This is a genomic window from Cupriavidus oxalaticus (assembly GCF_038900635.1).
Classification (GTDB): Bacteria; Pseudomonadota; Gammaproteobacteria; order Burkholderiales; family Burkholderiaceae; genus Cupriavidus; species Cupriavidus oxalaticus_B.
Genome location: NZ_JAYMRX010000007.1, coordinates 169,142 through 225,850 on the forward strand (window position 1 = coordinate 169,142; position 56,709 = coordinate 225,850).

The following is a 56,709-nucleotide window of genomic DNA, read 5'->3' on the forward strand; positions in this document are numbered from 1 at the left end:
GAGCCGGCGCGCAGCCCGGCCGAAGTGCAGTTCCTCTGCCAGCACAAGGAAATAGCGCAGGTGACGGAATTCCATGGCGATACAAAAATCATATTGATCGAGCCAATTTTAGAATTAGACGCAAATGCTTGGGGGTTTGAATAATGCAGGTCAAAGGGCCGCAGCGTGTTCGCCAACCATGCCGGTCCACCCGCCAAGGAGACCAGACATGCCGACCAGCGCCGTGCGCGACACCGCACTTCACGCCCAGCCCGACTGCCCCGCCGCCGCCCATCCGGTACCCGACCGCCAGGGTGGCAGCCTGCTTGCGGCCGACCCCGAGTTGCGCACACTGCTGCCGCTCTACCTGCCGGCGGACCTGTTCAGCCACCTGCTGCCGCACCTGGAACGCATGAGCACGCTGGCCGGAGGCGTGCTCGACGAACTGGCCGCAGTGGCCGACCACAACCCGCCGACGCTGAGCTACCGCACCCGCAGCGGCGTCGACGCGCAGCGCATCGACAAGCATCCCGCCTACGTGGAAATGGAGCGGGTGGCCTTCGCCGAATTCGGGCTGGCGGCCGCCTCGCACCGCGGTGGCGTGCTCGGCTGGGACAAGCCCATGCCACCCGCGGCGAAGTACGCGCTCACCTATCTGTTCGTGCAGGCCGAGTTCGGCTTGTGCTGTCCGCTGTCGATGACCGACTCGCTGACGCGCACGCTGCGCAAGTTCGGCGATCCGGCGCTGGTCGAAAAATACCTGCCGAACCTGACCACGCAGGTGTTCGAAGACCTGTATCAGGGCGCCATGTTCATGACCGAGCAGGGCGCAGGCTCCGACGTGGCCGCCACCGCCACGCGCGCGGCGCGCGACGCCGGCGCCGAGGGCGGCTGGCGCCTGCATGGCGACAAGTGGTTCTGCTCCAACCCCGACGCTGCGCTGGCAATGGTGCTGGCGCGCGTGGAAGACGAAGCCGGCAACGCCGTCCCCGGCCACAAGGGCGTGTCGCTGTTCCTGCTGCCGCGCAAGCTGGCCGACGGCAGCGACAACCAGTACCGCATCATCCGGCTCAAGGACAAGCTCGGCACGCGCTCGATGGCCAGCGGCGAGATCCGCCTCGAAGGCGCGCAGGCTTACCTCGTCGGCGAACCCGGCCGCGGCTTCGTGCAGATGGCGGACATGATCAACAACTCGCGCCTGTCCAACGGCGTGCGCGCCGCCGGCCTGATGCGCCGCGCGCTGACCGAGGGCCTGTTCATCGCGCATGAACGCCGCGCCTTCGGCAAGCGCCTGGAGGACATGCCGCTGATGCGCCGCCAGTTGCTCAAGCTGACGCTGCCCACCGAGCAGGCCCGCACCATGGTGTTCCAGACCGCCGAGGCGCTGCGCCGCGCCGATGCCGGGGAAGCCGATGCCTACCCGCTGATGCGCATCCTGACACCGCTGATCAAGTTCCGCGCCTGCCGCGACGCGCGCAAGGTCACCGGCGACGCGATGGAGATCCGCGGCGGCTGCGGCTATATCGAGGAGTGGAGCGACCCGCGCCTGGTGCGCGACGCCCACCTCGGCTCGATCTGGGAAGGCACCAGCAATATCGTCGCGCTCGACGTGCTGCGCGCGATCCGGCGCGAAGGCGCGCTGCCGGTGCTGCAGGCACATCTTGCCAGGCTGCTCGCCGATACGCCGATGCACGCGCATGCACGCGCCACGTTCGAAGGCGCCATTGCCGCTGCGGCGAGACTGGCCGCGCATGCCGCCGAAGCCGGCGCCGACGGCGACCTGCTGGCGCGCCAGGCGGCTTCCGCGCTGTACCACGTGACCACCGCGGTGGCGATGGCGTGGGAAGCCGGCCGCATCGGCTCGGTGCGCCGCATGCGCATGGCACAACTGGTACTGCGCCACCGCGTGCTGCCGCAGGATCCGCTGGCGGCAACCACCGAGCCGGAGTGGCTGGCCGAGACGGTGGCGCCTCCCGCCGATGGCGTGGTGCGCGCCGCCGGCGCGGTCGCCGACGTCAACGTGTTCTGACGCCGTAGCAATTCCCCTGTGTTTGCTCCCCTCTCCCGTAAGCGGGAGAGGGGCCGGGGGGAGAGGGCAGGCAGTGGCATACCGATACGCCTCGCTTGGTTGATGCTCCCGCCCTCTCCCCAACCCTCTCCCGCAAGCGGGAGAGGGAGCACCCCCCAAAGAAGCCCCAACCATCCCGCCCCCGCGGGAGACGTCCTATACCAGGAGACAACGCCATGAAACTCTGGCACCGCCTCGCGGCCATTGCCGCGTGCTCGCTCTGCATCGCCCCCGCCTTCGCGCAGAAGGACTTCCCGGCCAAGCCCATCATGATGGTCGTCACCTATCCGCCGGGCGGCCCGACCGACGCCATGGCCCGCACGCTGGCCGCCGCGCTCAAGACCAGCCTGGGCCAGCCGGTGGTGGTGGAAAACCGCGCCGGCGCCGGCGGCAATATCGGCGCGGAAGTGGTCGCGCGCGCCGAGCCTGACGGCTACACGCTGATGTTCGGCACTTCGGCGCCGCTGGCGATCAACGTCAGCCTCTACCGCAAGATCAACTACGACCCGGTCAAGAGCTTTGCCCCGGTGATCCAGATCGGCCAGCTGCCCAACGTGCTGGTGGTGAACCCGTCAGTGCCGGCGAAGAACGTCAGCGAGCTGATCGCCTACGGCAAGGCGCATCCGGGCAAGCTGACCTATGCCTCGTCCGGCAACGGCGCGTCGTCGCACCTGGCGGGCGTGCTGTTCAATAACGTTACCGGCACCGATTTCCAGCACGTCCCGTACAAGGGCACTGGCCCGGCGCTGAACGACCTGCTCGGCGGCCAGGTCAGCATGACCTTTACCGACGTGCTGACCGCCATGCCCTTCATCAAGAGCGGCAAGGTGCGCGCGCTGGGCGTCACCACCAAGGCCCGCTCGCAGGCGCTGCCGGATGTGCCGACTGTCGCCGAGCAGGGCGTGCCGGGCTTCGACGTTTCGGTGTTCTTCGGCGTGGTGGCGCCGGCCGGCACGCCGCCGGAAGTGATCGGCAAGCTCAACCGCGCCTTCGCCGATGCGCTCAAGCAACCCGAGGTGCGCAAGACGCTGCAGGCGCAGGGCCTGGAATTCGCGCCGTCGACCACGCCGGAGCAGCTCGGCGGCTTTGTCAAGGCCGAGGTCGGCAAGTGGCGCGCCGTGGTGCAGAAGTCAGGCGCGCAGCTTGACTAAGCGACCAGGTGAACAGGAGCCAGCCATGACCCAATCCAGTCCCGGCGCGCTTGCCGGCATCCGCGTGGTCGACCTGTCGCGCATCCTGGGCGGTCCGTACTGCGGCCAGATCCTGGGCGACCACGGCGCCGACGTACTCAAGATCGAACCGCCGCAGGGCGACGACACCCGTACCTGGGGCCCGCCGTTCAAGGACGGCGTTGCGTCGTACTACTTCGGCCTGAACCGCAACAAGCGCGTGATGCGGCTGGACCTGACCACGGACGCCGGGCGCGAAGTCCTGCTCGCGCTGCTGGCCGAGGCCGACGTGCTGGTCGAGAACTTCAAGACCGGCACGATGGAGAAATGGGGGTTGGGCTACGACGTACTGTCGGAGCACTTCCCGCGACTGGTGCATTGCCGCGTGTCCGGCTTCGGCGCGGATGGCCCGCTCGGCGGCTTGCCCGGCTATGACGCGGCGATCCAGGCGATGTCCGGCATCATGAGCATCAACGGCGAAGCCGATGGGGATGCGCTGCGGGTGGGTTTGCCCGTGGTCGACATGGTCACCGGGCTGAATGCCGCGATCGGCGTGCTGCTGGCGCTGCAGGAACGCGCGCGCAGCGGGCGCGGCCAGTTTGTCGAGGCCGCGCTGTATGACTCCGGCCTGTCGCTGCTGCACCCGCATGCGGCCAACTGGTTCATGAGCGGCAAGACGCCGCAGCGCACGGGGAATGCGCATCCGAACATCTATCCGTACGATACGGTGGCAACCGCGACGGACCCGATCTTCCTTGCGGTCGGCAATGACCGCCAGTTCCGCATCCTGTGCGAGCACCTGGAGGTGCCGGCGTTGGCGGAAGACGAACGCCATGCCACCGCCGGTGCGCGGTCGGTGAACCGCGTGGCGCTGAAGGCCGAGCTGGAGACGCACCTGCGCAAGCACGACGGCAAGGCACTGGCCGACACGCTGGTGGCCGCGGGGGTGCCGTGCGCACCGGTGCTATCGGTGGCCGATGCCCTGCAGCATCCGCACACGTCGCATCGCGAGATGGTGGTTGAAATGGAGGGCGGCTACAAGGGGCTGGGCGCGCCGGTGAAGCTGAGCCGGACACCGGCGACGTACCGGCATGCGCCGTTGACGGAGGGGATGGCGTTTCTGAATCAGGCGCAGCTGCTGACAACGCCCGATTAGCGCGTGTTGTCGCCCCTCTCCCATTCATGGGAGAGGGGCGGGGGAGAGGGCCGGAGTCTCCACGGAGTGAAGGCCGTCGCTCTTGCAAGCGCCGGCCCTCTCCCCCAACCCCTCTCCCGCAAGGCGGGAGAGGGGAGCAAAACACTTACCCGGGAATCATCCCCGGCAACCAGTAAGCCTGCACCATCGTGATCACCCCGATGATCACCGCAAATAACAGGCTGTGCTTCACCGTAAAGCGGAACAGCTCCGACTCCTTGCCCACCAGTCCGGTCGCCGCGCAGGCCACCGCGATCGATTGCGGCGAGATCATCTTCGCGGTCACGCCGCCGGTGGTGTTGGCCGCAACCATCAGCGTGTCGGACACGCCGATCTGGTGCGCGGTGGTGTTCTGCAGCGAGCAGAACAGCGCGTTGGACGAGGTATCCGATCCGGTCAGGAAGACGCCCAGCCAGCCGAGGAACGGCGAGAAGAACGGGAACGCGGCACCGGTGCCGGCCAGCAGCAGCGCCAGCGTCGACGACATGCCCGAGTAGTTGGCGACGAAGGCAAAGGCCAGCACCAACCCGATCGACAGCACCGGACGCGCCAGTTCCACCAGCGTCTCGCCGAAGGTCGCAACCAGGTCGCGCGGCTTCATGCGCAGCAGCACTGCCGAGATCAGCGCGGTCAGCAGGATGGCGGTGCCTACGGCGGACAGCAGGTCCAGCTTCAGCACGGCGTCATAGGCCTTGGGCGTGGCCACGATCGGCGCGGCCTTGATCACCATCTGGTCCAGCCCCGGCACCTTGAACTTCAGCACCGTGCCCGCCAGCGCGCCGTTGGCAGCGAACAGCGCCTTGAACGGCTGCAGGCTCCATACCGTGACGATCGCGGTCAGGATGCCGAACGGGGCCCAGGCGCGCAGCGTCTGCGCCAGCGTGTAGGGCGATGCCTTGCGGCTCACCGGAGCGCCGCCGAAGCCGCCGCCGAAGCCGGCCAGCGCCACGGTACCGCCGCTGACCGCACCGCCTGCGCCGGCCGCCAGCCGTGACGCGCTGCGCGGCTGCCAGACCCTCAGGAACGCAGCCAGCGACACCAGGCTGACCAGCGCCGAGGTGATGTCCGGCAGTTCTGGCCCGATATGGTTGGAAGTGAAGTATTGCGTCACCGCGAAGCTGCCGCCGCACACCAGCGCAGCCGGCCAGGTCTCGCGCACGCCCTTGGCGCCGTCCATCATGAACACCAGCCAGAAAGGCACCAGCAGCGACAGCAGCGGCAGCTGGCGGCCGGCCATGGCGCCGATATGGAAGGGATCGATGCCCGTGACCTGCCCGGCCACGATGATGGGAATCCCCATCGCGCCAAACGCCACCGGCGCGGTATTGGCGATCAGGCACAGCCCGGCGGCATACAGCGGATTGAAGCCCAGGCCGACCAGCAGCGCGGCGGTGATCGCCACCGGCGCGCCGAAGCCTGCAGCGCCTTCCAGGAAAGCGCCGAAGGCAAAGCCGATCAGCAGCATCTGCAGGCGCTGGTCGTCGGTGATCGCCAGCACCGAGGCGCGGATGATGTCGAACTGGCCGGTCTTGACCACGATCTTGTAGAGGAACACCGCGGTCACGATGATCCATGCGATCGGCCACAGCCCGTAGGCAAAGCCGAAGCCGGCCGCTGCCAGCGCCTGCTGCACCGGCATGCCGTAGGCGAAGATCGCCACGCCGAGCGCCAGCAGCAACGTGACCGCGGCGGCGACATGACCCTTCATGCGCCACACGGCCAGCGCGATGAAGAAGAACAGGATGGGAATGGCCGCCGCCAGCGCCGACAGCCACAGGCTGCCTAGCGGCGTATAGAGTTGGGTCCAGGGTTGCACGGCTTAGTCTCCTACTTCGGTGGTGTTTCGGGAAAATGTTTTGTTTGCGCGTACTGTGGGCGCCTCCGGATCCCGCTTGTTTGCTCCCCTCTCCCGCGTGCGGGAGAGGGGCCGGGGGTGAGGGCAGGCCGTAGCTTTGCGACAGCACATCACTCCGTCGATGCGCACGCCCTCTCCCCAACCCTCTCCCGCAAGCGGGAGAGGGAGCACACAGTCAGACATGGAAAGCCTCGGCCTGCAGGCCAGTGCCTACTCCGGCTGCCCCTTCTCCTTGAGCAGATCCGCCAGGCTCTTCGCCGCCGGCTTCAGCGGCGTGCGATGCTGCGTCCATCCCATCTGCTTCGACGGCGCCAGCGCACGCAGCCTTGTGGCCGCCCAGCGGAACAGCCGGTAAGTGGTCGGGTGCGAGTACGCCCCGCTCCAGAAGCGCCACACCAGGTGCTCGCCCTTGCTGTACTTCGCGCCCTGGCCACGCAGGGGGTTGGCCACCCGTTCGTCGGGATCGCGGTTCGATTCGGTGCGCAGGCGCACCAGCAATTGCGGGATCGGGATGCGCACCGGGCAGACCTCGCCACAGGCGCCGCACAAGCTCGATGCGGTGGGCAGGTCCGCAGTGGCTTCGAGTCCCAGCAAATGGGGCGAAATGATCTTGCCGATCGGACCGGGGTAGGTCGTGCCATAGGCATGGCCGCCGATGCGCGTATAGACCGGGCAGTGGTTCATGCATGCGCCGCAGCGGATGCACTGCAGCGTGGCGCGCAGCTGCGCGTCGGCGTAGGCCTGCGTACGGCCGTTGTCGAGCAGTACCAGGTGCACCTCGCGCGGCCCGTCGCGCTCGCCGTCGCGGCGCGGGCCGGATATGAGGTTGAAATACGTGGTGATCGCCTGCCCGGTGGCAGAGCGCGTCAGCAGGCTCGACAGCGGCACGATGTGCTCGAGCTTCGCCACCACCTTCTCCATGCCCATGATGGCGATATGCACATCGGGGACCGTGGTGGAAAGGCGACCGTTGCCCTCGTTTTCGACCAGCCACAGGGTGCCGGTGTCCGCCGCGGCGAAGTTGACGCCGGACAGGCCGATATCGGCGCCGACGAACGCCTGCCGCAGCGCGCGGCGTCCGGTCTGGATCAGCGCGTCGACGTCCTCGGTATAGGGCGTGTCAGGAATATGCTGCTCGAACAGCGTAGCGATATCGCCCTTGGTCTTGTGGATTGCCGGCATCACGATATGCGATGGCTTCTCGCCCGCAAGCTGGACGATGTACTCGCCCATGTCCGACTCGATGCATTCGACACCGCGCTCTGCCAGGTAATGGTTCAGCTCGATCTCCTCGCTGGCCATCGACTTGCCCTTGATCACGCGCCTGGCCTGCCTTGCTGCCGCGATGCCGTGGATGATGTGGTTGGCGTCGTCGGCGGTCTCGGCCCAGTGGACCTGCACACCGGCGGCGGCGAGCTTCTCCTCCAGCTGCACCAGCAGATCCGGCAGGTTGGCGAGCGCATGCTGACGTACCGCTTCGCCCAGGTCGCGCAGCCGCTCCAGTTCATCGGCGTCGGGAAACTGCGCCAGCCGCTTGCCCTGCAGGAAGTCCATCGCGCCCCGGAAGCTCTGGCGCAGCTTGGGATCGTCCAGCGCCTCGCGCGCGCGCGCCTTGAAGTCTTGCGGCGCGACGAAATGCAGCGTGCTCTGGCTCATTGCGCGGCCCCCTTGTTGTCGGTGTCTTGCACGATGACGACCCACAGCCGGCGCGGGCCATGCGCACCGTAGGCCAGCGTCTGCTGGATATCGGAAGTCTTGGACGGGCCCGAGATCATCACCAGGTTGGTGGGCATGCCGTCGCGCCAGCGTTCGGCGCGCGCGGCCATGTGCAGGTCCTGGTGCAGCGCCGATGCGCGCACCAGCGCCACGTGCAGCGGCGGCACCAGCGATACCGTGCGCGGCGAGCCCGCGTCCGGTGCAACGACCAGCGTGCCGGTGGCGGCAATGCCCGAGCGCGCCACGGTGAAGCCGGCATCGACGGTGTCGAAAAGCTCCGCTTTCCAGGCTTCGATGGGGCGGTCATAGCCGATCGCCTCGACCTGCGGCGGCAGCGCGGCGGCCAGCGCCGCGCCGGCGTGGCTCGCGGGATCGAGCAGCAGGCGCCGGACGCCGGCTTCGGCCAGCGCGGTGGCCAGCAATGCCGGCCACGCTTGCGCATCGGTGCACCAGACTTCCGCGTGCGAGGCTTCCAGTGCCATGCGCATCGCGTCGACCAGCTCGTCGGAGGTCGGCGCGGCGTGCCGGCGCGCCTCGAAATGGCCATCGATGCGGCGATCCAGTTCCGCGGTGGAGGACGCGGGCGCTGGGGCGGCGGCGCGCAGCCGGCCCAGCATGCGTTCACGGGCGCCGGGCGTGCTCATGCGGCACCTCCGGTACGGCGCCACAGGAAGCTGGCCAGGTGTTCGACCTGCAGCGGCGCGCCGTCATGCGCGGCGGTGTGGCCGATATTGAGCAGGCAGCCACAGTCGGCCGACACCAGTCGCTCGCAGCCGGTGGCGCAGGCGGAAGCAACCTTGTCGCGCACCATCGCGCCGGAGATATCGGGATGCTTGAGCGAAAACGTGCCGCCGAAGCCGCAGCATTCCGACTCGCGCTGATGCTCGACGCGGGTCACGCCAGGCAAGGCGTCGACCAGCGCCACGCCATGCTGGCGCGTACCCATTTCTCGGCGCGCGCCGCAGGAGGTATGCAGCACGATCCGCTCGGGCGCCTGGCCCGGCGGCACGGCGTCGTGGAAGTCGACGTGCAGCACGTGCAGCAGGAATTCGCCCAGCTCATAGATCCGCTCGGCCAGCGCGCGCGCCTTCGGGCCGGCCACGGCATCGTCAGCGAACAATTGCGGCCAGTGGTGGCGCATCATGCCGGCGCATGACCCGGACGGCACGATCACCGGCCAGGGCTGGCTGAACAGGTCCAGCTGCGCGCGGGCTACCGCACGCGCGGCGTCGGGATTGCCGCTGCTGTAAGCCGGCTGGCCGCAACAGCTCTGCGCACGCGGGAAGTGTACGGTGAGGCCTTCGCGCTCGAGCAGCCGCACGGCGTCGAGCCCGGCCTGCGGCACGAACAGGTCGACCAGGCAGGTGGCAAAGAGATAGGCCTGCGTGGGCGCAGGGCCGGTGGGGTACTGACGGTCCTTCATGTCTCGCTCCGGATGTGCTGGGGTTGCGCTGCTTGGCGTCGCACATTTGGGCGCATAATTCCCGCTTCCGCGCGGCTGTTCAAATTGGTTGGACCAGTCGGCGGAGCGAGTGCGGAGCGAGGGCGGACGGCATGACGGTGGCGGCACAAAGAAGCGGGCGCACCCGCGGGCGCGTGGAGGCGGTGATGCGTGAGATGGAAACCGCGCTGCTGGACGGGACTTGGCCGCCGGGCACGCGGCTACCGGCCGAGCGCGTGCTGGCCGGGCAGTACGCGGTGGCGCGCAACACGGTGCGCGAAGCCATCCAGCGCCTGGCCGCGCGCGGCCTGCTGCAAAGCCGGCGTGGCGCGGGCGTCTATGCCACCGACCAGCTGCGCGCCGGCATTGCTTCCCCCTGGGGCCAGCTGGTGGCCGACCATCCCGCGCTGCGCGACGACATCCTGGAATTCCGCCGCGTACTGGAAGGCGCCACCGCCTACTTCGCCGCGCTGCGGGCCGACGCTGCCGATGTCAGACGCATCCGCACCCTGATGGATGAACTCGAACGCGCCCGCGCCGCCGACGACAAGGAAGCCGAGGCCGATGCCGATGCGCGCCTGCATGACGCCATCGCGCTGGCATCGCACAACACCATGTTCCTGCACCTGCATACCAGCGTGATCGGCATGCTGCGCGAACACATCACCATCAACGGCACCGGACTGCGCGAACAGGACGACAGCGCCTCGGAGCTGTTGCTGCTGCAGCACCGGACGCTATGCGAGGCGATCTGCGCGCGCCGGCCGGAAGAAGCGCGCACGGCCATGCAGACGCATATCGACTTCGTGCGCAGCCGGGTCGAGCAGGACGACAGCTGAATGCGCGCAACTGGAAATTGGTCCGACCAGCTGGCGCTATGGCGCCATGGTCATATCAGCCCGGCACCGGCCAGTTCCCGCTTCAGGTATGCATAGAAGATCGGGCCGGCGATCACCCCGGGAATGCCGAACAGCGTCTCCATCAGCAGCATCACGACCAGCAGCTCCCACGCCGCCGCCTGGATGCGCGCGCCGATGATGCGGGCGTTCAGGAAGTACTCCAGCTTGTGGATCACCACCAGGAACACCAGCGAGCCCACCGCGATCGGCAGCGACACCGACAGGGATGCCACCACGATGGCGGTATTGGAGATCAGGTTGCCCAGCACCGGCAGCAAGCCGGCCACGAAGGTGATGACTACCAGCGTCTTCGACAGGGGCAGGTGCACGCCGAACAGAGGCAGTACCAGCAGCAGGTAGAGCGCCGTCAGCAAGGTATTGATCGTCGAGATCTGGATCTGCGCAAAGATGAACTGCGAGAACGCCTGCTGCAGCGTACGCGCCCGCGCCACCAGCGCAGCCGCCAGGGGACGGCGGTTCGGCCGCGACACCGCGCGGTAAAGCGCCACCATCGCGCCGATCACCAGGCCGATCAGGATATGCACCAGCGTGCGCACCACCTCGGCGCCGAGCTTCTGCGCCATGGCCGCATGCGCGCGCAGCGCTTCGATCAGCGCATTGGCCAGCTCGTCCACGCCGTTCGGCAGCGCGTCACTGAGCCAAGGCGGCAATTGCCCGCGCGAACTGTCGATAATGTCCGCGACATGATTGAGCAAGCCATCCAGCGTATTCCCTTCCCCGCTGACAAAGCGCACCAGCAGCCAGCCGGCCAGCGACAGCCCCAGCAGGATCAGCGCCGACAGGATCGCCACTGCCAGCGCATCGTGCCGCTGGTTCAGCCGCTTCAGCCGCGGCGCCAGCACATCCACCAGCGAATACAGCAGCAACCCGGACAGCAGGGCCGCCACCAGGTTTGCGTGGAGCACGGTCCAGAGCGCCAGGGCAGTCAGGACATAGGCGACGGCACCGACGCTGTACCACGCGGCCGGCAGCAGGCGCGGGACGTTGGTCTGGTCGGGGTCTTTCATTTGTGGTCTCCGGCGTTGGGGGGCATGACGCGCCTCCGGCGGGTGCGGGGCGGGTCAGGGCAAGCGTGCCTGCAGTTTGGGTCAGGCAGGCTAGCGCTCGATTGTCGGGGCGGTGGCGGGGTTAGGCAAGCCGTGGGACGGTCAGCGGTCAGGTATCCCATGCGACTGCGGGCCGAAGCGGTCTTCTGGGGGCTCCGGACCGCGTCTCAGCGGCCTTTCCGGCTCATCAGCGCAATAGTGTACGCACTTGCCGGTGGCGATCGCCTGGCCGGCCGTGAACGGCTCCCCTGGTGGCAAGGAACTGCGGGCCGGCGAAGCCTTGCTATGCGGACTCACGCATCCAGCGCTCGACAAGATCCTCCGGTATGGCCCGGTAGACGTCCTCGAAGCGCTTGCCGACAAGACGCTCGGCCTGCCATAGCAGCAGGGCAACCGGACTGCTGGGTTCATGCTGCTCGAACCACTGGCGCACGGCCCGGACCTGGCGCAAGGCGGCATCGCGGCCAGCGGGGCTATCGCCGGGGTCAGGGATGCGTGGCAGAGCGGTTGGCGCCGATTGCGCCGTGGAATGCGAGGCGTCTGGCATAAGCTCAGGCCCAGCCTCGATGAGGTGGTCGGGCGTCGCCACCGCCCTCGTTGAGCTTGCCAGTTCGGGATTGCCGGCGAGGCGCAGCAGCTTGCCAAGCGGCGAGAGGTCCGGCGCATGGCCCGGCAGCGTTTCGTCGCCCCAATGCTGCAGGATGCCGACCAGCTTGCAGGCCTCATCCATGGCGGCAAGCTGGCGCACGTCCTGGCGTCGCAACGCGTCCAGCTGTTGGCGCACGGACTCTGGTGCGAGGGCGTCGGCGGGATGGGGCACCGCCAACGCCCGTTCGATATCCCTGACCTGCAGGCGCGTTGCCGCTTTGCCTGCCAGCACGATCTCGCGGACATCGGCAAGGAGGCCGTCGGGGTCGACCAGTGCCGCGAGCGCGTTAGCGCGCAGTGCCGGATCGTGTTCGCATTCCACCATGGGTTGTGGATGGATGTCTTCCGGATAGTCAGCGAGCAGGCATTGCAGCAGCGCCATGCCATCGAGCAGGCCTTCGGCCCGATCGAGCCGCGTGCGGCAGCGAAGCAGCAGGATCAGCAAGCGGATGTCCTTGCTGCGCATCAGCAGGCGTCGGCAGTCGCGTTCCAGCTCGGTCCAGTTCGGTGGCTCGGCCTGCGCAACGAAATCGCCGTATTGCGCTTCGGCGCCGGGCGTTGCCTTTGCCATCAGGACGACGAATTCCGGGTCATATTCGAGATCCGGGCCGCAGGGACGTGCGGCATCGATCGGCCGCGCCAGCTCGGCGAGGCGGATTGGCGGGGGCGCGTCGGATCTGGCCGTTCTGGATATCGTCTTCATGGCAACCTCAGTGTGAGACGTATTTCTCGGGATCGAACACCATGCCGGTGATGGCGCGCTGCTGGTCGGCCTCACCCAGCCAGGTCGACCAGCCCAGGCCTTCTTCTGCGCCGAGCACGGCAGGCGGGGCGCAATGCGGCTGCACCTGCAGCTGCAGCTCCCACTCGTATTCGAAGCCGATGAAGGACCGGACCCATTCCACCAGCACCGGCAGATCGCGGCCGTTGGGCGTGAAGTTCAGGTATTGCTGCAAACGCAGCGGCCCGATGACGAGACGGAACTTGTGCTGCCGGTCGGGGACCATGTCGCCCAGCAGCGCGCCCTGGCCCATTACGCCCGGCGACCCGGGGCGGCCGAGACGGCTGTGCTCGGCCGGATCCAGCGCGATCCAGTGCAGCACGAACTCCTCCAGCCGCACCGGGACGCCGAAGAAGTGCGACACCGTCCCGGCGATGCCGTCAGGACAGCGCGACTCGCGCACATGATGGGCGCTCGCGGACAGGCGTGCGTGCGCCGGTAACGGGCCGTGGCGGATCTCCCCGGGATCCAGGCCCGCCAGCCAGCCCACGTAGCGCGAAAAGACTTCCTCGTCCGGCCGGTCGAGCCCTGCCGTGGCCTGCGAACCGGCCCAGGCCTGATAGAACTGCGTCAGCGCACGATGGTGGAACAGGTCGAGGAAGGCCGCGGTGGTCCCGTCGCGGTGTGCCTCGGTACGCTCCCTGACAATTTCCGTGTGATGGATCGGCAAGGCGCCATTGGGGCCCAGCATGCCGAGGCCGAACAGCTGGATCCGCAAGCGGCCCGCCCGCGTCTCCAGCCGGGCGATCTCGCGCGGCGCAAACGCCAGCGAGGCGATCTGGCCAATGCGGAAGCATTCCGCCTGCGGGCGGACGGCGCGGCCGGCCGGCGGCAGGTGCGGATGCTGTGCCGACAGTGCGCGCAGGAGGCCGAAAAAGCTGATCTTCCATGGCGCGCGTTGCGCATCGTGTGCGACGGAGCGCGCGGCGCTGCGCTGGCCGATATTGTTGTCAATCTCGCTGTTGTCCACCTCACTCATGGCTATATCGCGCCGCGCCCTCCCGTGCGTACCGGCCAGCGGTGTATCAGGCCGCGTTCGATCGCATACAACTCCGTTTCCGCGAAGGCGTTGACCGATACGTGCCGCGCGAGGAAATGCTCGAGGATCACGCCGAACAGGTAGGGGCTGATGCCCGAGAAGCCGCTTTCCTCCACCGTCAGCTGGCACTGGACGCCGCGGCCGTAGAGAATGGGCCCGTTTCCGGGCAGCCGCCGCGTGATGGGCCGGATCCTGCTGCCGATCAGGCTCTGGACCTGCCGCTGCTGGGCCGCGTCGTCGGCGGCGACGAACAGCCGCAGCAGGTCGCGCAGGCCCTGGCCGCCTTCGCGATGGTCGAGATCGGTGAGCGACAGGTAGTTGAATCCCAGTTGGCGGATCAGCCGCCAGGCCATTTCTCCCTCGGCGAATGGCGCGCGCGGGGCCGAGGGCGGCCGGATCAGCCCGACACCGTCGACCGGAATCGAGTCCGGGGTGCGCAAATCATCGTAGCCATTGCGTGGGACAAGATTCGGCAGGTCGCGGTTGGTGACCATGGCCTGGACCGACAGGTAGCGCAAGTCGTTCGGGTAGGGGGCCTCGCGCTGGTCGACCAGCGCGAGGAACACCTCGGTGCCGGTGTAGGCGGCGCGTGTACCGTACTTGCGCGCATGATCGGAGATCAGCCGCCGTTCCCGCCGCATGGAAAAGTAGCGCCCGTGGTTGCCATCGTCGCTGTTCAGCGTGGCGAAGAGCGGCCGGAACGCCACCGGCGTGCTGCGCTCGGAGACCTGCCCGGACAGGCCCTGCACCGAAAAGACCTCGAAGTCGAGCGGCCGGCGCCGGTCCGGCACGAGGTGAAATTCGGTGTGGCCTGCATGGATCTCCATCCGGTCGGTGCGCATCGGGAACAGGTTGACCACCGGCGTGCAGAACAGCGCGAACTGGCTTGCATCGACCTGGCTCGCGAGCACCCCGGGCGGCCTGGCCAGCAGGATCACGATCTCGGCCTCGCCGCCGTCGATGCCGGCCAGTCCGGGTGCCAGCCCGTTGAGCCCGGCGAAATAGAACCGCTGCGGACACGCGAAATACTCGTGCACGAGGTTGTGCCCGTGGAACTTGTTCCATGGCAGCGGCAGGGCGCTTTCCTCCGGTGCCATGCCGACGTAGCCGACCGCATGCTGCGGCATGGCGTAGGGCCGCTCGCCCATCGCGCCTGGCTTGCCGATGAGCACGGTGACGCCGGCGCCATGCAGCAGCTCGAACAGGTGCGAGGCGATCTGGTCGTTGCCGCACAGATGAAGGGGCAGGGCGTCAAGCCCGGCCAGCCTGGCGAACGTGACATTGCGGGTCAGTCTCAGCCGCAGGCGCAGCGCGCCCTGAACGGTCACGTGGGCCGGCACGTAGCGTTCGAGATGTCGGACGTCGGGCGGGATGCCGGTAAGCCGGGCGTCGGCGATCTCGATCGGCCAAAGTGTCAGCGGCTGGGTCGTGCGAAATTCGCATTGGGTCGATTCGCCCGCTGGCGCACGGGCCAGCAGCGCGGTGCCGCGCGGTACCGGGATGCCGCGGACCAGGTCGCCTTCCTTGTGGCTGGGGTGGAATTGCGCGACCGCGATCGCCGGCGTCGGCGCGATGTAGTTGGGATAGATGACTTCCAGCAGGCGCTGCGTAAAGCGCGGAAACTCTGCGTCGAGCTTCAGCTGCGTGCGGGCGGACAGGAAGCAGAACGCTTCGATAAGGCGCTCCACATAGGGATCGGCTACCTCGATTCCATGCATGCCCAGGCGTCTGGCCACCTTGGGATGCTGGTTCGCGAACTCTCCCGCCAGCTCGCGCATGTAGGCCAGTTCGCGGTTGTAGTACTCAAGCAGTTGAGGGTCCATGGGGGTCGGGAAGCATCAGTTGGCGTGGATCGACTTGACCTGCATGCGGCTGGTCTCAAGGTCGAGCGAGCTTTGCGCGGTGAAGGTCATCGGATAGGGATCCATGTGGATCAGGCCGGAAATCTCGAACAGCAGCACGTTGTAGCGATGCGGCGCATCCTCCTTCAGCAGGGGCGCGATCCTGAGCGAGCCCGGGATCAGGCGCGGCTCGAAATCCTCGATGGCGCGCTGGACGATGCGGATGATGTCGTCCCATTTGCGTTCGGACAGGTAGCTCCCTGCAAGCGCGGGGACGCCGTAGTTGAGCGTCGAGCTGGCAGCATGTGGATAGCGTGCGCGGTCGATCTCGTCCTCGCGGTTGGTCGTGTTGAGCAGGTAGGTGAGATCGCGCTGGATGATCTTGCGCATCTGTACGCGCGTGACGGTGTATTCCTCCGGCGCTTCCGTCTTGCGGTGCGGTGCCTCGTCGCGCAAGCGGTCGAACAGTGTCGGCAGCAGTTGCGCGTTGGGGCGGCGCGGCGGTCCGGCGCGGCGCAGGGGCCCCGGCGTGCCGCGGTCCGGCCGGTCAGGCGTCTTGCTCATTGTCCGGGGCCCGCTCGCGTTCAGGGCAATAGGCACTGTCCATGGAGACCAGATGGTGTTCGCGCCGGGTCAGCTTGGCAGTGGCGGCTCGGCCTTGCGCGCAATCGATGTCGCCGGCAAAGAGCCACAGCACGTCCGGCGCTCGCGGGAGCGCAAAGAGCTGGCAGTCATCCGCGGCGTCTCCTGCGCCGATGCAGGTATCGATACGACCGGCCACGTCCAGCATGTCGATCAACCTGTCCGCACTGGCGGCTTCGCGAACGAGCGTCTGCAGCGGATTGGGGTCGGACCAGGCAGGCGGGACGGGCGCTCTGGCGCCTGGATCGTGGCGGGCATCGCAAACGCCGACATGGTCGCGATCGCGCAAGACTGTTTCGGCTTCCAGCATGAGCCGCGCCAGCATATCCGAGTCCTCCGCGATGCCGGCGTGGCCGGTGGCCGGCGCCGGGATTCGACCCTGACCGACCAGGTCGAGCAACCCATTCGCGCCGGGCCCGGCGTCGGAAAACGCTCTTGCCGGATCGCCTGGCCATTCGCTCATGTCGCCTCCGCCCAATTCAGGAATTGGCGCTGATGATAATCACAAGGAATGCGGAAATAAATGCGTAAATCCCGATTTATGATTCATGCATTTTTAATATTAGATTTAATTTAATTTTATTGAAAATATGAAGAATCCTATTGTTTGACGTGTGAGTGTGTGTAGGCAGTTGCCCTTTCACGCATTTTCGTTGGCAGTCTGGATAAGGATGGGTGCGAGTCATTGCGGCTTGATTCCTGTGATGGTAATTGCGCACGAGACGGATCGAACTATCCCATAAATGTTGTGATTCGATTTTTATGTCGCCGCGCTATGAATATTCAGATTATGGGTGCAATTGCGGGCCTGAAGATTTGTCAATAGTCTGAAAAAACGCAAAAACAATCGACCGGACTGCTCGCGTTGATGCAGCGAGGATCGGAAGACGCAAGGCATTCGAATGGATATTTCACGCCAGGCCCTGTTTGGCAGACTCAATCCCACCCTGTTCAAGGCGCTGGAAAGCGCAACCGCTTTCTGCAAGCTCCGCGGCAACCCTTACGTGGAGCTGATTCATTGGTTGCACCAGTTGCTGCAGGCGCCCGACGGCGACATGCAGCGCATGCTGACGCATGCGGGTGCGGACCGGGCGGCCCTGGAGGCGGATCTGATCCGGGCACTGGCGACACTGCCGGCAGGTGCTACCTCGGTCAACGATTTCTCGTTCCAGATCGAGACCGCGGTTGAGCGTGCCTGGGTCTACGCCACGCTGGCTTTCGGTGACGACCGCGTGCGCGGGGCCTACCTGCTGACCGCGCTGCTGAAGACGCCCGAGTTGCGCCGCACCGTCCTTGGCGTGTCCGGGCAGTTCGGGAAGGTGCAGGCCGATGATCTCGTCGCCGACCTGCCGGCACAGGTAGCCCGGTCGCCGGAAGCGGCGCAGGCCGCGTATGACGGTAGCGGCCTGGCGCCGGCGGCGCCTGGCGAGGCGAGCGGCGCGATGACCAGCGTGCCCCCTGGCAGCCGGTCGGCGCTGCGCCAGTACTGCCTTGACCTGACCGAGGCGGCACGCGCCGGCGAGCTCGACCCCGTGATCGGCCGCGAGCAGGAGATCCGCACCATGACGGACATCCTGATGCGCCGCCGTCAAAACAACCCGCTGCTGACCGGCGATGCGGGCGTAGGCAAGACGGCCGTGATCGAAGGATTCGCCCGGGCCATCGCGGCGGGGCAGGTGCCGCCGAGCCTGGCAGATGTCCGCCTGCTGAGCCTCGATGTCGGCGCATTGCTCGCCGGCGCCAGCATGAAGGGGGAATTCGAGGCGCGCCTGAAGGCTGTGCTGGAAGAGGCCGACAAGTCCCCCGGGCCGGTGATCCTGTTTATCGACGAAGTCCACACGCTGGTCGGTGCCGGCGGGCAGGCGGGCACCGGCGACGCTGCCAACCTGCTCAAGCCGGCGCTGGCGCGCGGCGTATTGCGCACGATCGGCGCTACCACCTGGACGGAGTACAAGCGCCATATCGAAAAGGATCCCGCGCTCACGCGACGGTTCCAGGTGCTGCAAATCTCCGAGCCGGAAGAGGTCATGGCAATGGCCATGCTGCGCGGGCTGGTTCCCGCTTTCGAGGCGCATCACCAGGTGCTCGTGCGCGATGACGCGGTGCGCGCCGCGGTCAGGCTGTCGCATCGCTACATCCCTTCCCGGCAGTTGCCCGACAAGGCGATCAGCCTGCTCGACACTGCCTGTGCGCGCGTTGCGCTGTCGCAGTACGCGCCGCCGAAGGAGGTCGAATTCCTGCGGCAGCAATTGCAGGCATGCGATACCGAGCATGCACTGCTGGCCAAAGAGACGGCGCTCGGCGCCGCCACGGGCAAGCTGCTGCCGCTGCGGATGGCCGACCTCGATACGCGGCGCGAGCGCTTCGAAGCCGCGCTGGCGCTGGCCGACGATCGGTGGAAGCGCGAACTCGGCCTGGCCAACGACCTGCTTGCCTGCCGGCGGATGCTGAGCCAGGCGCCCGAGCAAGGGCCGCTGACCACGGACGAGGTCCGCCGCCAGCTCGAGGAAATCGAAGCCGGACTGAGCGCGGCCCGAGCCGGCACGCCGCTGGTCCACACCGATGTGAACGAGGCGGTCGTGGCCGAAATCGTCGCGGACTGGACCGGCATCCCTGTCGGCCGGATGGTGGCTGACGAGGTGGCCGCGGTGATGCGGCTGCCGCAGACGCTCGCCGCCAGGGTGATCGGGCAAGACCATGCGCTTGCCCTGCTGGCAGAGCGTATCCAGACCGCCAGGGCGCAGCTGGCCGATCCCGGCAAGCCGGTCGGGGTGTTCCTGCTGGTGGGGCCGTCCGGCATCGGCAAGACCGAAACGGCGCTGGCGCTGGCCGATGCGCTGTACGGCGGCGAGCAGAACCTCATCTCGATCAATCTCTCGGAATTCCAGGAGGCGCATACGGTCTCGACGCTCAAGGGCGCGCCGCCCGGGTATGTCGGCTATGGCGACGGCGGCGTGCTCACGGAAGCGGTGCGCCGCCGGCCGCACAGCGTGGTGCTGCTCGATGAAGTCGAAAAGGCGCATCCCGATGTGCACGAAGTGTTCTACCAGGTCTTCGACAAAGGCTACATGGAGGACGGCGAAGGCCGCCACATCGATTTCCGCAACACCATCCTGCTGCTCACCAGCAATGTGGGATCCGACCTGCTGCTGGACCTGTGTGAGCGCGAGGGCGCGCCACCTGACCTTGCCGCGTTGTCCGAGGCCCTCATGCCCGAGTTGCGCAAGCGGTTCCCCGCGGCATTTCTCGGGCGTCTCGTGGTCGTTCCCTACCTGCCGCTGGCGCCGGACAACCTTGGCCGCATCGCGCGCCTGCATCTGGAGCGGGTCGCTGCACGCCTGCAGACCCAGCACGGCATTGCGTTGAGGTACGCGGATGCCGTGGTCGATCTCATCGTGTCGCGCTGCCCGGTGGGCGAGACCGGCGCGCGCCAGCTGATCGGCTTTATCGAGCAGGTCATCCAGCCGCAGCTCGCGCGGCTCTGGCTGACGGCACTGTCCGGCAAGCAGGATGTGGCGGCCGTCGCCATCGGCCTGTCCGGCACAAAGCCGGGCGAGCTGGCCTATGACATCGAATACCGCTCCGGCCAGGGTCATGCCGAGCCGGGCAATGCCGAAGCCGGACCGGCCCCGATGCCTCCGGCACATCCTTGAAACCCCTTGGGGAGAGCCATGTCCGTTGTGAACAGTTCGCAGAAATTCATTGCGCGCAATCGTACGCCGCGCGTCCAGATCGAGTACGACGTTGAAGTCTATGGCTCGGAGAAGCGCATCGAGCTGCCGTTCGTGATGGGCGTCCTGGCGGACCTGTCGGGCAAGCCCGCCGAGCCGCTGCCACCGGTGGCCGACCGCAAGTTCCTGGAAGTCGATGTCGACAACTTCGACGAACGCATGAAGGCGATGCATCCGCGCGTGGCATTCGCCGTGCACAACACGCTGTCGGGCCAAGGCCAGCTGCTGGTCGACATGACCTTCGAGAGCATCGAAGACTTCTCGCCGGCCGCCGTGGCCGGCAAGGTCGATGCGCTCAGGCAGCTGCTCGAAGCCCGCACGCAGCTTGCCAACCTGCAGACCTACATGGACGGCAAGTCGGGCGCCGAGGCGCTGATCAACCGGCTGCTCCAGGATCCCGCGCTGCTGCAATCGCTTGCCAGCGCACCCCGCACTCAGACCAGCGAAGACAAGGGCGAAGCCGATCCCAGCTGAATCGCCCGGCTGCTTGCCTACCTGAACCACTTCATCGAGCAAGGAATCCATGGCTTCCGCCCAACCAACACAGACCCAAGCGGCAGCGGCCGCTGAGCATGCCGCTGACCACGCCGCCGACCACGCTGACTTCGCCGCGCTGATCAGCCGCGAGTTTTCCCCCAAGACCGAGCAGGCGCGCGAGGCCGTCGACCTCGCCGTCAGGACGCTGGCCGAACAGGCGCTCGCCAGCGCCTGCACCCTGAGCGACGATGCCTACAAGAGCATCGAGGCCATCATCGCCGCCATCGACAAGAAGCTGTCCGAACAGATCAACCTGATCCTGCACCACGCGGATTTCCAGAAGCTGGAGTCCGCGTGGCGCGGCCTGCATCACCTGGTCGCCAACACCGAAACCGACGACAAGCTGCGGATTCGCGTGATGGACGTGTCCAAGGAAGAGCTGCGCCGCACGCTGCGCCGCTACAAGGGCATCGGCTGGGACCAGAGTCCCTTCTTCAAGCGCATCTACGAGGAAGAGTATGGGCAGCTCGGTGGCGAGCCCTATGGCTGCCTGGTGGCCGACTACTACTTCGACCACACGCCGCCGGACGTGGAGCTGCTCGCTTCGATGGCAAAGATCTCGGCCGCTGCCCATGCTCCGTTTATCGCCGGCGCCTCGCCCTCGGTGTTGCAGATGGATTCGTGGCAGGAGCTGGCCAATCCACGCGACCTGTCCAAGATCTTCCAGAACCTGGAATACGCGCCATGGAATGGCCTGCGCAGCTCGGAAGACGCGCGCTATGTGGGCCTGGCCATGCCGCGCTTCCTGGCGCGCCTGCCGTATGGCATCCATACCAATCCCGTCGATGCCTTCGATTTCGAGGAAGACACCGACGGCGCCGATCATCGCAAGTATGTGTGGAGCAACGCGGCCTACGCGATGGCGGTCAATGTCAACCGCTCCTTCAAGCTCTACGGCTGGTGCACGCTGATCCGGGGCGTCGAGAGCGGTGGCGTGGTGGAGAACCTGCCGTGCCATGCCTTCCCGACCGACGACGGCGGCATCGACACCAAATGCCCGACCGAGATTGCGATCTCGGACCGCCGCGAAGCCGAGCTGTCGAAGAATGGATTCATCTCGCTGGTGCATCGCAAGAACACCGACTACGCGGCCTTTATCGGCGCCCAGTCGCTGCAGAAGCCTGCGGAGTACTACGACGCCGACGCGACCGCCAATGCCAACCTCTCCGCCCGGCTGCCGTATCTGTTTGCCTGCTCGCGCTTCGCCCATTACCTGAAGTGCATCGTGCGCGACAAGATCGGCGCGTTCAAGGAGCGCGAGGACATGCAGCGCTGGCTCAACGAATGGATCATGAACTACGTCGATGCCGACCCGGCCAACTCCTCGCAGGAGACCAAGGCCAGGCGCCCGCTGGCGGCCGCAGAAGTGCTGGTGGAAGAAATCGACGGCAATCCCGGCTACTACAGCGCCAAGTTCTTCCTTCGCCCGCACTTCCAGCTGGAAGGCCTGACGGTCTCGCTACGGCTGGTGGCCCGGCTGCCATCGGTCAAGGACGCCGCATAGCCAACGTCGGGGCTTGATTCGGGCCGGAAATGCCCACGGCAAGGCCATGCATCCGTGGCAAGGATGCGATGCCTGCCGTGGCCCTTGTCCGCAGTTTCTGATTTATGTAAAGGAGTGACGCAATGGCACAGGACATCTTCCTGAAGATCAACGGCATCGATGGCGAATCGCAGGATTCGTCGCACAAGAACGAGATCGAGGTGCTCGCGTGGGACTGGAGCATCGAGCAACAGTCGACCATGCACGCCGGCAGTGGCGGCGGCGCCGGCAAGGCGACGGTGTCGGACCTGTCCTTCGAGCACTACATCGATCGCGCTTCGCCCAATCTGATGAAGTACTGCCTGACCGGCAAGCACATCAACGAAGCGGTGCTGGTGGTGCGCAAGGCCGGCGGCAACCCGCTCGAGTACCTGAAGCTCACCATGACCGACGTGATTGTCACCAAGGTCAGCCCGAGGGGCTCGGTGGACGATGAAGTCCGCATGCGCGAGCAGGTGGCGCTGTCGTTCTCCCGGGTCAAGCAGGAGTACGTGGTGCAGAACGCCCAGGGCGGCAGCGGCGGCGCCGTGACGGCGGGCTACGACATCAAGGGCAACAAGGAAGCTTGACCCACGCCGGGCGTGGTGTCCCTGCCGTTAGCTGTGACAGCGGCGATCGGCAGGGATCCAGCCTGGCACGCGCCCCTATTTTTCGCGCGGTCGCAGGAGATTGCAGTGAGCCTACGCATCATGGCGGCATTGGCCGCGGCATTGCTGTGCGCCTGCTCGGCGGCGCAGCCGGACGCCTCCCGGGAACAGATCAAGCTCGTGCTGGCTGTCGATGCCAGGCCGAGCGTCAACCCGGACGAGCTGGGCCGCGCTTCGCCCGTTCTCGTTCGCATCTACGAGCTCAAGACGGAAGCGGCGTTCACGAGCGCCGACTACTTCTCGCTCGATCAGAGCGACAACACCGTCCTGACGCAGGACCTGCTGGTGCGCGATGCGTTCGTGCTGCGTCCCGGCGAGTCCCGGTCGATCGAGCGCAAGCTCAACCGCCAGACGACAGCGCTGGGCTTCCTGGTCGGATATCGCGACCTGGGCAAGGCGACCTGGCGCACGGTCTACCCATTGCCGCCTGCACCGGAAGCGGCCTGGTACCGCGCCGTCGTGCCTGCGCGCAAGGTCAGGCTGCAGGTCTTGCTCGACCAGCAAACCATCACCGTTCTGAAGCCCGACTGATTTATGAGCTGGTACAACAAGGTTGTCTGGAGCGAGGGGCTGTTCCTGCGCCCGCAGCTGTTTCAGCAGCAGGAGCGCTATCTGGAGCATTTCGCGCATAAGCGCGCAGCGGCGCTGAGCGCGTTCTTCTGGGGCTTTGCACACCTGGCCATCGACACTGAGGCGCTGGCGCTCGGCAAGCTGGTGGTTGCCGGCGCCGCGGGCATCCTGCAGGACGGCACGCCGTTCGACGCGCCGGCACATGCGCGGCTGCCCGCGCCGCTGGCATTGCGCCATGAGCACCTGAACCAGCGCATCTACCTGTCGGCACCGATTCGCACTCCCAATACGGAAGAAACCACGTTCGACAACGCCGCGGATTCGCTGGCGCGGTATCACAGCTTCGAAGAAGAACTGCTGGATGCCAACTCGATCGGGCAGGGTCCGAAGCTGGTGCAACTGGCCGACTTGCGCCTGCGCCTGCTGCCAGAGAAGGAGCTGACCGAGTCCTGGATCGGACTGCCGCTTGCCAGGGTGGCGGAGATCCGCGCCGACGGCAGCGCCACGCTCGATCCGGCGCTGATCCCGCCGGTCAACGTGTACACCGCCAGCGCCTTGCTGACGACGTGGCTGGGCGAACTGCACGGCCTGGTGCGCCTGCGTGCCGGTGCGATGGCCGAACGGCTTGCCGCGGCCAGCACCCGCGGCGGAGATGCCGCCGAGGTGTCGGAGTACCTCATCCTCCAGCTGCTGAACCGGCACGAACCGGTGCTGACGCATATGCTCGAGGCCAAGGCCGCGTCGCCCGAGGAACTCTATGTCTTGCTGACGGCACTGGCCGGCGAGCTCTCTACCTTTGTCCGCACCGCAACCCGGCGGCCGCAGTCGTTTGGCGCCTATCGCCACGACGAGCCCCACACCTGCCTGAAGCCGGTGGTCGATGACCTGCGCTTCCTGCTCAACGTGGTGCTGGAGCGCAGCGCACAGCGCATCGAGCTGCGCGACCAGTTCCACGGCATCCGGCTCGCGGTGCTGGAGCCGAACGAGTTCGGGCGCTTCCACACCTTCGTGCTGGCCGTTGGCGCGCAGATGCCGCCCGACGTGCTGCAGCAGCAATTCCCGGCCCAGGCCAAGGCGGGCCCTTCGGAGCGCCTTGCCGAGCTGATCCGCTCGCATCTTCCCGGCATCCCGCTGCGGCCGCTGCCGGTGCCGCCGCGTCAGATTCCGTTCAACGCGGGCCAGGTCTACTTCGAGCTGTCCCAGGACCATCCGCTGTGGGAGCAGGTCCAGCGCTACGGCGGCCTGGCGTTGCACGTGGCCGGCCATTTTCCGGAAATCCGTCTTGAATTGTGGGGAGTGCGCAGCTGATGGAAGACGCAGTCGAAACCACCGGTCGCGGCATGCCGGACGACGAGACCATGCCGTCGTCCGCCATCGGGGACGCTGTCAACGGCGCCGCATCGGCATCCGCGGACACTACCGCGCCTGGGCGTACGGCATGGTGCTGGAGCACGCCTGAAACGCCGGAGCAGCGCGCCGCGCGCATCGCGGCCAGCGCCAATCCGCTGCTTGCCGCGGCGCAACCGCTGCTGCGCACGCTGGCCGACATGCCGGCGCACTTGCCCGGTGCTGGCGCGGTGCAAGCGCTGAAGCAGATGCTGATGCAGGAGATCCGGCAGTTCCAGACGGTCTGCGAGCGCGCCAACCTGCGCCGCGAGCATGTGCTTGCCGCGCGCTACACGCTCTGCACCGCGCTGGATGAAGCCGCCAACGCGACCCGCTGGGGCGAGGCCGGTGACTGGGCCACGCAAAGCCTGCTGATCCAGTGCCACCAGGAGGGAGACGGAGGCGAGAAAGTGTTCCAGCTGCTGGGCCGGCTGGTGGCATCGCCGCAGGAGCACATGCATGTCATCGAGCTGGTCTACCAGGTGTTGTCGCTGGGCTTTCGCGGGCGCTACGGCAAGCGGTCCGAAGGACCGCGCGAGCTCGACGAGATCCGCCAGCAGCTGTTGAACCTGATCGCCGGCGCGCGCGAAAGTGTGCCGCGCGAGCTGTCGCCGCACTGGCGTGGCGCGGCGCCCGGCAGGCTGCGGCTGCTGCGTTCGGTGCCGGTGTGGATCACGGCCTGCGTGTTGTCGCTCGGCATTGCGGCATTGTTCGGCTGGTACAAGTATCGGCTGCTCGACGGCACTGATGCGCTGGCGCAGCAGATCGTCGCCATCGGCCACGCCGCGCCGCCGGATCCGCCGCAGGCACTGCGGCTGGCGACGCTGCTGCGGGCGGAGATCGCCCGCGGCGTCGTGAGCGTCAGCGAAGACGACAGGCGCAGCGCGGTCACGTTCCGCGGCGACGACATGTTCGCCGCCGGCCAGGTTGATGTCAGCAAAAAGGTCCTGCCGGTGCTCGACATGGTAGCCGGGGAGATCGGCAAGGTCGCCGGACAGGTCACCGTCGTCGGCCATACCGACAACGTTCCGATCAAGACCGCACGCTTTCCTTCCAACCAGGTGTTGTCCGAAGAGCGCGCGGCCGTCGTCGCGGAATACCTCGCCGGCAAGGGCGTTGCCAAGGGCAGGCTGGTGGCGGTGGGCAAGGGCGACAGCGAGCCGGTTGCGGGCAATGCGTCGCCCGCCGCGCGCGCGCAGAACCGCCGCGTGGAAATCGTGGTGACGCATTGAGAGAGAGTCCGGTATGGAATTGCTGAAACGTTGCCTGGCCGTGCTGTTCTCGCGTCAGATGCTGGTGTACGTGGCGCTGGCGCTTGCCGCGACCGCGATCTGGTTCATCGGTCCGCTGCTGGCGTTCAATGGCTTGCGGCCGTTGGCGGGGATCGGCATGCGGGTGGCTGCCATCGTGCTGCTGCTGGCGCTGGCATTGCTGCTGGTGCTGCGCTGGTCGGTGGCGGTGATCGGGGTTGCCGTGCTCTGCCTGGCGATCTGGCATGCCGGGCCGTTGCTTGCCGTCGGTGCCGCCCATCCGCTCGCTTCCGACGTCGTACGGGTCGTCGTCATCGCGGTGCTTGTCTTTCTCCTTGCGGCCTATGAAGTGTTTCGCTTCCTGCGCCGCTCGCAGGGGAACGATTCGTTGCTGCAGAAGCTGCTGAACCTTGGCGGAAAGCGTCCGGAGGCCGTTGCCAGCGATGGGCTCGCCATCCTGAACGAGACGTTGCAGAAGGCGCTGAGGCAGCTCAAGGGGATGCGCGGCGGTGGCGGGATCGGTAGCGTCCTGGAAGGCAGGCGCTATCTGTACGAACTGCCGTGGTACATGATTGTCGGCGTCGCGGGCGCGGGCAAGACCACCGCCTTGCTCAACGCCGGCCTGCAGTTCCCGGTGCCCGAGCAGATGAGCGCCGCCGCGATTGCCGGCAAGGATCGCGGCACCCTGACTGCCAGCTGGTGGCTCTCGAACGAGGCGGTGCTGATCGACACGGCCGGTCGCTATGCCAGCCATGGCCAGGATCCGAAGGTCGACCAGGCCGAGTGGACCGGCTTCCTCGCGATGCTGCGCAGGTATCGCAGCCGGGCGCCGATCAATGGCGCGGTGCTTGCCATCAGCGCCCGAGACCTGCTGACGCAGTCGCCCGAAGCGCGCATGCGCCAGGCGGCCAGCCTGCGCGCCCGGCTGGCCGACCTGCGCACGGACCTCGGCATCCGGTTCCCGGTCTATGTGATCGTCACCAAGCTCGACCAGTTGGCGGGCTTCGGCGCTTACTTCCAGTACCTGAGCAGCGAGGGGCGCGCACAGCCGTGGGGCTTTACCCTCCCGCATGACGACCGCAAGGCCAGCCGCTCCGATGGGCCCGATGCCTTCGCGCAGCGCTGCCGCACGGAGATGGCGCTGCTGGTCGACCGGCTGCAGGCAGGACTCGATGCGCGGCTCTATGAGGAGTACGACCCGCAACGCCGCAAGGACCTGTTCGCGCTGCCACAGGAGTTTGCCGGCCTGGCCGAGCCGATCGTCGACATGCTGGCGCAGGTGTTTCTCGATTCCCGCTATGACGATACCGAAAGCACCCACATGCTGCGCGGCGTGTATTTCACGAGTGCGGTCCAGACCTCGTCAACGGTGGTGGCGGACCACGAAACCGTGCTCAGGCGCCTGCAGCGCAACCAGGCCGACACCATGGAAACGCCCGAGCATGCCTTCCCTGCCACGGACGAAGCCATTGCCGCTTCCGCGGCGGCACAGGCGACGGGCCATCGCAGCTATTTCCTGCAGGACGTCTTCAAGCGCGTGATCGTGCCCGAAGCCCACCTGGTGAAGCCGAACCTGCGCTGGGAATTTCGCTTCCGCCTGCTGCGGCTGCTCGGCCACACGCTGGCCGTGGTGATTTTCCTGTGGCTGGGCGCTGCGCTCTATACCAGCGATGGGCAGAACCGCGCCTACCTGCAGTCGGTGCGGCAGAAGGCCGGGGCGCTGGCCGCCACGGTCGCCGCCTTTTACAAGGCGCCGCAGCCGGGCACGATGCCCGAGGTGCTGTCGGCCGCGCGCGACCTGCCTGCCTATGCAGGGCTGGTGCTGGCCGATCCGCCGCTGGCATGGCGCTACGGTCTCTACAGCGTGCCACCGGTCCTCGATGCTTCGGCCCGGACCCACGTCAGGCTGCAGGACAACCTGCTGGTGCCGTACCTGGTGCGCCGGGTCGAATCGGTGCTCGAAAGCGCGGTGGCCGCGCGCGATGCCAGGCAGACCTACGACACGCTGCGCGTCTACCTGATGCTGCACGAGAAGGACAGGTTCAGCGCCCCGGAGGTGCGGGCATGGGTGCAGAGCGACTGGGCCACTGGCAACGGCGCGGTCGCCTTTGGCGGCAGGGTCGCCGTGCTGGAACACCTGGATGGCCTGCTGGACGGCAGCCGGCCGGTGCAGTCGCCCTATGCCCGGAACGAAGCACTGATCCGCTCGGCGCGGGAGTTCCTCGACGGCAACACCTCGATCGAGCGGCTCTACGACCGCGCCAAGGCGGCCATGCTGGAAGCCGCGCCCCACGACTTCACGCTGGTGCGGGCGGTCGGGCCGCAGGCCGGAACGGTTTTTACGCGGGCCAGCGGCGAACCGCTGGAGCGGGGCATTCCCGGGCTCTTTACCTATGCCGGCTATCACGATCTCTTCAATGCGCGCTTGCCGGAGTTTGTCGGCAAGGCGCAGGCGGTCGATGCCTGGGTGATGGGGCGCACGGGCCAGGATGGGGCACAAAAAAAAACGCTTGAGGCCGCAGCCGGCAAGCCGGGCGACAACGGTCCGCTGACGCGCGAGATCCGCCGCCTGTACCTGGAGGAGTATGCGCGTCGCTGGATCGCGTTCCTTGGCGACATTCGCACGGTGACCGGCGGCAACCTTGCTTTTGACCTGGAGATCCTGCGCAATTTCGCCGCGCCGGACTCGCCGCTGGCCCGGCTCGGCCGCGCCGCGGTGGAGGAGACCACGCTCTCCACACCCTCCCGGCCGCTCGCGCCGCAAGACCCGTCGCTGGCGCAGAAGGCGCTGTCCGTGCTCGACAAGACTGGCGGACGGGTACAGGCGCTGAGTGCGCGCGCCGAAGCGCGCCAGGAGCGCGAACTGGTCGACAACCGCTTTGCCGCGCTGCGCGAGGTCGTGACCGGCCAGGCCGATGCCGCGGCGCCGGACGCGCAGGCAGCAGGGGCCAAGCCGCGGCTGGACGCAATTGCCGGCATGGTCAACGCCTACTACACCACTTTGGTGGTAGCCAACAACGCTCTGAATACCCGCAACCTGCCGCCGCCGGCCGACACCGGCGCGCAGTTGCGCATGGAAGCGGCCAGGCTGCCCGCGCCGTTCGCCGCAGTGCTGGCCGACCTGGTGGTGCAGGGCACGCGCGATGTCAACAAGGGCATTGGCGAGATCCTGGTGGCGCAGATGGATGCAATGATCGGCGAAAGCTGCCGCAGCGCCATCGACGGCAAGTACCCTTTCGCCCCCGCGACGGCGCAGGACGTCGATCCGGAAGACTTCGCGCGGATCTTTGCCGCCGGTGGCATGCTCGACGACTTTTTCCAGAAAGTGCTGGCGCCGCACGTCGATACCACCATCTCTCCCTGGCGCTACAAGCTGACCGCGCCGGACGTGCCGCCGGTGGCCGGGCCGAGCCTGGTGCCGTTCCAGCGCGCACGGGACATCCGCGAGGTGTTCTTCCGCGAGCCGGGCGCGAAGCGCCTGGCGTGGAAGGTCGACCTGAAGGTCGTCGGGCTCGATCCCGAAATCGTCGAGCTGAACCTGGACTTCGACGGACAAGGGCAGCGCTACGTGCATGGTCCGGTGGTGCCGCTGAAGATCACCTGGCCGGGGCCGCGTGGCGGCCAGGGCGCACAGATCAGCGCCAGCCCGCGCATCCGCCCGGAGACTTCGACGCTGGCCGCCAGCGGCCCGTGGGCACTGATGCGGGTAGTGGCAAGGGGAAAACTGGCCGGGTCGGCCAGCGCCAGCCATTTCGTGGCGGAGTACGACTTCGATGGCCGCAAGGCGCGGCTGGACATCAGCACCGGCAGCCTGGCCAATCCGTGGACGACGGGCTTGCTGCAGGGCTTCGAATGCCCGGGGCGTTCGGGATGATGACGCCCGCCGCGCCGGGTAGCGGCAACCACCTGCTGCGGCTGGCGCAGCCGGTGATCTGGGTGCTCGACGAGCTGACGCCGGAACTCGATTCCGCGGCGCGCCTGGAGACGCTGCAGGAAGCCGCGCACACGCGCCTGGCGAACTTCCGCCAGGCCTGCCGCGCGGCGGCGTTGCCGGCGGAGGATGTGGAGGCGGTCCACTATTGCCTGTGCGCGGCGCTGGACCAGGCGGGCCGCTGCGTGCAGGGACGCTCCGGTGCGTGCCGTGGGGCCTGGCTGCGGCGCGGCCTGCTTGCGGCGCACTACGGCGAAACGGATCGCGGCAGCCGCTGCCGCGCACTGGTCGCCGGGCTGCAGCAGCGAGCCGGCGTTCATGCCGACGCGCTTGAAGTCATTGCATACCTGGTCGGGCGCGGGCTCACGGATGAACGCGGACGGCCACCGGCAGAGCTGGTGCCGCGGATCCGGCCGGCGACTCGCGAGATCATGGCGCTGAGACCGGCCCCGCCATGGCAAGCGCCGCCCGAAGCGCCGGCGCCCGGCGCCCGGCCGCTGCTTGCCGTCGCCGCAGCGGTCTTTCTTGTCGCTGCCGTCTTCATGGTGGTCCAGGCGACGCGCCAGGACGCCGCGACCGATGCGCTGGCACCGCGGCTGGAGCGGCTGGCACGAGCCGCGTTCCCGCCGGCAGACACGCTGGAGCGGGACATCGAGCAGGCCTTCGCCCGGCAACTCGCCAGCGCAGCCGTCCGTGCCGATGTGCGTAGCGATCGCCTGCACCTCGTCTTTCAGGACGGTCTGTCATTTCTGCCCGGGCAGGCGCAACTGCCGCCAGCGCTGGCCGAACAGCTCGACAAGCTGGCGGACCTGCTCGACGGCCGGGCCGAATGGATCACGGTGGTCGGGCACGCCGACGATTCGCCGATGGCGCAAGGCGCGTATCGGTCCAACCAGGCTTTGTCGGAAGCGCGCGCGCAAGAGGTGGCCGGCTACCTGCAGGCGCGCGGCCTGGCACCGGTGCGGGTAGAAGCCATCGGACGGGGCGCCGCGCAGCCCGTGGCAGACAACCGCACTGCCAAGGGCCGGTTGCTGAACCGCCGGGTCGAGGTCTTCGCCGGCATTCGCTAGGCGCGACGCCGGCTGCGCGCCAGCCGGCATGGGAATTGCTGCGTTTTTCGTATCGCCGCGCCAGCCAGGTGCTGCGACGGTGACTATATTAGGGGCATCGGCTCCGACATCGGAACGGCATTCCCCATGGCATATACCCACACCATCGGCATTCAGCGCCATGTCTTCGACAATCTGCGCACGCTGCTGGCCAAGGCCAGCCCGGCGCGCTCCGGCGATGCGCTCGCCGGCATCGCCGCCGCCAGCGAGCAGGAGCGCATGGCCGCCCGCCTGGCGCTGGCCGACGTGCCCCTGGCGCAGTTCCTCAATGAGGCGCTGGTGCCATATGAAGAGGACGAAGTCACGCGCTTGATCGTCGACCGGCACGATGCTTCCGCTTTTGCCGCGATCGGTGTCACGACCGTCGGCGACCTGCGCAACTGGCTGCTGCGGCACGAAACCGACAGCGCCACGCTGGCGCGCGTCGCGCCGGGCATCACCCCCGAGATCGCGGCCGCGGTCAGCAAGCTGATGCGCAACCAGGACCTGGTGGCGGTGGCGCGCAAATGCCAGGTAGTGACGCGCTTTCGCAATACCGTCGGCCTGCCGGGGCGGCTGGCGGTGCGGCTGCAGCCGAACCATCCTACCGACGATCCCAAGGGCATCGCCGCTTCCATCATCGACGGCCTGCTGTACGGGTGCGGCGACGCCACCATCGGCATCAATCCCGCCTCGGACAACCTGGGCGCCATTGTCTCGCTGTTGCATATGCTCGATGCGCTGCGCAGCCGCTTCGATATTCCCACGCAGTCGTGCGTGCTGACCCACGTCACCAACACGTTGCGCGCGATCGCGCAGGGCGCGCCGGTCGACCTGGTGTTCCAGTCGGTGGCGGGCAGCGAACGCGCCAATACGGCCTTCGGCATCAGCCTGGCGCTGCTGGCCGAAGCCCACGACGCCGCGCAGGGGCTGGCTCGCGGCACCGTCGGCGACAACGTCATGTATTTCGAAACCGGGCAGGGCAGCGCGCTGTCGGCCAACGCCCACCATGGCGTCGACCAGCAGACCATGGAGGCGCGCGCCTACGCCGTGGCGCGCGCGTTCTCCCCGCTGCTGGTGAATACGGTGGTGGGCTTTATCGGGCCGGAATACCTGTACGACGGCAAGCAGATCATTCGCGCCGGGCTGGAGGACCACTTCTGCGGCAAGCTGATGGGCGTGCCGATGGGCTGCGACGTCTGCTACACCAACCATGCCGAGGCCGACCAGGACGACATGGATACGCTGCTGACCCTGTTCGGCGTGGCCGGCATCAATTTCATCATGGGCGTGCCCGGCGCCGATGACATCATGCTGAACTACCAGAGCACTTCATTCCACGATGCGCTGTACCTGCGCGAAGTGCTGGGCCTGCGCCCCGCGCCGGAGTTCGAGCAATGGCTGCAGCGCATGGGCATCGCCGATGCCGCCGGCCGGCTGCTGGAGCCATCCGAACGCCAGCCGCTGCTGCAGATGGCGCACAGCCTGTAAGGCCCGGCCCCTGGCCATTCATCAGGAAACGCCATGTCCGACCTTCCTTCGCCCCCTGCCGATCCCGCCGCTACGCACGACGCCGATCCATGGCAGCGCCTGCGCCAGTTCACGCGCGCGCGCATTGCACTGGGCCGCACCGGCCACAGCCAGACCACCGATGCCGTGCTGGCGTTCGGACTGGCCCATGCGCAGGCGCGCGATGCCGTGCACCTGCCGCTGGACGCCGATGCCGTAGCCGGCGCACTGCGCCAGGCCGGGCTCGACCACGTGCTTGTCCACAGCGCAGCGCCCGACCGCACCCATTACCTGCGGCGCCCGGACCTCGGCCGGGGCCTGGATGACGAGAGCAGGGCGCGCCTGGCCGCGGCGCGGCCGCAGCAGGCGCCCGATGTCGTGTTCGTGATTGCCGACGGGCTTTCGGCGCTGGCCGCGCAAACGCACGCGGTGGCGGTGCTGGAGGCGACGCGCCAGCGGTTGCCGCGGGCATGGCATATCGGACCGGTGGTGGTGGCGGAACAATCGCGCGTAGCGCTTGGCGACGATATCGGCGCCGTGCTTGGCGCGCGCCAGGTGGTGATGCTGATCGGCGAACGGCCCGGACTGAGTTCGCCCGACAGCCTCGGCATCTACCTGACCTACGCCCCGCAACCGGGCCGTACCGATGCCGAGCGCAACTGCATCTCCAATGTGCGGCCCGAAGGATTGCCCTACGCGCAGGCCGCGCAACGCCTGGTGTTCCTGCTGCGCGGTGCCGTGGCACTCGGGCGCTCGGGCGTGGACCTGAAGGACGACAGCGAGCACGCAATGGCTGGCGACGCGCCGCCGGCAGCGGCATTGCCGGACCTCGAATGAAAACGGCCACCGCGGGATCTGATCCCGCGGTGGCCGCAGCGCAGCGTCGCCGCGCTACATCATGCGGCGCGAGAAATGGCCCGGCGTGGCATCCGACATCAGGTCCATGAACTGGTCCCGTGTCATGTGCACCAGTTCCTGGTGGTCGCCGCCTTCGAAATACACCTCAGGCTGCTCCATCAGGCTGTCGTCCACATAAGTCTGCATGCCATATGCCATGGCGACCGGCGGAATCGCGCCAAGGTCGCAATCCTTGAAGATCTCGCGGATTTCATCCTCATGCGCGAGCACCAGGTCGCGGCCGGTCTGCTCGCAGATGGCAGCCAGCTGCAGGTGATGGCTCGAAGGGATCACGGCGGCGACATAACCGCGCTCGTCCTCGAGCAACAGGGTCTTGGCCAGACGGTCTCCGGGAATGTGCGCCGCCTCGGCAGTGGCCATGCTGCTGAGGGTGTAGGGGTGGCGGATGATGTCGTACTGGGTATTCTTGCTGCTCAGGCAGTTTGCGAGCGTGCTAGACAGGGCCATGGTTGCTCCTCAGGACAGGGATACACCTACGGTTATCCTTGTGCTCCTAATATAGTGCCTGGCGCCGTGCCCAACGGCTCCCGATCCGCCTCGCAATGCTAGCAGTGCAGCCGCGGCCACACCGCCTGCAGTTCCGTTTTCAGGAAGTTCAGCAGGTAGCGCGTAGCCAGCGTCTGGTAGCGGTTTGGCATGGTCAGCATGTACAGCCGGCTGCCGAACACGCTGATGCGGTAATCCGGCAGCAGCTGCACCAGCCCGCCGCTCGCCAGTTCCTCGCCGATCGCGTAGATCGGCGTGATGCCGATGCCGAGGCCGGCCACCACCCCTTCCTTCAGGAAGCCGAAGTTATCGGAACTGAGCGTCGGTTCCAGCACCACCTGGTCGCGGGCTTCCTGCGCTTCACTGCCGGGCCGCGTTCCCGCGACCTTCAGCTTTTGCCCGACCGGCGAGGCGCAAACGATCGCATGCCCTTGCAGGTCGGCGAGTGTGTGGGGCGCCGGATGGTCTGCCAGGTAAGCGGGCGAAGCGCAGATGACCCAGTCCACCGTGCCGATCTCCGTGGCGATGACCGAATCGGGCGGCGTGGAAATGATGCGCAGCGCCACGTCCACATCCTCGGATACCAGGTTGTGCACGCGGTTGTCGAAGACGACATCGAGGGTGATGTCGGGATAGCGCTGCTTGAACTGCACCAGCAGCGGCGACAGTATCGTATGGCCGAGGCCGGTGGGGACCGAAAGCCGCACATGACCCTGCAGGCTCTTGCCCATGTTGCTGATCAGCGCATTGGCAGCCGCCACCTCGCCGAGGATATTGCGCCCGTGCTCGTAGAGCCCGGCTCCTACCGGCGTGGGCTCGACATGGCGGGTGGTCCGCCGCAGCAACTGTACGCCGAGCTCTTCTTCCAGCGCCTTCAGCCGGTAGCTGACATTGGCGCGCGTCATCTTGAGCTTGCGCGCGGCCGCGCTCAGGTTGCCGGCGTCGACGATGTCGACGAACAGGCGCAAGGCGTTGAGGTCCATGGCTACAAGGAAAGAAAAAGGGCCGGCCCCGCCGCATGGCGGGTGCCGGCCCCGTATATTGCCATGCTGGCGCGCCCGCGCGGCAGCATGGCCGGGACTTCAGTGCTCGTGGTGCAGATACTTCGCCTGGCGCGGCAGGCGCAGGCTGACCAGGAAGGCAATCGCCATCATCGCGGTCACGTACCAGTAGAACGCTGTCTCGTGGCCAAGGGTCTTCATGCCGAGCGCCACGTATTCGGCGGAGCCGCCGAAGATCGCGTTGGCAATGGCATAGGCCAGGCCCACGCCGAGCGCGCGTACCTCGGCCGGGAACATCTCGGCCTCCACGATAACGCTGATCTGCCCACCCCCGCAATGTGCTGCGCCGCAGCATGGGGGGAAGGCCGGCACGGTGCCGGCGGGGTTTGAAGGGGATTGTCCAGCCAGCGGGACAGTGTGTCCCGCGATGTGTCCGCCCGGGAAGGCTTTCCAGATTGGCCGTCGCTTGCACCGAACGCGACTCTGGGCAATGATGCGATCCACACCGTCAACCGGCCCCGACGCGCCCCCCGTTTGCCATGCACCGCTTGATGCGCCGCTGGCTGTGCGTGCCTTTGTTCATTGCCGGCGCCAGTGCCTCTGCCCAGGACCTGGTCGAATGCAAGCGGATCGAGCATGACCAGCTGATTGCCGCCACCCAGGAAACGCTGCTGTTCCTGCGCTGCCGCGCGCGCCAGGTAGCCTACGAAGCGCCACGCCTCAAAGGCGTATCGCAGCGCTTCAAGGACGACCTGATTTTCGCTTGCCTGGACCAGGCGGACGCGGTCGAGCACCAGTTGCGCGTGCGCCATGGCTATTCTCGCGAAGCGCTGGCGCGCCAGCGCTGTACCCCACCGGACGGCGCGCCCGGCTGAGCCACGCAACCGCCGTCAGCAAGCCGCCGCGAGACGGCTCACACTCCGAGGTCCACACTTCGCGGCTCACACTTCGCGCGTCATTCCGGCCAGGTCGATCCACTCGCGGAACTGCTCCTCGGTCACGTGTCCGGATGCGATCGCCGCTTCCCGTAGCGACAGGTTGCGCTTTACTGCCAGCTTGGCGATCTCGGCGGCCTTGTCGTAGCCGATATGCGGGTTCAGCGCCGTGACCGGCATCAGCGAGCGCTCCAGCAGCTCGGCAATGCGCTCGCGGTCGGCCTCGACGCCCTCGACCATATGCTCGGCAAAGCTCGACGCCGCACCTGCCAGCAGGCTGACCGACTGCAGCAGGCTGTAGATGATCACCGGCTTGTACGCATTCAGCTCCAGCGTGCCCAGGCCGTTGGCCAGCGTCACCGTGGTGTGGTTGCCGATCACGCGGCAGCAAACCATGGCCAGCGCCTCAGCCTGGGTCGGGTTGACCTTGCCCGGCATGATCGACGAGCCCGGTTCGTTGGCCGGCAGGATCAGCTCGGCGAAGCCGGCGCGAGGCCCCGAGCCCAGCAGCATGAAATCGCGCGCGATCTTGAGGAATGACGAGGCGGTGGTGTTGAGCGCGCCCGACAGGTCGGCCAGCGCGTCATGCGAGGCCTGCAGCGCGTAGCGGTTGGGCGCGGGCTCGAACGGCAGCCCGGTATAGTCGGCCAGCGCGCGCGCAAAGGCCGCGGCAAAGCCATGCGGCGCGTTCAGCCCGGTGCCGACCGCGGTGCCGCCCTGCGCCACCGGCATGGCGCGCAGCATGGCCTGCTGCAGCCGCGATTGCGCATCCGCGACCTGCGTCATGTAGCCCGAGAACTCCTGGCCCAGCGTCAGCGGCACCGCGTCCTGCAGGTGCGTGCGGCCGACCTTGACGATATCGGCGAAGGCTTCCACCTTGCGCGCGAAGGTCTGCTGCAGCTGTTCCAGCGCCGGCAGCAGCTGTTGCTGGATCGCGCGTGTCGCGGCGATGTGCATCGCCGTCGGGAAGCTGTCGTTGCTCGACTGGCTGGCATTGACGTGGTCGTTGGGGTGCACCGGCTTCTTGCTGCCGATTTCGCCGCCGAGCAACTGGATCGCGCGATTGGCGATGACCTCGTTGAGGTTCATGTTGGTCTGCGTGCCAGATCCGGTCTGCCAGACCGATAGCGGAAACTCCTGCGGCCAGCGGCCTTCGATCACCTCTGTGGCCGCCTGCTCGATGGCCTGCGCCAGCTCGGGCGGGAGTACGCCCAGCTCACGGTTGGCGCGGGCCGCGCACAGTTTCAGGACGGCAAAGGCCTCGACCAGCGCGGGCGGCATCTTCTCGTCGCCGATGCGGAAGTTCTGGCGCGAGCGTTCGGTCTGCGCGCCCCAAAGGTGGTCGGCGGGCACCGGGACATCGCCCAGGCTGTCTTTCTCGATGCGGGTGTTGCTGGCGGAAGGGCTGGACATGGACAGACTCCTTTGCAAGGCAAGGGACGGCGCTCGGGCGCCTGTATTGCCGGATGGAAGGAACGTGGCGAAGCGCGGGCGCCGGCAAGTCATGCCGTCTGAAGCCGGGCCGCGCACCGACCGTGCGTGCAGTCCGCCAGATTACGCCGCAGGCGTGCTGCGTGCGCTCAAGTCCATGCTGCCCGCCGGGTTAACCACAATGAAGCGCGCTGCGGCTGACGGGGCGGGCCGGGGCACCGCTACGCCGTCATCTTGAGGCACTGCTCCATGCAAACCGCGCAGGCCCGCGCGCACTCCTGGCAGTGCTCGGCGTCATGGCGCTCGCATTCCTCCTTGCACCACTTGCAGACTTCGGCGCAGTCCTCGCAGACCAGCGGCGCGAACTCGCTGTTGCGCAGCATGTAGGACGCAGCCAGCTGCGCGATGCCGGCGACATCCATGTCCAGCGCGATGCAGCGCGCCATCCTGCGCACGTCCTGCTCTTCCAGGCAGGCCGCGGCGCATTTCAGCGCGGCGGCGGCACAGGCGTTGCACGCGGCGATGCAGTCGGCGTAGCGGGCGGCGTTTTCCTGCACGGTGGGTCGGATCATCGAGCGTCCTCCTTCGGGGGTAGGTGGATGGAACCGTGACTGCCGGCGCGTCGCCGGCAGGCCCGCGCCGCGACTCCCTGGCGGCGGCAAGCGCGGTCCCGTGGCATGCCCGCGGTGATGCGGGCGCCGCAAAGGCGCCGTTACGGGGCATCGTTATCCACAATAGCAGGCGAAAGTCGATCCTGCGGGCCCGGTACTTGCAGCGCCGCGCTGGTTACAATGCCGCCTGCGCCAGGCGTTCCGGATGAGAGGGCGCGGGTATCGTGCCAGGCACCCGGCGCGGTCGTCGGGCACCACTGTCCCCCGATCCGCATCTAACTGGAAGCCGCAGACAACATGACGCATGCTCCGGCTCCGGCCGGGCACGCGACAGGCCGCCAGACGGCCACCCAACAACACACCGCACCGCGCGGCCGCCGTGGCTGCGCCGGGGCAAGCACACCGGCAGCACGGGAAGGAAGGACATCATGGGCGAGGCGAAGAAACGGGGCACCCCCGAAGAGCGTGCGGCACAGGCGCGCGCGAAGATCGAGGCCTTGCGTCCGGCGCAGCTGGTCTGCGGGCACTGCAAGACTGCGTTCAAGCAGTTCGACACCCTCAACGTGCCGGGGCTGCCCGGCATCGACGCCGTGTTCGGAGGAGAGTGCCCCGGCTGCGGCAACGACGTGGTGGTGTTCAAGGGCGCGCCCGAGGCGGTGGCGCAAGCCATGATCGCCTGGGAAAAAATGCTGGGCGCCGATGCCCAGCTTGGCTACCAGTCCAGCGACGGGCGCCATGTCCCGTTCGAGCCGGAAGGCAGCGGCGCGGCAACTGCCGAGGCCGTGCCCGGCAAGCCCGGGGGCACGCTGCATTGACGAGCCGCCGGCCCACGCGGCCGGCACTCTTGGCAGCGGGGCCCCGCACAGGCCTACTGGTGGCTGAGTTCGCCGGCCAACTCCGGCGGACCGATTTCGTAGCGTCCGCGCCCGGCACCCTTGGCCCGGTACAGCAGCACGTCCGCGAGCCGCATCAGCTCGCGGTCCTGCACCGGCCCGCCGTGGTAGAGCGCCACGCCGATGCTGACGTCGACGTCAGCTGACACGCCGTCGACGTTGAACGGCGCGTCCATCGCCTGCAGGATCGCCTGCGCCACGCGGCGCGCTGCCGCGGGCTGGGCCAGCTCTTCCAGCACCACCGCGAACTCGTCGCCGCCCAGCCGGGCGACGGTGTCGGCCGCGCGCACGCAGGCGCGCACGCGTTGCGCGAACGCCTGCAGCAGCTGGTCGCCGGCGGCATGGCCGTGGATGTCGTTGACTGCCTTGAAGCGGTCCATGTCCAGGTACAGCAGCGCCATCAGGCCGCCGTGCTCGCGGCTGCGCGCCATGGCGGCCTGCAGTTGCCCTTCGAAAGCACTGCGGTTCAGCAGCTGGGTCAGGTGATCGGTGCGAGACATGCGTGCCAGTCGCTGGTTTTCGAGCTTGCGCTGGGTAATGTCCTGCACGTGGATATGCACGCCGACCACTCCGCTGCCGTCCGCGCTCCATTCCGGACGCAGGCTGGTCTCCATGCAGTGGTATTCCGGCTCGGGATCCTCCGACTCGAAGGTCACCGCGGTGCCGGCCAGCGCGCGCTGCAGGAAGGGCTGCGCGCGCGCATAGCGCGTCTCGCCCAGCACTTCGCGCACGGTCTTGCCGCGCAGCTCGTCGAGCTTCAGGCCGAATACGTGCTCGTAGGCGATGTTGTTGAAGACGTAGCGCTCATCGGGATCGACAAAGGCCAGCAGCGACGGCAGCGTGTCGGTCACGGCGCGCAGGCGCCGCTCGCTGCGGTCCAGCGCCTGGCGGCGCTCGCGCACGTCGCGCATCAGCCTGGCGAAGGCGCGCGACAGGTCGCCGATCTCGTCGCGCTGCGGCCGCGCCGGCAGCCGCTCGAACGCCGACAGGTCGCTGGCGCTGGCCAGCACCACCTTGTGCAGCCGGGTCAGCGGTCCAAGCAGGCGCCGCACCGCCAGCCAGATCAGCATGGCCACCAGCGCCAGCGCCAGGCCGGCCAGGACCAGGAAGCGCTGCTGCATCTGGCGCAGCGGTGCGTAGGCTTCGCGTGCCGGCAGCAGCGCCACCAGTTCCCACCCCGTGGTCGACATCAGGTAGCGCGCGATCACCGGGCGCGCCGGCGTCAGGAATTCCAGCGTCGCGGGGCTGTCGTCCTCGCCGCAGGTATCGCCCACGCTCAGCGCCGGCTGGCGTGCCTGCGCCGGGACCGGATGGCGAATATAGACCGGATCGCGTCCGGCCGAGACCAGGCAGTAGTAGCCGGTGGTGCCGAGCCGGTTATGCAGGATCTCGACCAGGAAATTGGCGCGCGCCATGTCCAGCCAGCCGCCGACGATCCCGACGAAAGCATTCTGCGGCGACATGACCGGCACGGCCACCATGATGCCGACCTGGCCGGTGGTGCGCGAGCGGATCGGCGGCGAGACCACCGGCGCGAGCGTGCGCGCGGCTTCGCGGAAGTAGCCGCGATCGCTCACTTCCGCGGCGGTACCGGCATTGCTGAGGATATTGCCTTGCGCGTCGGCGACCAGCAGCGCATTGAAGGCGGCCGGTACGGGGATCGCCGAGGACAGCGCGTGCAGCGCCTGCTGCCGGGCCGGTCCGGCCTGCGCGCCGCGTGCCTGCGCTAGCAGGCCGCCGAGCTGCGCGGCCTGGTGCGACAGCAGCAGGATGCGGTCGGACATGGCAGTGTCGAGCTGGTCTGCGGTGAGCTTGACCACCGAGTCCTGCTGGTCCTGCAGCGCATCATGCAGGTCGCGGTGCGCGTCATGCAGCGCGGCCAGTACGATGCCGGTGCCGAATATCGCGGCCAGGATGGTGGTGATGAAGGCAATGCGCGCTTTCAGCGTGGGCGTATAGACAGGCATGTGGGCGCGAGGTGGAGGCGCAAGGTCGGCGCAAGGGGTTCAGCAAGCCAGGGCGTCGCAGTGCAGGCCCCAGCTCGATCGCGGAAGGGCGCGGCATGCCGGGCGCCGGCGACGCCACGGATACTAGCTACCATAGCGCATCGGGACATGGCCGGCAGGCAATGTGGGCCCGGCGGGACATGGGCAGGCATTGGACCAGCACCTTACACCCGTTCGGGCCATTGGTACCGGACGGGGCTGTGCCTTGTGCATTCGTCGCGGTATAGTGCCGCGTTATCGCAAGGCACGCAGCCGTTTGCCGGGCGCTGGCCGGCCGCCGGGTTCCGTGGCAGGCGTGTCGCTGGCGCCAGACCGTTACCGTATACCATGAGACTGACTGCGCTTCCCCCTGCCTTGCTGTCGCTGCTGGTCGCGGCAGGCGGGGCGCTGCTGACCGCGGGGGCGTGGCGCCAGGTTCAGCAATTCGAGCAGCGGCTGGCCCAGCAGCAGTTCGATGCACAGCTTGGCCAGGCCAGCAGCGCGCTGCGCGAACGCATGCTCGAGAACGAACGGCTGCTGCGCGGCGTGGCGGGCCTGATGACGGCCAATCCGGCAACTTCGCGCGCGCAATGGCGCAACTATCTCTATACCGCGCAGCTCGACGAACTGCCGCCCGGCACGCAGTCGATCGGCTACGCACCGCTGACGTCACCGCGTCAGGTCGAACCCCTGATCGCGGCCGCGCGCGCCGATGGCCTGCCCGACTACGGCATCCGTCCCGCCGGCCCGCGCGGCCTCTACGCACCCATCCTCTATGTGGAGCCGCTGGCTGGGCGCAACGCCCGCGCCGCCGGCTTCGACCTGCTGTCCGAGCCGTCCCGTCGTGCCGCGATGGAAGCGGCGCGCGACAGCGGCGAACCCCGCCTGACGCACGGGCTGGAGCTGGTGCGCGAGGCCGAGGCGCCGGAGCGCCAGCGCGGCGCGCTGCTGTTCCTGCCGGTCTACGGTGGCGGCGTGGCCGCCAGCACGCTGGCGCAGCGGCGCGAGGCGGTGGTCGGCTATGTCTATGTGTCGCTGCGGCTGGGCGACCTGATGCGCGGGGTCGGCGCGCCGGCACTGGCGGACCTGGAGCTGTCGCTGCACGAGGGCACGCCTGCCATGCCCGGTGCGCAGCTGTCGGATACGGCTGGCTCCGCGCATCGCGATGACGGCAACGCCCCGCTGCTGCGCGGCGAGCGCCAGTTCCACTATGGTGGCGCCGCGTGGACGCTGCGCGCCGCCACGCGTCCCGCCTTCGAAGCGGCATATGGCCCGCGCCAGGGGTATGTCGTGCTGGCCGCGGGCGCGCTGGCCACGCTGGCGCTGGCCGGCATGGCCTATGCGCTGGCACGCCAGCGCCGCAACGCGTGGCAACGCGAGGCGCAGGCCGTCCACGCCTGGGAGGACGACAACGCCACGCTGCAGGCATGCCTGGCGCATTCCGCCGACGGCTTTGTCCTCACCGACGCCAACGGCGTGGTGATGCGTGCCAGCGAGCGCGCCGGCACGCTGTTCGGCATCGCGCCTGCGGATCTCGTCGGGCGTAGCCTCGATACGCTTGCCCCCGGTGCCACCGGTGTCGCGGAAGGGGCCGATGTCGCCGCCGCGGCCCGCGGCGCCGCGCAGCGCGAGCTGACCGGCGTGCGCAGCGACGGCAGCCGTTTCCCGCTGCGCGCCAGCGCCGCGCAACTGCCCGGCGCGGACGGTGCCGACGCTGGCGCCCAATGGCTGTGGGCGATCACGGACCTGGAGCCGCAGCACCGCGCGCAGCTGGCCGCCGCGCATCAGGCCGCGCGCTATGCCGGGCTGGTCGACCATGCCAGCTTCGGTGTCATCACCTTCGGCGACGACGGCGTGATCACCAGCGTCAATGCCGCAGGCACGCGCATGCTGTGGTACGCCACTGCCGAGCTGGTCGGCCGCATGCCGGTCACCGGCCTGCATCTCGCCGACGAACTGGCGGCGCACGCGCGCGCGCTGAGCCAGGAGCTGGGCGAACCGGTGCCGGCCGGCATGCCCGCGCTGGTCGCCAAGGCGCGGCTCGGCCTGGCCGACGAAAGCGAATGGACCTGGGTGCGCAAGGGCGGCTCGCGGCTGCCGGTGCAGGTATCCGTGTCGGCGCTGGCCGCGCAGCCGGACGGGCCGCCGGCAGGCTACCAGGCCATCGCCTACGACCTGACCGAACGCCGCCGCGTCGACGAATACATCCGCCACCTGGCGCTGCATGATCCGCTGACCGGCCTGCCCAACCGCGCCGAGCTCAACGAGCGCGCTCAACCCGTGCTGCTGCACGCGCGCCGCCACGGCGAACGCGCGGCGCTGCTGCTGCTGGACCTGGACCACTTCAAGCACATCAACGATTCGCTCGGCCACCCGGTCGGCGACGACGTGCTGCGTACCGTGGCCGACCGCCTCAAGGGCGCCGTGCGCCAGGGCGACCTGGTGGCGCGCATGGGCGGCGACGAATTCGGCGTGGTGCTGGGTGGCCTGCGCGACGACAGCGAGGCCGAGCTGATCGCCGCCAAGATCCAGGCGCGGGTCAATGAGGAACTGCTGGCCGGCGGGCAGCGCCTGCGCGTGACCCCGTCGATCGGCATGGCGATCTTCCCCGACGACGGCGATTCCCTGACCGAGCTGATGAAGTGCGCCGACGCCGCGGTCTATGCCGCCAAGCAGGGTGGCCGCGCACAGCTGTGCCGCTTTGCCGCGTCGATGGCGGAAGCCTCGCTGGCGCGCTTCACCATCGAAGGGCTGCTGCGCCGTGCGCTGGCCGGCAACGAATTCCGGCTGCGCTACCAGCCCATCGTCGATACCGCCACGAAAGCGGTGACCGGCGTCGAGGCGCTGATCGCCTGGGAAACGCCCGAACGCGGCCCGATGCAGCCGTCCGAATTCATCCCCATCGCCGAGCAAAGTGGCCTGGTCGCGCCCCTGGGCGAATGGACGCTGGCCACCGCCTGCCGCGAGATCCAGGCGCTGCGCCAGGCGCTGGGCCGCGACATCGAAGTGGCGGTCAATATCTCGCCACTGCAGCTGCGCCAGGCCGGCTTCCCGGACACCGTGGCGCGCTGCCTGGAGCAGGCCGGCCTGCCGCCGCGGCAACTGGTGATCGAGGTCACCGAAGGCATTGTCGTCGACGGCGGCGAGACCACCATCGAAACCTTCCGCCGGCTGCGCGCGCTTGGCGTGGCGCTGTCGATCGACGATTTCGGCACGGGCTATTCTGGCCTGAACTACCTGACCCGGCTGCCGATCGACCGGCTCAAGATCGACAAGTCCTTCGTCGACGACGTGGCCACGCCCGGCCACGACCAGGCGGTGGCTGCCGCGATCATCGCGCTCGGGCACCAGCTGCACCTGAAGGTGGTTGCCGAAGGGGTGGAAACCGCGGCGCAGTTCGAGTTCCTGCGGTCGCAGGGCTGCGACGGCGTGCAGGGTTTCCTGTTCTGCCAGGCGGTGCCGCCGCAGGCCTTGCGCCAGCTGCTGGAGGCGGGTTTGGAAACGCCGCTGGCCGACCATGCGGTGCCGCGGCAATAGGCCGCCGTCGCCGGACAACAAGCCCGCAGAAACGGGTACGCCCCGCCGCCGTGGGGGCGTGGGGAGCGCGCGGACCGGTCAGGCCTCGCGCGGCGTGTCGGGGGTGGGAAGGTCGGCGTGCAGGCGGCGGTACAGTTCGTCGATGCGCTGGCGGCTGACCGCCAGTTCCTCGCGCCCGCGCTCGGTCAACTGGTAGACGCGGCCGATGCCGTCGCGCAGCACGCTTTCGAGATAGCCCTCCATCTGCAGGGCGCGCAGCAGGGGACGCACGCTGCCGATGTCGACCTGGAAGCCGTACTCCAGGAGCATGTCGGCGAGCATGGCTACCGTGGCAGGGACTTCCAGGGCGAATTGCAGGACGTAGACGCGGGCAAGCAGGCCCAGGAACTGTCGTTTCATGAAATCTGGCAACGCGGCAGCCGTACCGGCGGTTGACGCGGGCGGCATGCTGGATGTTTGGGTTTGCAGACGTTGTGCCGGCAAAAGCGGAAACGCTGCCGGCGGCCGGGATTTTACCGTGCCGTGTATGGCGGGTAATTCACTTCAGAAAAGGCAGGCAAAAAAGAAGCCGCCAGGGGTCCTGGCGGCTTGTCGGGAATGCGTCGGAGGGGTCAATTAACTCTGGCGCAGACCAGAGTTTAATTTAATTGAATACGGCTTGTCACCTGTCTGTTTCGGCACCCCTCCTAGGGAGGGGTATGGGCGGGGCAGTCCGGAATTAACGCCGCACCTTTGTCTGCCATTGTGCCCAAAATCGCGGGTTAATGTTAGGTAGATCCGTCAACTGCAGCGAAAAAGCGACTCGCATGTGCGGCATGAATCGCATGCGACCGGATGCAGATGTCCGGATCCGGCTTGCGCCCGTGCCGCCAACGGCGTCAAATCGCGACACCCTCATACTGCCGTGGCGCCGCATCACGCCGCCGCCTTCTCATGAAACCCGCCGATCTTGCACGCCTGCTCGCGCTGGCAGCCATCTGGGGCGCCAGTTTTCTGTTTCTCCGCATCGGCGCGCCGGTGCTGGGCCCGATGCCGACGGCTTTCGTGCGCGTGCTCGTTGCCGCCATCACGCTCGTCGTCTGCCTGCCTTTGCTGGGGCTGCGCTGGGACATGCGCGCCAAATGGCCGGCGGTGCTCGCACTGGGCGTGATCAACTCCGGCATTCCGTTCGCCATGTACTCCGTGGCGGCGCTGTGGCTGCCGGCAGGCTATTCGGCGGTGTTCAATGCCATGACGCCGCTGATGGGCGTCGTGATCGGCGCGCTGGCCTTTTCCGAACGGCTGACGCGCGCCAAGGCGGTGGGCGTGATGCTGGGCGTGGCCGGCGTGGTGGTACTGACGCGCACCGGCCCGGTCGCGTTTTCGACTGAACTGTTGCTCGGCGCGCTGGCTTGCCTGGTGGCGACCGCCTGCTACGGGTTGTCCGGCTTCCTGGCGCGACGCTGGATCACCGAGCGCGGCGGCCTGGACAGCCGCCTGGTCGCCGCCGGCAGCATGGTTGGCGCGACCCTGTTCCTGCTGCCGTTTTGCGCGGTCGCGCTGTGGCGCCACAACACCCTGCCCGATGCCGGCGCCGGTGTGTGGTGGGCCATGGCGGGCCTCGGCGTACTCTGCACGGCGCTGGCCTACATCCTCTATTACCGGCTGATTGCCGACCTTGGTCCGGTGCGCTCGCTGACCGTGACTTTCCTGATTCCGCCGTTCGGCATTGTCTGGGGCGCGCTGTTCCTGGGCGAAGCGCTGTCGTGGGCCCATGCCGTGGGCGGCGCGCTGATCGGCCTGGCGGTGTGGCTGGTGCTGAGGCCGGTGGCGGCAGATGTGCCGGCGGCTGCGGCGGTGAGGGCTGCGGCGAAACGCTGATCCGTCAGCAAGCGGCCCCTGAGCGCGCCGCTTTTCCCGTCGCCGCTCCCGCAGCGACGTTGTATTGCTCCCGCACCATCATCACGACGCGGCGCGCCTGGCGCCAATGACGGATGGCGTCGGCTTCGGTGCGTTCCGGGAAATCGACCTCGGCGCTCCAGTTGCAGCCGGTGTGGTCGGGCCGGTGCACGCATACTGCCCGCAGCTGGCAGTCATGGCAGCCGGGTTCCTGCCTCAGGTACACGCTGAGCAGGCGCTTCAGTTCGGACAGCGGCTTGGTCAGGCGCTCCATGATGGCTCCGTCGCGGCGCGGCATCGATATTTCTGACGCAGACCTCAGGCGCGCTCAGGCTTGCGTGGGCAGTGCCGCGGACATATGCGTTTCGTCCCCCGCACCGGCGCGGCACTCGGGGCAGACGCCGTACAGCACCAGCATGTGCTCGCGCAAGACAAAGGCGTTGTCGGCGGCTACCTGGCGCTGGCGCTGCTCGATGTTCTCGTCGCGGAATTCCTCCACGCGGCCGCAGGCAACGCAGATCAGGTGGTCATGGTGGCCGCCTTCGTTGAGTTCGAACACGGCGTGGTCGGACTCGAAGGTGTGGCGCAGCAGGATGTCGGCCTGCACCAGCTGGTTGAGCACCCGGTACACGGTAGACAGTCCCGCATCCTCGTCCTGGGTCAGCAGGATGCGGTAGACATCTTCCGCGCTGAGATGGCGCCGTGCGCTGGTGCGGAACACTTCAAGGATCCGCATCCGCGGCGACGTGGCCTTCAGGCCGGCGCGCTTGAGGTGGATCGGGCTGGACTGTTCGGATGACATGGCGGATGACGTTGGCATGCTGCTGTTGCCCCGCGTCGGGCGGGGCGGCACCGTACCCTGCGCCGCGCACGGGCGGCGTCGAAGGCTTGGCGGGATATTCAGGCTGGAGCGCCAGGGCCGGCCGCGCGCTGCGCAGGCGTCCCTGGCGGCGCGCCGTGCCTGCACGACGCGCTGAATAAAAAGGCGGCCTGGCTTGCCTACGGAAGACGCGATCGGGAAAGCGGGGTCTGGTTGCTTTCCCGATCTTCCGAAGACTGGCTACTGCCAAACGCTCCGCGTGACGGAGCGGTCCCCACAAAAGTCGGTATCGGATGCCGCGTGGGTTTGCCACGTTGCGTCCAGAAATTCTGTGCCTGCCAGGGTTCGGGGCAGTGCCGCTTGCCGCGGCGGCCTCCGGTGCTGGCCGGGCTGCCTGGCTGGTGAAGCACCGTGCGTCAGGCAGTGATCGAATGGTAAATGGGAATCGATCTCATTACAAGAGAAATTTTCGATGTCTGCTGATTCGACGCTTGCCCGGGCAGGTTCGGGGCATCGGTGCTTGCTGCATGCGACTGCCCGAACTGGCGCAGTTTGCGGAGGATCAAATGACTATGCTTATCTTCCCTCGCTCGCTCGGCGCCGGTGAATGCGGGCGGTTTGACATCTTTCTGAGCCACGGTGAAGTGTGCACTTGAACAATGGAGACAGAAATGAACGAAGAGCAGCGCAGAACAGATGAAGCCCAAATCCGCCAGCGAATAGACGATTGGACAAAGGCACTACGCGCCAAGGACCTCGATGGACTCATGTCCCACTACGCGGCGGACATCGTGGTGTTCGACGTCCCGCCCCCGCTGCGGTATGACGGGGCCGCAGCGTATCGAAAGAACTGGGCGGATTGGTTCGCCTCGTTCCGAGACGCGGTTGTTGGCTACGAGATTCGCGACCTGACCATCACTGCGGGCGATGACGTGGCCTTCTGCCGCAGTCTCAATCGAATCACTGGAGCAAGAACAAGCGGAGAAAATACCGATGTCTGGGTGCGCGCGACCGTCTGCTTCCGCAAGATCGGCGGCACGTGGCTGGTCACCCATGAGCATCTCTCGGTGCCCATCAACATGCAGACCTACCAGGCGGTGCTCGACCTGAAGCCATAGCATGTCAAGGCAAACCGATGCTGCAGATGCATACCAAGCTGCGAGCGTCGCGGCAGCAGAGACGCCTAACGATTAAGGCCAGATCGTGATCGCGAAGCGAGCCACGATCTGAACCGGCTTCGTCTGCGTTTGGCTACCCATTAACTTTGTGATGGGACAGAGCGACCGCCTGCGCGCCGATTGGTGCCGGCGCGGCAACAGAGTGGGCACCTTGGCGGCACTACTGGTGCCGCGGGTCAACGGCTACGCTTCTTTCCAAGCGGTGCCTGCAGCAATCCAGCGCAGGTCCGGCGAGAAACCCCGCCAACTAAGCAGGAGAGATCATGGCGCAACGCCTCAACTACTTTCAGCAATCCCCGGAGCTGTTGAAGAAGCTCATGGAGCTCAACAGCCTGTTCCCGAATACGACGATCGAGGATCAAGTTCGCGAGCTCGTCGAGATTCGCGCGTCACAGCTCAATGGCTGCGCGTTCTGCGTCGACATGCATATCAAGATGGCAAAAATCCACGGCGAGCGCGAGCTGCGGCTGCACCATGTGGCGATCTGGCGCGAATCGACGCTGTTCTCGCCGCGCGAGCGCGCGGCGCTGGCATGGACCGAGGCATTGACCCAACTGACCGCCGAAGGCGTGCCGGACGATGTCTACGAGCGCGTGCGCACCCAGTATTCCGAGAAAGAGCTGTCCGACCTCACTTTCCTGGTGGGCACCATCAACACATGGAACCGGTTGAACGTAGCGTTCCGCATGGTCCCGGGTTCCTTTGACAAGACGTTCGGGCTGGACAAGGCCAATCTGGAGTGATGCCATGAAACGCATGGTTGCCATGGCGGCAAGCCTGATGCTGCTGATGTCGGCGCAGATGGCCAACGCCGCGCCGCCGGAGGTGGTGGTCAAACCGTTGACCACGAAGGCCTTGCCCGATTATCCCGGCAAGGAAGTGGAAATGATCACGGTGGAGTATCCACCCGGCGGCTACGACCCTGTGCATCGTCATGACGCGCACGCGTTCGTCTATGTGCTCGAGGGCAGCATTGTCATGGGCGTGAAGGGCGGCAAGGAAGTCACGCTCAAGGCGGGCGAGACCTTCTATGAAGGCCCGGACGATCTCCACACCGTCGGGCGCAATGCCAGCAAGACCAAGCCGGCGAAGTTCGTCGTGCTCCTGATCAAGAAGCAAGGGGCGCCGATCTTCACCCCGGTGATGTAGCGCCAGCCATTCTCCCGGGCCGGTGAATGCCACGGCCCAATCCCGCCCATACGACCCAGGATCCGCCGGTCTCGCGCCGCGCGGCCGGCGTCATGCATCGTCCAGCCGCCTTATGCCGGTGGCTGGCAACTCTGCAACTGAAAGAATCGAGGTAAAACCATGAAACGTAGGATCCTGATTGTCGGCGGCGGCTTTGCCGGACTGTGGACAGCGCTCGGCGCGGCGCGCGTTGTTGATATGCAGCGCGACGCTGCTGCCGATGTCGAGATTACGCTGGTATCACCTCGGCCCGAGCTCCACGTCCGTCCGCGCCTGCACGAAGCCCACCCCGAGCAGATGGCGGTGCCATTCCTGCCGTTGCTCGATGCCGTCGGCGTGAAATTCATCGAAGGCACGGTCGAGCGCATCCATGCGGCGGACCATTGCGTCGATATCAGCACCGCCGGTGGCCAGACCAGGACCGAAGGCTACGAGCGCCTGGTCCTTACCAGCGGCAGCCGCCTGTTCCGCCCGCCGCTGCCGGGCCTGGCCGAACACGCGTTCGCGGTGGACCAGCTGCATGAAGCGGTGGCACTGCGCGAACATCTGGAACGTCTGTCATCGCAGCCGGATGGCCCGCGGCGCAATACCTTTGTCGTCGTCGGTGGTGGCTTTACGGGGCTGGAGGTGGCGACCGAACTGCCGCAGCGGCTGCGTGCGATCCGCGGCGATGGCGTGCGTCCCCGCATCGTGATCGTGGAGCGCGCCGAGGCGATCGGCCCGGATCTCGGGCCAGGCCCGCGCCCGCAGATCATGCAGGCGCTGGACCAGCTTGGCATCGAAACCCGGGTGGGGGCGGGCGTTGTCTCCGTGGATGCCACCGGCGTGGTCACCGCGACCGGGGAACGGATCGACGCGGGCACCGTCATCTGGACGGGCGGCATGATTGCCAGCGGATTGACGGCGCAAGTCTCGCCGCACCTCGACCGCCAGGGCCGCATGGAAGTGAGCGCGGACCTGCGCGTAACGGGCGCGAAGGACGTGTTCGGCGCCGGCGATGTCGTGCGAGCGCTGACCGATGACGATGGGCATTACTCGCTGATGTCGTGCCAGCATGCGTTGTACATGGGGCGATTCGCCGGCCACAACGTTGCCGCCGACCTGCTGGGCCTGCCGACGATCGCGTACCGGCAGGATTTCTATGCCACCTGCCTGGACCTGGGCGAGTGGGGCGCGGTCTATACCGAGGGCTGGGATCGGCAGGTCAAGCTGACGCACGCCGAAGGCAAGGAACGCAAGATGCTGATCAATACCCAGTGGATCTATCCGCCGGCTGCGGACCGGGAACAGGCGCTGGCCGCTGGCAATCCCGACGTCTCGTACGCCTGAGCATTTCTGTCTTCCCTCCCTTGCCGACGCTTCGTCCTCGCGAGCGTCGGCTTTTTTTGTTTTCCGGTACTGGCTTGTGTTCCCAAGGCAAATGTCCAGCTGGCTACCGGAAAGTGTGAATGCCTGCTCGGGTTTTGCGATGCAAAGCCCCGACCCGAATCGCAGACAGTCACAGTCACACGGCCAGCGTCGGCTTTCCTGGTGCTGATGCGCCACAGCACATCGCCGGCCCGATTGCCATCCTTGATGACCTGTCCCTGCACTTCGCCGACCTCGTCGATCCCGGCTCGTGGCGGATTGCCTCCAGCGGCAGCGCGCTGGCGCTGGCGACGTTGCCGAGGCAGGCAAGCTGCTGCAACGCTTGCCGCGTCGCGACCGGCAGCCGGGCCAGCCTGCCCGCAATCCGGTCCACATCCCAGCGCTACTGCCTGGCGTCATGGTCGAAGGCAAGCAAGTCTTCGTCGGCCAGCGCACGCAGGAACCGGATCATGAAGAAGGGATTGGCGCCGGTCTTGTCATGCACTGAGCGTGCGGCGTCGAGCCACTGCAGAACGTCAAAGGACAACGCAAGCGGGTGCTCAGGGTGGGGCAGACACGCTGATGAAGCGGCGGAAGACTTCGGACGTGCCGTGCTCGTCCAGTGGGTGGACCAGGCCGCGCTGATACAGCGTGCCCAGTGCCGCGGCGATGCAGATGGCAAGCAGATGGCAGGCAGATGGCAGGCAGATGGCAAGCCGCAGGAAATCCGCTACCTCACACCTGGGCTACGGTAGCGGCACCGTCAGTGGCCTCGGGAGAGCAACCGTTTGCACTCCGTGCTTGCGGCTAGCGTGAAGGACACGTGCGCGCAGGGTAGACAGATTTCTTCGCGTGCGGCAATGGTGGCGCAGTCTGTCGGGACAGCCGCGTCACGACGGAGAGGCAAACCGGCGGATGACGCTCAAGCCGCCAGCTTCTCCATGGGGTCGTGGGCACCGACGGCGTGGAAACCGTCCAGGTCGTCGAGATCGAGCGCGCGGATCTGCTCGGTCATGAAGTCGATGAAGGCCCGGATGCGTGTCGGCAAATGCTGCCGGCACAGGTAGCAGATATAGTGGGCGCGGTCATCCGGCATATGCCGCGGCAAGGCCATGACCAGCGCATTGCGTGCAAGGTGGTCGCGGATCTGGTATCCCGCCATCTGCGCGATGCCGCGGCCGTCCAGAACCGCCTGCAAGACCAGGTCCGCGTCATTGAAGGTGAACCTCGCGGCGGGAAGGTGCCTGCGGACTTGCCCGTCGACCTTGAACTCCCACTCGGAGACACGGCCGCCGGAGTGCCGCAGGTTGATGCAGTCGTGCTCGCTCAACTCTTCCAGCGTGGCTGGCAGTCCTCGCTGTTCGACGTAGGCGCGGGACGCGCAGAGTACCGTCCGCATCGGGATCAGCGGCTTGGCGATGATGCTGGAGTCCTCGATGCGTCCGCTGCGAAACGCGACATCGATCTGTTCGCCGGCGAAATCGGCGGGCCGGTCATCCAGCATCAGGTCGACCGCGATATCGGGGTAGGCCTCGGCAAACCGGGAAAGCAGCGGCGCGACGACCTTGCGCCCGAAGTCAACCGGCGCGTTGATGCGTAGCAAGCCCCGTGGCGGGCCCTGGCGCAGTTCCAGCATGTCGTTCATTGCCTCGACGATATGAGCCACGCCGCGGTTGCAGTTCTCGAAGAACCTTTCGCCTTCCCGAGTCAGGTGGGTTGACCGCGTAGTACGCAGAAACAGGCGCGTACTCAGCTGCGTCTCCAGCTTCTGCACATTGCGGCAGACCGCCGAGCGACCGATGCCCAGCCGTTCCCCGGCCCTGGCAAAGCTTCCCTCGGTCGCGACCGCCATGAAGGCGATGATTCCCGTGTAGCTGGTCGAGAAGCATGTGGACAAGGCGTCAGCAGGATTGGACAAGCCAACGCGAAAGCCGTGCTTCGAAATAGCCGATTGCATCATTGCTGACTCCACTCTTGCTCAAGACGCTTGCGAACGCACTGTGCGATCGCTTTGCGCTTGAGCAAAGAGTAGGGCTGCGAGTGCAGCAAAACCATTCTACGCAGCGGTGGCGCTGCCCCTACGTACGCTTCGCATGCTCATACCCAGGTATGACGCCGCGCGATGGCGGCGCGCGCAAGTGCCGCATCCGCCGCGCCAGCGCTCTCCTGGCGAGGGACTGCCCGGGACCTATACGTTCGTATGATTTCCCGGCGCTGCCACGGGATTTACGCTTCCAATCGTAGTGCCAAGGTAGTGCCGGGTAGTTGCAATGGCATGCCACGTCGACGCACGCTGATTCACTAGCTGGCATTGTTCATGTGGCGCGGGTCGCCGAACGTCGAGGGCCGCTCTTTTGTGTTCCGCTCAAACAGTTTCGATCGTGGACGACGATGAGGCCGTCCGCCTCGCGACGGCAAGCCTGGTGCGCTCGCTGGGCAGGCCGACACGGATGTTCGCGTCCGCGGAGGAATTCCTGGCGTCCGGCCACGTCGCAGAAACGTCATGCCTGATTTCCGACGTGATGATGCCCGGCATGTCAGGCGTGGCGATGCACGAGCGCGTCATCGCGCTGGGTTACGCGCCACCGACCATCTTTATCACGGCATTCCCGGGTCCCGACCTGAAGGCCCAGGCCCTGGCCAACGGTGCGCTGGCTGTACTCGAAAAGCCGGTAGATGCCGGCGCCATCGCGCACTGGCTCAGCGTCGCGCTGGACCAGGCGTAGCGCCGCAACGGCGAGCGGACAGTCTCCGACAGTCTCCGATAGCCAGGCCGGGCGCCTGACCTTGTCCGGCGGCCTCAACCAGCCTTCTTGGGATTCGGCTTCACGCCCAGCGATTCGGACATCCTGACCAGTTCCGCAACGGATCGCGCCGCCATCTTTTTCATGACCTGTCCACGGTGGATTTTCACGGTGATTTCGCTGAGATTCAGCTCGCCGGCAATCTGCTTGTTCATCAGGCCGGCCACCACAAACACCATCACTTCCCGTTCGCGCGGTGTCAGCGAGTCATAGGCGGCGCGCAGCCCCGCGATCGACTGTTCGGCCGCAAGCCGCTCGCCGTCGCGCGCCAGCGCATTGGCGACCGCGTCGAGCATGTCCTGGTCGCGAAACGGTTTGGAGAAGAAGTCGACGGCTCCCGCCTTCATGGCCTTGACCGTCATCGGGATGTCGCCATGCCCCGTCATGAAAACGATAGGCATGCGCACGCCGCTTTTGGCAATCTGCTCCTGGAAGGCCAGCCCGCTTTCGCCGCGCAGCCTGACATCGAGAATCAGGCAACTGGGCGCGTCGTCCTTCGGGTATGCCATGAACTCCTGCGACGATTCGAATGATTCCACCCGCAGCCCGATCGAGCGCAGCAGGCCGCACAGGGCGAGCCGCATCGACTCGTCATCGTCCACTACATAGACCACGGGCTTCATGCGGTCGTTTGGCTTGTGGCCCGAAGTCGGCTGCGACTGCGAATTCATCTCGTCTCCTTCTTTCGGCTGGCACCGGCAATGTCGGCGATTGTGCTCTAGCTATTCTAGGTGATTGGGACCCGCCAACTGGCGGCCAGGTCTGCCGCTGGGCAGCAAAAGGCCATGCCGACTGCGGGAGCCTGATAGACCACCTGTGGAGCAAGGGCAGCGTCGGCAGTCTCTTCTGTGCCGAAAGCTGGATTCCCGCCTGCGCCGAAATGACCCGGCGGATAAGCGACCCACATGGCTGAAAGCCGCGTCGTTACGCGCGGATTCCCCAATGGCGCTGCCCCCGGATATACCCCGGTATGAGCGTTCGACGCCAATGTAGGAACAGCAGCAGCCCTCCGTAGAATGGGTTTCACGGTAGCGGGGACCTACTCTTGAATCAAAGGCCAGTGCGATTGCAATGCGGCCGCACCGGCGTGAAGGCACTCCGAAATCAACGCAGTGAAGCCCTTGCCCGAGGAGGACTCTCCCCGGTGGGACACCCTTTCGCCCTGAATCGGGCGAGTGTGACCAACGCTGGTGAGTCCATGAAGTCCGGCAGAGGTACGGGAGTCATTGCAAAGCCAATTCGCGGCTCGCCATGGAAACACTGTACTTCGACTGGCTCGCAGCGTCGCCAGAGGCGGCCAGCGCAGCATGCACGATCGCCCTCGGTGCCCATCTCGTTACCGAGCGCGATGGCTACGTCCACCACGGCATCTATGCCGGAGCGGGGCAGGTCATCCACTATGGCGGCTTTGACCGTTCCGCGAAGCGCCGTCCCGTCGAGACCATTCCGTTGCGAGGCTTTGCGGCAGGAAAGGGTTTCAGGGTTCAGGCCGATCCGGACGCGCTCTACTTGGGCACGGAAGTGGTGGAGCGGGCCAGGTCGCGCCTGGGCGAAGACCGGTATCAGTTCCTGACCAACAACTGCGAGCACTTCTGCACGTGGTGCGTGTCAGGCGTCGGGCGCAGCGAGCAGGTACGCCAATGCCTGCGCAATCCGTGGCAGGGGATCCGGACGCTTGTCACGCTCGCGCGCGGACAGCTCTATGCGATCCTCGAGCGCACGCGTAGTGCGCGTGCGCCGGTATCGCCAGCGTAGCGCTCGTGCCCGGGTTCTCGCGGAATGGGTTGAAGACTGGTCGACCTTGCTGTTCCCGCAGGAATGCACGCATCGGCGCGGTCACTATCACCTGACAGTGCATGGCCAGCGCAATCGCGCGCCGTTGGCCCGCCGCGGTTGGTTCGCCGCCGCGTTGGCTCGGCGCTGGTCGGCTCGCCGCGATTGGCGCGTACCTACCGGATCACCTTCTGCACCAGGCTCACCATGATCGCGAGCACGGCCAGTGCCGCCAGCCCGCGGAAGTGGTCGATATTGGCCAGTAGCGCCGACTGCTGCGCCAGCACCTGCGCGATCTGCGCCATGGCGAGTTCCGAGGCGCGAGCGGGTTCCATCGAGGCAGAGAGTGCCGCCGTGTAGCGCGCAAGGGTCTCCTGGAACTGCGGGCTGCCAACATTCACCGCGCCATGCAGTGTGCTGTAGTGCAGCGTCGTCAGCCATTGCTGCCCGACCGTGGCAATGGTCACGCCCAGCGCCGTTCCCATCTGCCCCAGCATGTTCTTGGTCTGCTGCGCATTGGAGAATACCGACTCATCTTGCGCGACACTGTTGAAGGTCTGCATGGCGGTGACCGGAATCAGTGTCATGATGAAGACGCCATAGAGCGCAAGCGCGGGCAGCACATGGCCCCAGAGGTCAGGCGCGGGCGGAAGACGGCTAATCAGCCAGGCAGAGACTGCGAGCGCCAGGAAGCCTCCGACAAAGTACTTGCGCGGGCTGGGCCAGCGCGGCAGCAAGCGCGACATCGTCGCCCAGGTTGCGACACCGGCCGCCAGGCCCAGTGCGTAGAACTGCCCGGCGGTGGACCATGAATGCCCCAGCGAGCGTTGCAGCACGATCGGCAGCAGATAGCCGTTCGCGCCGAGCGTGACGTAGCAGAACGTAAACAGCGTCAGTCCGCTCAGGTAGCGCGGCTCGACCAGGCTGCGCAGCTTCAGCAACGGCCGGGCGCTATGGGACTCGCTCCAGATAAAGGCAAACAGCGCGACGGCGCCCGTTATCGCGCCGGACACCAGCCACAGCCGGTCGGCATAGAAGTCGTAGTAGGAGCGCTGCAGTACATAGAGGACCAGGAAACTGCCTATCGCCAGCGCGGCCAGCCGCAACAGGTGCGCATCGGAGCGTTGCGCCGGCGCTACCGTGACCGCGGGCAGGATCCGGGTGGCTGGCAGCAGCGCCAGCGCCAATGCGGCCGTCAGCCAGAAGATCATCGGCCAGTGATCCGCGGTGACGATGGCCGAGGCCAGCCACGGCGAGATCGCCAGGCCGGTGCAAACACCGGTGACCAAAGCCTTGATGCCCACAAAGCGCGCAGGGCTTGGCGGAATCAGGTTGACCGCCAGCCGCGACGCGTTCACCATGCCCGCGCAACCCAGCGCCATCACCATGCGG

General features: G+C 67.1%; 48 protein-coding genes and 1 pseudogene (2 of these 49 only partly in view). 25 read left to right on the plus strand and 24 right to left on the minus strand.

All coding sequences use genetic code 11. The features are described 5' to 3' along the window. Positions 1–75, minus strand: the 5' portion of a protein-coding gene (locus tag VSR71_RS14290) for a LysR substrate-binding domain-containing protein (protein ID WP_342914505.1). 876 nt of this gene lie to the left of the window's left edge; only the first 75 of its 951 coding nucleotides appear in the window; it begins with the start codon at positions 73–75; its stop codon lies off the left edge, out of view. A 133-nt stretch (positions 76–208) separates the two neighbouring features. Here VSR71_RS14290 and VSR71_RS14295 point away from each other — a divergent pair, with 133 nt between their 5' ends. The 3 genes from VSR71_RS14295 to VSR71_RS14305 all read left to right on the plus strand — a co-directional run bounded on the left by VSR71_RS14295 (position 209) and on the right by VSR71_RS14305 (position 4,372). Further along, positions 209–2,008, plus strand: a complete 1,800-nt coding sequence (locus VSR71_RS14295; protein WP_342914506.1) for an acyl-CoA dehydrogenase family protein — start codon at positions 209–211, stop codon at positions 2,006–2,008. Between the two features lie 215 nt (positions 2,009–2,223). Continuing rightward, positions 2,224–3,198, plus strand: coding sequence for a tripartite tricarboxylate transporter substrate binding protein (locus VSR71_RS14300; protein WP_342914507.1), 975 nt, complete (start codon positions 2,224–2,226; stop codon positions 3,196–3,198). 25 nt (positions 3,199–3,223) lie between these two features. Then, positions 3,224–4,372 carry a CoA transferase gene (locus VSR71_RS14305; protein ID WP_342914508.1) on the plus strand — a complete coding sequence of 383 codons (1,149 nt, stop codon included), beginning with the start codon at positions 3,224–3,226 and terminating at the stop codon, positions 4,370–4,372. A gap of 145 nt (positions 4,373–4,517) precedes the next feature. Here the strand turns inward: VSR71_RS14305 and VSR71_RS14310 are convergent, their stop codons facing one another. The 4 genes from VSR71_RS14310 to VSR71_RS14325 form a co-directional block, all read right to left on the minus strand. Further along, the gene (locus VSR71_RS14310; RefSeq protein WP_342914509.1) at positions 4,518–6,227 is read right to left on the minus strand and encodes a lactate permease LctP family transporter; all 1,710 of its coding nucleotides are present in this window, start codon (positions 6,225–6,227) and stop codon (positions 4,518–4,520) included. A 249-nt stretch (positions 6,228–6,476) separates the two neighbouring features. Then, positions 6,477–7,922: a LutB/LldF family L-lactate oxidation iron-sulfur protein gene (locus VSR71_RS14315; RefSeq protein ID WP_342914510.1), complete on the minus strand. Its 1,446-nt coding sequence runs from the start codon at positions 7,920–7,922 to the stop codon at positions 6,477–6,479. Continuing rightward, on the minus strand, positions 7,919–8,626 hold the full coding sequence (locus VSR71_RS14320) for a LutC/YkgG family protein (protein WP_342914511.1): 708 nt from the start codon (positions 8,624–8,626) through the stop codon (positions 7,919–7,921). The genes VSR71_RS14315 and VSR71_RS14320 overlap by 4 nt, the downstream gene beginning before the upstream one ends. Then, positions 8,623–9,405, minus strand: coding sequence for a (Fe-S)-binding protein (locus VSR71_RS14325; RefSeq protein ID WP_342914512.1), 783 nt, complete (start codon positions 9,403–9,405; stop codon positions 8,623–8,625). Before VSR71_RS14325 ends, VSR71_RS14320 begins: the two co-directional genes overlap by 4 nt. Before the next feature lie 185 nt (positions 9,406–9,590). On the opposite strand from VSR71_RS14325, the gene VSR71_RS14330 reads away from it, so the two are divergent. Next, positions 9,591–10,262, plus strand: coding sequence for a FadR/GntR family transcriptional regulator (locus VSR71_RS14330; RefSeq protein ID WP_342914513.1), 672 nt, complete (start codon positions 9,591–9,593; stop codon positions 10,260–10,262). Between the two features lie 50 nt (positions 10,263–10,312). On the opposite strand, the gene VSR71_RS14335 is transcribed toward VSR71_RS14330, so the two are convergent. The 6 genes from VSR71_RS14335 to VSR71_RS14360 all read right to left on the minus strand — a co-directional run bounded on the left by VSR71_RS14335 (position 10,313) and on the right by VSR71_RS14360 (position 16,803). Then, positions 10,313–11,350: a hypothetical protein gene (locus tag VSR71_RS14335; protein ID WP_342914514.1), complete on the minus strand. Its 1,038-nt coding sequence runs from the start codon at positions 11,348–11,350 to the stop codon at positions 10,313–10,315. A gap of 322 nt (positions 11,351–11,672) precedes the next feature. After that, positions 11,673–12,740: an ImpA family type VI secretion system protein gene (locus VSR71_RS14340; protein ID WP_342914515.1), complete on the minus strand. Its 1,068-nt coding sequence runs from the start codon at positions 12,738–12,740 to the stop codon at positions 11,673–11,675. Between the two features lie 7 nt (positions 12,741–12,747). Further along, positions 12,748–13,797: a type VI secretion system baseplate subunit TssG gene (tssG, locus tag VSR71_RS14345; protein ID WP_342914516.1), complete on the minus strand. Its 1,050-nt coding sequence runs from the start codon at positions 13,795–13,797 to the stop codon at positions 12,748–12,750. A 2-nt stretch (positions 13,798–13,799) separates the two neighbouring features. Beyond that, entirely contained in the window at positions 13,800–15,680 is a 1,881-nt protein-coding gene (tssF, locus tag VSR71_RS14350; RefSeq protein WP_342914517.1) for a type VI secretion system baseplate subunit TssF, read from the minus strand. Positions 15,681–15,695: 15 nt separating this feature from the next. Next, a complete protein-coding gene (tssE, locus tag VSR71_RS14355) occupies positions 15,696–16,262 on the minus strand; it encodes a type VI secretion system baseplate subunit TssE (protein WP_342914518.1) in 567 nt (188 codons plus the stop codon). Beyond that, positions 16,246–16,803, minus strand: coding sequence for a TagK domain-containing protein (locus VSR71_RS14360; protein ID WP_342914519.1), 558 nt, complete (start codon positions 16,801–16,803; stop codon positions 16,246–16,248). The genes tssE and VSR71_RS14360 overlap by 17 nt, the downstream gene beginning before the upstream one ends. 439 nt (positions 16,804–17,242) lie before the next feature. Between VSR71_RS14360 and tssH the strand changes: the two genes are divergently transcribed. The 11 genes from tssH (at position 17,243) to eutC (ending at position 33,369) form a co-directional block, all read left to right on the plus strand. Next, on the plus strand, positions 17,243–19,993 hold the full coding sequence (gene tssH, locus VSR71_RS14365; RefSeq protein WP_342914520.1) for a type VI secretion system ATPase TssH: 2,751 nt from the start codon (positions 17,243–17,245) through the stop codon (positions 19,991–19,993). Positions 19,994–20,011: 18 nt separating this feature from the next. Next, positions 20,012–20,545 carry a type VI secretion system contractile sheath small subunit gene (tssB, locus tag VSR71_RS14370; RefSeq protein WP_342914521.1) on the plus strand — a complete coding sequence of 178 codons (534 nt, stop codon included), beginning with the start codon at positions 20,012–20,014 and terminating at the stop codon, positions 20,543–20,545. 49 nt (positions 20,546–20,594) lie between these two features. Next, positions 20,595–22,112 (plus strand): type VI secretion system contractile sheath large subunit, encoded by a 1,518-nt coding sequence (tssC, locus tag VSR71_RS14375; protein WP_342914522.1) that lies wholly within the window; start codon positions 20,595–20,597, stop codon positions 22,110–22,112. A 122-nt stretch (positions 22,113–22,234) separates the two neighbouring features. Then, positions 22,235–22,720: an Hcp family type VI secretion system effector gene (locus VSR71_RS14380; RefSeq protein WP_342914523.1), complete on the plus strand. Its 486-nt coding sequence runs from the start codon at positions 22,235–22,237 to the stop codon at positions 22,718–22,720. Between the two features lie 105 nt (positions 22,721–22,825). Then, positions 22,826–23,329, plus strand: a complete 504-nt coding sequence (gene tssJ, locus VSR71_RS14385; RefSeq protein ID WP_342914524.1) for a type VI secretion system lipoprotein TssJ — start codon at positions 22,826–22,828, stop codon at positions 23,327–23,329. A gap of 3 nt (positions 23,330–23,332) precedes the next feature. Beyond that, positions 23,333–24,676 carry a type VI secretion system baseplate subunit TssK gene (gene tssK / locus VSR71_RS14390; RefSeq protein ID WP_342914525.1) on the plus strand — a complete coding sequence of 448 codons (1,344 nt, stop codon included), beginning with the start codon at positions 23,333–23,335 and terminating at the stop codon, positions 24,674–24,676. Continuing rightward, positions 24,676–25,986 (plus strand): type VI secretion system protein TssL, long form, encoded by a 1,311-nt coding sequence (gene tssL / locus VSR71_RS14395; RefSeq protein WP_342914526.1) that lies wholly within the window; start codon positions 24,676–24,678, stop codon positions 25,984–25,986. The genes tssK and tssL overlap by 1 nt, the downstream gene beginning before the upstream one ends. A gap of 13 nt (positions 25,987–25,999) precedes the next feature. After that, complete coding sequence (tssM, locus tag VSR71_RS14400; RefSeq protein WP_342914527.1) at positions 26,000–29,878, plus strand: type VI secretion system membrane subunit TssM; 3,879 nt, start codon at positions 26,000–26,002, stop codon at positions 29,876–29,878. Further along, complete coding sequence (locus VSR71_RS14405) at positions 29,875–31,005, plus strand: DotU family type IV/VI secretion system protein (RefSeq protein WP_342914528.1); 1,131 nt, start codon at positions 29,875–29,877, stop codon at positions 31,003–31,005. The genes tssM and VSR71_RS14405 overlap by 4 nt, the downstream gene beginning before the upstream one ends. A 126-nt stretch (positions 31,006–31,131) precedes the next feature. Beyond that, positions 31,132–32,514, plus strand: coding sequence for an ethanolamine ammonia-lyase subunit EutB (locus VSR71_RS14410; protein WP_342914529.1), 1,383 nt, complete (start codon positions 31,132–31,134; stop codon positions 32,512–32,514). Positions 32,515–32,547: 33 nt separating this feature from the next. Continuing rightward, on the plus strand, positions 32,548–33,369 hold the full coding sequence (eutC, locus tag VSR71_RS14415) for an ethanolamine ammonia-lyase subunit EutC (protein WP_342914530.1): 822 nt from the start codon (positions 32,548–32,550) through the stop codon (positions 33,367–33,369). A 54-nt stretch (positions 33,370–33,423) separates the two neighbouring features. On the opposite strand, the gene VSR71_RS14420 is transcribed toward eutC, so the two are convergent. The 3 genes and pseudogenes from VSR71_RS14420 to VSR71_RS14430 all read right to left on the minus strand — a co-directional run. Beyond that, the gene (locus tag VSR71_RS14420; RefSeq protein ID WP_342914531.1) at positions 33,424–33,897 is read right to left on the minus strand and encodes a YbaK/EbsC family protein; all 474 of its coding nucleotides are present in this window, start codon (positions 33,895–33,897) and stop codon (positions 33,424–33,426) included. A 98-nt stretch (positions 33,898–33,995) separates the two neighbouring features. Continuing rightward, the gene (locus tag VSR71_RS14425; protein WP_342914532.1) at positions 33,996–34,919 is read right to left on the minus strand and encodes a LysR family transcriptional regulator; all 924 of its coding nucleotides are present in this window, start codon (positions 34,917–34,919) and stop codon (positions 33,996–33,998) included. A 99-nt stretch (positions 34,920–35,018) separates the two neighbouring features. Further along, positions 35,019–35,258, minus strand: a pseudogene (locus tag VSR71_RS14430) (alpha-ketoglutarate permease); the annotation flags it as partial. A 218-nt stretch (positions 35,259–35,476) separates the two neighbouring features. Here VSR71_RS14430 and VSR71_RS14435 point away from each other — a divergent pair. Then, positions 35,477–35,812: a hypothetical protein gene (locus tag VSR71_RS14435; RefSeq protein WP_342914533.1), complete on the plus strand. Its 336-nt coding sequence runs from the start codon at positions 35,477–35,479 to the stop codon at positions 35,810–35,812. A 66-nt stretch (positions 35,813–35,878) separates the two neighbouring features. Here the strand turns inward: VSR71_RS14435 and fumC are convergent, their stop codons facing one another. After that, the gene (gene fumC, locus VSR71_RS14440) at positions 35,879–37,285 is read right to left on the minus strand and encodes a class II fumarate hydratase (protein WP_342914534.1); all 1,407 of its coding nucleotides are present in this window, start codon (positions 37,283–37,285) and stop codon (positions 35,879–35,881) included. Positions 37,286–37,524: 239 nt separating this feature from the next. Continuing rightward, positions 37,525–37,875, minus strand: coding sequence for a four-helix bundle copper-binding protein (locus tag VSR71_RS14445; protein WP_342914535.1), 351 nt, complete (start codon positions 37,873–37,875; stop codon positions 37,525–37,527). A gap of 467 nt (positions 37,876–38,342) precedes the next feature. On the opposite strand from VSR71_RS14445, the gene VSR71_RS14450 reads away from it, so the two are divergent. Then, positions 38,343–38,729: a hypothetical protein gene (locus VSR71_RS14450; protein WP_342914536.1), complete on the plus strand. Its 387-nt coding sequence runs from the start codon at positions 38,343–38,345 to the stop codon at positions 38,727–38,729. A gap of 53 nt (positions 38,730–38,782) precedes the next feature. Here VSR71_RS14450 and VSR71_RS14455 read toward each other — a convergent pair whose 3' ends face one another. Continuing rightward, positions 38,783–40,774, minus strand: coding sequence for a sensor domain-containing diguanylate cyclase (locus VSR71_RS14455; RefSeq protein ID WP_342914537.1), 1,992 nt, complete (start codon positions 40,772–40,774; stop codon positions 38,783–38,785). Between the two features lie 366 nt (positions 40,775–41,140). Between VSR71_RS14455 and VSR71_RS14460 the strand changes: the two genes are divergently transcribed. After that, complete coding sequence (locus tag VSR71_RS14460) at positions 41,141–44,329, plus strand: bifunctional diguanylate cyclase/phosphodiesterase (RefSeq protein WP_342914538.1); 3,189 nt, start codon at positions 41,141–41,143, stop codon at positions 44,327–44,329. 78 nt (positions 44,330–44,407) lie between these two features. Here VSR71_RS14460 and VSR71_RS14465 read toward each other — a convergent pair whose 3' ends face one another. Then, positions 44,408–44,728 carry a PadR family transcriptional regulator gene (locus VSR71_RS14465; protein WP_342914539.1) on the minus strand — a complete coding sequence of 107 codons (321 nt, stop codon included), beginning with the start codon at positions 44,726–44,728 and terminating at the stop codon, positions 44,408–44,410. 534 nt (positions 44,729–45,262) lie between these two features. Here VSR71_RS14465 and VSR71_RS14470 point away from each other — a divergent pair. Further along, entirely contained in the window at positions 45,263–46,189 is a 927-nt protein-coding gene (locus VSR71_RS14470) for a DMT family transporter (RefSeq protein WP_342914540.1), read from the plus strand. 4 nt (positions 46,190–46,193) lie between these two features. Here VSR71_RS14470 and VSR71_RS14475 read toward each other — a convergent pair whose 3' ends face one another. After that, positions 46,194–46,481 (minus strand): hypothetical protein, encoded by a 288-nt coding sequence (locus tag VSR71_RS14475; protein ID WP_342914541.1) that lies wholly within the window; start codon positions 46,479–46,481, stop codon positions 46,194–46,196. Between the two features lie 54 nt (positions 46,482–46,535). Next, a complete protein-coding gene (gene fur / locus VSR71_RS14480) occupies positions 46,536–47,027 on the minus strand; it encodes a ferric iron uptake transcriptional regulator (protein ID WP_342914542.1) in 492 nt (163 codons plus the stop codon). Positions 47,028–47,698: 671 nt separating this feature from the next. Here fur and VSR71_RS14485 point away from each other — a divergent pair. The 4 genes from VSR71_RS14485 (at position 47,699) to VSR71_RS14500 (ending at position 50,722) form a co-directional block, all read left to right on the plus strand. Then, on the plus strand, positions 47,699–48,145 hold the full coding sequence (locus VSR71_RS14485) for a YybH family protein (protein ID WP_342914543.1): 447 nt from the start codon (positions 47,699–47,701) through the stop codon (positions 48,143–48,145). A 323-nt stretch (positions 48,146–48,468) separates the two neighbouring features. Further along, the gene (locus VSR71_RS14490) at positions 48,469–48,948 is read left to right on the plus strand and encodes a carboxymuconolactone decarboxylase family protein (RefSeq protein WP_342914544.1); all 480 of its coding nucleotides are present in this window, start codon (positions 48,469–48,471) and stop codon (positions 48,946–48,948) included. A 4-nt stretch (positions 48,949–48,952) separates the two neighbouring features. Next, positions 48,953–49,354, plus strand: coding sequence for a cupin domain-containing protein (locus VSR71_RS14495; RefSeq protein ID WP_342914545.1), 402 nt, complete (start codon positions 48,953–48,955; stop codon positions 49,352–49,354). A gap of 159 nt (positions 49,355–49,513) precedes the next feature. Continuing rightward, the gene (locus VSR71_RS14500) at positions 49,514–50,722 is read left to right on the plus strand and encodes an NAD(P)/FAD-dependent oxidoreductase (protein ID WP_342914546.1); all 1,209 of its coding nucleotides are present in this window, start codon (positions 49,514–49,516) and stop codon (positions 50,720–50,722) included. Positions 50,723–51,143: 421 nt separating this feature from the next. On the opposite strand, the gene VSR71_RS14505 is transcribed toward VSR71_RS14500, so the two are convergent. Together VSR71_RS14505 and VSR71_RS14510 are read right to left on the minus strand one after the other, a co-directional pair. After that, entirely contained in the window at positions 51,144–51,287 is a 144-nt protein-coding gene (locus tag VSR71_RS14505) for a hypothetical protein (protein WP_342914547.1), read from the minus strand. A 375-nt stretch (positions 51,288–51,662) separates the two neighbouring features. Then, positions 51,663–52,700 (minus strand): LysR family transcriptional regulator, encoded by a 1,038-nt coding sequence (locus VSR71_RS14510; RefSeq protein ID WP_342914548.1) that lies wholly within the window; start codon positions 52,698–52,700, stop codon positions 51,663–51,665. 421 nt (positions 52,701–53,121) lie between these two features. On the opposite strand from VSR71_RS14510, the gene VSR71_RS14515 reads away from it, so the two are divergent. After that, on the plus strand, positions 53,122–53,466 hold the full coding sequence (locus VSR71_RS14515; protein WP_428979400.1) for a response regulator transcription factor: 345 nt from the start codon (positions 53,122–53,124) through the stop codon (positions 53,464–53,466). Positions 53,467–53,540: 74 nt separating this feature from the next. Here the strand turns inward: VSR71_RS14515 and VSR71_RS14520 are convergent, their stop codons facing one another. Beyond that, positions 53,541–54,215 carry a response regulator transcription factor gene (locus VSR71_RS14520; protein ID WP_428979401.1) on the minus strand — a complete coding sequence of 225 codons (675 nt, stop codon included), beginning with the start codon at positions 54,213–54,215 and terminating at the stop codon, positions 53,541–53,543. A gap of 580 nt (positions 54,216–54,795) precedes the next feature. Here VSR71_RS14520 and VSR71_RS14525 point away from each other — a divergent pair. After that, positions 54,796–55,299 carry a lecithin retinol acyltransferase family protein gene (locus VSR71_RS14525; protein WP_342914551.1) on the plus strand — a complete coding sequence of 168 codons (504 nt, stop codon included), beginning with the start codon at positions 54,796–54,798 and terminating at the stop codon, positions 55,297–55,299. A gap of 194 nt (positions 55,300–55,493) precedes the next feature. Here the strand turns inward: VSR71_RS14525 and VSR71_RS14530 are convergent, their stop codons facing one another. Further along, positions 55,494–56,709, minus strand: the 3' portion of a protein-coding gene (locus VSR71_RS14530; protein WP_342914552.1) for an MFS transporter. The gene runs 308 nt beyond the window's last position; the window shows 1,216 of its 1,524 coding nt (coding positions 309–1,524); the start codon falls outside the window, past its right edge; the stop codon is at positions 55,494–55,496.

What these genes read in the sequence shown, in the direction of transcription:
- VSR71_RS14295 (WP_342914506.1), top strand. Translation starts at nt 209, where the DNA reads ATGCCGACCAGCGCCGTGCGCGACACCGCACTTCACGCCCAGCCCGAC.
- VSR71_RS14300 (WP_342914507.1), top strand. Translation starts at nt 2,224, where the DNA reads ATGAAACTCTGGCACCGCCTCGCGGCCATTGCCGCGTGCTCGCTCTGC.
- VSR71_RS14305 (WP_342914508.1), top strand. Translation starts at nt 3,224, where the DNA reads ATGACCCAATCCAGTCCCGGCGCGCTTGCCGGCATCCGCGTGGTCGAC.
- VSR71_RS14315 (WP_342914510.1), bottom strand. Translation starts at nt 7,922, where the DNA reads ATGAGCCAGAGCACGCTGCATTTCGTCGCGCCGCAAGACTTCAAGGCG.
- VSR71_RS14320 (WP_342914511.1), bottom strand. Translation starts at nt 8,626, where the DNA reads ATGAGCACGCCCGGCGCCCGTGAACGCATGCTGGGCCGGCTGCGCGCC.
- VSR71_RS14325 (WP_342914512.1), bottom strand. Translation starts at nt 9,405, where the DNA reads ATGAAGGACCGTCAGTACCCCACCGGCCCTGCGCCCACGCAGGCCTAT.
- VSR71_RS14330 (WP_342914513.1), top strand. Translation starts at nt 9,591, where the DNA reads ATGCGTGAGATGGAAACCGCGCTGCTGGACGGGACTTGGCCGCCGGGC.
- VSR71_RS14335 (WP_342914514.1), bottom strand. Translation starts at nt 11,350, where the DNA reads ATGAAAGACCCCGACCAGACCAACGTCCCGCGCCTGCTGCCGGCCGCG.
- VSR71_RS14340 (WP_342914515.1), bottom strand. Translation starts at nt 12,740, where the DNA reads ATGAAGACGATATCCAGAACGGCCAGATCCGACGCGCCCCCGCCAATC.
- tssG (WP_342914516.1), bottom strand. Translation starts at nt 13,797, where the DNA reads ATGAGTGAGGTGGACAACAGCGAGATTGACAACAATATCGGCCAGCGC.
- tssF (WP_342914517.1), bottom strand. Translation starts at nt 15,680, where the DNA reads ATGGACCCTCAACTGCTTGAGTACTACAACCGCGAACTGGCCTACATG.
- tssE (WP_342914518.1), bottom strand. Translation starts at nt 16,262, where the DNA reads ATGAGCAAGACGCCTGACCGGCCGGACCGCGGCACGCCGGGGCCCCTG.
- VSR71_RS14360 (WP_342914519.1), bottom strand. Translation starts at nt 16,803, where the DNA reads ATGAGCGAATGGCCAGGCGATCCGGCAAGAGCGTTTTCCGACGCCGGG.
- tssH (WP_342914520.1), top strand. Translation starts at nt 17,243, where the DNA reads ATGGATATTTCACGCCAGGCCCTGTTTGGCAGACTCAATCCCACCCTG.
- tssB (WP_342914521.1), top strand. Translation starts at nt 20,012, where the DNA reads ATGTCCGTTGTGAACAGTTCGCAGAAATTCATTGCGCGCAATCGTACG.
- tssC (WP_342914522.1), top strand. Translation starts at nt 20,595, where the DNA reads ATGGCTTCCGCCCAACCAACACAGACCCAAGCGGCAGCGGCCGCTGAG.
- VSR71_RS14380 (WP_342914523.1), top strand. Translation starts at nt 22,235, where the DNA reads ATGGCACAGGACATCTTCCTGAAGATCAACGGCATCGATGGCGAATCG.
- tssK (WP_342914525.1), top strand. Translation starts at nt 23,333, where the DNA reads ATGAGCTGGTACAACAAGGTTGTCTGGAGCGAGGGGCTGTTCCTGCGC.
- tssL (WP_342914526.1), top strand. Translation starts at nt 24,676, where the DNA reads ATGGAAGACGCAGTCGAAACCACCGGTCGCGGCATGCCGGACGACGAG.
- tssM (WP_342914527.1), top strand. Translation starts at nt 26,000, where the DNA reads ATGGAATTGCTGAAACGTTGCCTGGCCGTGCTGTTCTCGCGTCAGATG.
- VSR71_RS14405 (WP_342914528.1), top strand. Translation starts at nt 29,875, where the DNA reads ATGATGACGCCCGCCGCGCCGGGTAGCGGCAACCACCTGCTGCGGCTG.
- VSR71_RS14410 (WP_342914529.1), top strand. Translation starts at nt 31,132, where the DNA reads ATGGCATATACCCACACCATCGGCATTCAGCGCCATGTCTTCGACAAT.
- eutC (WP_342914530.1), top strand. Translation starts at nt 32,548, where the DNA reads ATGTCCGACCTTCCTTCGCCCCCTGCCGATCCCGCCGCTACGCACGAC.
- VSR71_RS14420 (WP_342914531.1), bottom strand. Translation starts at nt 33,897, where the DNA reads ATGGCCCTGTCTAGCACGCTCGCAAACTGCCTGAGCAGCAAGAATACC.
- VSR71_RS14425 (WP_342914532.1), bottom strand. Translation starts at nt 34,919, where the DNA reads ATGGACCTCAACGCCTTGCGCCTGTTCGTCGACATCGTCGACGCCGGC.
- VSR71_RS14435 (WP_342914533.1), top strand. Translation starts at nt 35,477, where the DNA reads ATGCACCGCTTGATGCGCCGCTGGCTGTGCGTGCCTTTGTTCATTGCC.
- fumC (WP_342914534.1), bottom strand. Translation starts at nt 37,285, where the DNA reads ATGTCCAGCCCTTCCGCCAGCAACACCCGCATCGAGAAAGACAGCCTG.
- VSR71_RS14445 (WP_342914535.1), bottom strand. Translation starts at nt 37,875, where the DNA reads ATGATCCGACCCACCGTGCAGGAAAACGCCGCCCGCTACGCCGACTGC.
- VSR71_RS14450 (WP_342914536.1), top strand. Translation starts at nt 38,343, where the DNA reads ATGGGCGAGGCGAAGAAACGGGGCACCCCCGAAGAGCGTGCGGCACAG.
- VSR71_RS14455 (WP_342914537.1), bottom strand. Translation starts at nt 40,774, where the DNA reads ATGCCTGTCTATACGCCCACGCTGAAAGCGCGCATTGCCTTCATCACC.
- VSR71_RS14460 (WP_342914538.1), top strand. Translation starts at nt 41,141, where the DNA reads ATGAGACTGACTGCGCTTCCCCCTGCCTTGCTGTCGCTGCTGGTCGCG.
- VSR71_RS14465 (WP_342914539.1), bottom strand. Translation starts at nt 44,728, where the DNA reads ATGAAACGACAGTTCCTGGGCCTGCTTGCCCGCGTCTACGTCCTGCAA.
- VSR71_RS14470 (WP_342914540.1), top strand. Translation starts at nt 45,263, where the DNA reads ATGAAACCCGCCGATCTTGCACGCCTGCTCGCGCTGGCAGCCATCTGG.
- VSR71_RS14475 (WP_342914541.1), bottom strand. Translation starts at nt 46,481, where the DNA reads ATGGAGCGCCTGACCAAGCCGCTGTCCGAACTGAAGCGCCTGCTCAGC.
- fur (WP_342914542.1), bottom strand. Translation starts at nt 47,027, where the DNA reads ATGCCAACGTCATCCGCCATGTCATCCGAACAGTCCAGCCCGATCCAC.
- VSR71_RS14485 (WP_342914543.1), top strand. Translation starts at nt 47,699, where the DNA reads ATGAACGAAGAGCAGCGCAGAACAGATGAAGCCCAAATCCGCCAGCGA.
- VSR71_RS14490 (WP_342914544.1), top strand. Translation starts at nt 48,469, where the DNA reads ATGGCGCAACGCCTCAACTACTTTCAGCAATCCCCGGAGCTGTTGAAG.
- VSR71_RS14495 (WP_342914545.1), top strand. Translation starts at nt 48,953, where the DNA reads ATGAAACGCATGGTTGCCATGGCGGCAAGCCTGATGCTGCTGATGTCG.
- VSR71_RS14500 (WP_342914546.1), top strand. Translation starts at nt 49,514, where the DNA reads ATGAAACGTAGGATCCTGATTGTCGGCGGCGGCTTTGCCGGACTGTGG.
- VSR71_RS14510 (WP_342914548.1), bottom strand. Translation starts at nt 52,700, where the DNA reads ATGATGCAATCGGCTATTTCGAAGCACGGCTTTCGCGTTGGCTTGTCC.
- VSR71_RS14520 (WP_428979401.1), bottom strand. Translation starts at nt 54,215, where the DNA reads ATGAATTCGCAGTCGCAGCCGACTTCGGGCCACAAGCCAAACGACCGC.
- VSR71_RS14525 (WP_342914551.1), top strand. Translation starts at nt 54,796, where the DNA reads ATGGAAACACTGTACTTCGACTGGCTCGCAGCGTCGCCAGAGGCGGCC.